Source organism: Streptomyces sp. NPDC002104, assembly GCF_053593795.1.
Window position 1 is genome coordinate 1 of sequence record NZ_JBSFDF010000051.1, and the last position, 55,755, is coordinate 55,755.

At 73.9% G+C, this 55,755-nt stretch carries 51 protein-coding genes, 1 tRNA gene and 1 riboswitch (1 of these 53 only partly in view); of the genes, 28 read left to right on the forward strand and 24 right to left on the reverse strand.

Features of this window, described 5'->3' with window-relative positions; genetic code table 11:
- Positions 1 to 856: GMC oxidoreductase (locus ACWCP2_RS30960; protein ID WP_450911871.1), on the forward strand; the 856-nt coding region annotated here is incomplete at its 5' end.
- A 201-nt stretch (positions 857 to 1,057) separates the two neighbouring features.
- Here ACWCP2_RS30960 and ACWCP2_RS30965 read toward each other — a convergent pair.
- The 5 genes from ACWCP2_RS30965 to ACWCP2_RS30985 form a co-directional block, all read right to left on the reverse strand.
- Positions 1,058 to 1,537, reverse strand: a complete 480-nt coding sequence (locus ACWCP2_RS30965) for a carboxymuconolactone decarboxylase family protein (protein WP_450911872.1) — start codon at positions 1,535 to 1,537, stop codon at positions 1,058 to 1,060.
- Positions 1,534 to 2,616 (reverse strand): NAD(P)H-dependent amine dehydrogenase family protein, encoded by a 1,083-nt coding sequence (locus tag ACWCP2_RS30970; protein ID WP_450911873.1) that lies wholly within the window; start codon positions 2,614 to 2,616, stop codon positions 1,534 to 1,536. Before ACWCP2_RS30970 ends, ACWCP2_RS30965 begins: the two co-directional genes overlap by 4 nt.
- Positions 2,617 to 2,680: 64 nt before the next feature.
- Entirely contained in the window at positions 2,681 to 2,872 is a 192-nt protein-coding gene (locus ACWCP2_RS30975; RefSeq protein WP_450911874.1) for a DUF6126 family protein, read from the reverse strand.
- Between the two features lie 18 nt (positions 2,873 to 2,890).
- Positions 2,891 to 3,550 carry a helix-turn-helix domain-containing protein gene (locus ACWCP2_RS30980; RefSeq protein WP_450911875.1) on the reverse strand — a complete coding sequence of 220 codons (660 nt, stop codon included), beginning with the start codon at positions 3,548 to 3,550 and terminating at the stop codon, positions 2,891 to 2,893.
- Between the two features lie 83 nt (positions 3,551 to 3,633).
- The gene (locus tag ACWCP2_RS30985; protein WP_450911876.1) at positions 3,634 to 5,163 is read right to left on the reverse strand and encodes an ATP-dependent DNA ligase; all 1,530 of its coding nucleotides are present in this window, start codon (positions 5,161 to 5,163) and stop codon (positions 3,634 to 3,636) included.
- Positions 5,164 to 5,432: 269 nt separating this feature from the next.
- Between ACWCP2_RS30985 and ACWCP2_RS30990 the strand changes: the two genes are divergently transcribed.
- From ACWCP2_RS30990 to ACWCP2_RS31000, 3 genes are all read left to right on the forward strand, one after another.
- Complete coding sequence (locus ACWCP2_RS30990; protein ID WP_450911877.1) at positions 5,433 to 8,186, forward strand: alpha/beta fold hydrolase; 2,754 nt, start codon at positions 5,433 to 5,435, stop codon at positions 8,184 to 8,186.
- On the forward strand, positions 8,183 to 9,115 hold the full coding sequence (locus ACWCP2_RS30995; protein WP_450911878.1) for an ABC transporter permease: 933 nt from the start codon (positions 8,183 to 8,185) through the stop codon (positions 9,113 to 9,115). The genes ACWCP2_RS30990 and ACWCP2_RS30995 overlap by 4 nt, the downstream gene beginning before the upstream one ends.
- A gap of 193 nt (positions 9,116 to 9,308) precedes the next feature.
- Positions 9,309 to 10,190 (forward strand): carbonic anhydrase, encoded by an 882-nt coding sequence (locus ACWCP2_RS31000; protein WP_450911879.1) that lies wholly within the window; start codon positions 9,309 to 9,311, stop codon positions 10,188 to 10,190.
- 14 nt (positions 10,191 to 10,204) lie between these two features.
- On the opposite strand, the gene ACWCP2_RS31005 is transcribed toward ACWCP2_RS31000, so the two are convergent.
- Entirely contained in the window at positions 10,205 to 11,155 is a 951-nt protein-coding gene (locus ACWCP2_RS31005; protein ID WP_450911880.1) for an aldo/keto reductase, read from the reverse strand.
- 415 nt (positions 11,156 to 11,570) lie between these two features.
- Between ACWCP2_RS31005 and ACWCP2_RS31010 the strand changes: the two genes are divergently transcribed.
- Positions 11,571 to 12,740 (forward strand): substrate-binding domain-containing protein, encoded by a 1,170-nt coding sequence (locus tag ACWCP2_RS31010; RefSeq protein ID WP_450911881.1) that lies wholly within the window; start codon positions 11,571 to 11,573, stop codon positions 12,738 to 12,740.
- Positions 12,741 to 13,102: 362 nt separating this feature from the next.
- The gene (locus ACWCP2_RS31015) at positions 13,103 to 14,095 is read left to right on the forward strand and encodes a hydroxyacid dehydrogenase (RefSeq protein WP_450911922.1); all 993 of its coding nucleotides are present in this window, start codon (positions 13,103 to 13,105) and stop codon (positions 14,093 to 14,095) included.
- Here ACWCP2_RS31015 and ACWCP2_RS31020 read toward each other — a convergent pair.
- Both ACWCP2_RS31020 and ACWCP2_RS31025 read right to left on the reverse strand, forming a co-directional pair.
- A complete protein-coding gene (locus ACWCP2_RS31020; protein WP_450911882.1) occupies positions 14,092 to 14,907 on the reverse strand; it encodes a sugar phosphate isomerase/epimerase family protein in 816 nt (271 codons plus the stop codon). The genes ACWCP2_RS31015 and ACWCP2_RS31020 overlap by 4 nt on opposite strands.
- Positions 14,904 to 15,989 (reverse strand): LacI family DNA-binding transcriptional regulator, encoded by a 1,086-nt coding sequence (locus ACWCP2_RS31025; protein ID WP_450911883.1) that lies wholly within the window; start codon positions 15,987 to 15,989, stop codon positions 14,904 to 14,906. Before ACWCP2_RS31025 ends, ACWCP2_RS31020 begins: the two co-directional genes overlap by 4 nt.
- 237 nt (positions 15,990 to 16,226) lie before the next feature.
- On the opposite strand from ACWCP2_RS31025, the gene ACWCP2_RS31030 reads away from it, so the two are divergent.
- From ACWCP2_RS31030 to ACWCP2_RS31055, 6 genes are all read left to right on the forward strand, one after another.
- On the forward strand, positions 16,227 to 17,351 hold the full coding sequence (locus tag ACWCP2_RS31030) for a Gfo/Idh/MocA family protein (protein ID WP_450911923.1): 1,125 nt from the start codon (positions 16,227 to 16,229) through the stop codon (positions 17,349 to 17,351).
- Entirely contained in the window at positions 17,348 to 18,505 is a 1,158-nt protein-coding gene (locus ACWCP2_RS31035; RefSeq protein ID WP_450911884.1) for a dihydrodipicolinate synthase family protein, read from the forward strand. The genes ACWCP2_RS31030 and ACWCP2_RS31035 overlap by 4 nt, the downstream gene beginning before the upstream one ends.
- Positions 18,502 to 19,341, forward strand: coding sequence for a sugar phosphate isomerase/epimerase family protein (locus tag ACWCP2_RS31040; protein WP_450911885.1), 840 nt, complete (start codon positions 18,502 to 18,504; stop codon positions 19,339 to 19,341). The genes ACWCP2_RS31035 and ACWCP2_RS31040 overlap by 4 nt, the downstream gene beginning before the upstream one ends.
- Positions 19,342 to 19,441: 100 nt before the next feature.
- On the forward strand, positions 19,442 to 21,835 hold the full coding sequence (locus ACWCP2_RS31045; RefSeq protein WP_450911886.1) for a polysaccharide lyase 8 family protein: 2,394 nt from the start codon (positions 19,442 to 19,444) through the stop codon (positions 21,833 to 21,835).
- A gap of 56 nt (positions 21,836 to 21,891) precedes the next feature.
- The gene (locus ACWCP2_RS31050) at positions 21,892 to 23,613 is read left to right on the forward strand and encodes a N,N-dimethylformamidase beta subunit family domain-containing protein (RefSeq protein ID WP_450911887.1); all 1,722 of its coding nucleotides are present in this window, start codon (positions 21,892 to 21,894) and stop codon (positions 23,611 to 23,613) included.
- A gap of 151 nt (positions 23,614 to 23,764) precedes the next feature.
- Positions 23,765 to 24,154 (forward strand): VOC family protein, encoded by a 390-nt coding sequence (locus ACWCP2_RS31055; protein ID WP_450911888.1) that lies wholly within the window; start codon positions 23,765 to 23,767, stop codon positions 24,152 to 24,154.
- Here the strand turns inward: ACWCP2_RS31055 and ACWCP2_RS31060 are convergent.
- The 4 genes from ACWCP2_RS31060 to ACWCP2_RS31075 form a co-directional block, all read right to left on the reverse strand.
- Positions 24,144 to 25,007 (reverse strand): ABC transporter ATP-binding protein, encoded by an 864-nt coding sequence (locus ACWCP2_RS31060; RefSeq protein WP_450911889.1) that lies wholly within the window; start codon positions 25,005 to 25,007, stop codon positions 24,144 to 24,146. The genes ACWCP2_RS31055 and ACWCP2_RS31060 overlap by 11 nt on opposite strands.
- Positions 25,004 to 26,059, reverse strand: coding sequence for a FecCD family ABC transporter permease (locus ACWCP2_RS31065; protein ID WP_450911890.1), 1,056 nt, complete (start codon positions 26,057 to 26,059; stop codon positions 25,004 to 25,006). Before ACWCP2_RS31065 ends, ACWCP2_RS31060 begins: the two co-directional genes overlap by 4 nt.
- Entirely contained in the window at positions 26,056 to 27,054 is a 999-nt protein-coding gene (locus ACWCP2_RS31070; protein WP_450911891.1) for an ABC transporter substrate-binding protein, read from the reverse strand. The genes ACWCP2_RS31065 and ACWCP2_RS31070 overlap by 4 nt, the downstream gene beginning before the upstream one ends.
- Positions 27,055 to 27,111: 57 nt before the next feature.
- A riboswitch (cobalamin riboswitch) is annotated at positions 27,112 to 27,200 on the reverse strand.
- A 47-nt stretch (positions 27,201 to 27,247) separates the two neighbouring features.
- Complete coding sequence (locus tag ACWCP2_RS31075; RefSeq protein WP_450911892.1) at positions 27,248 to 28,195, reverse strand: helix-turn-helix domain-containing protein; 948 nt, start codon at positions 28,193 to 28,195, stop codon at positions 27,248 to 27,250.
- A gap of 180 nt (positions 28,196 to 28,375) precedes the next feature.
- On the opposite strand from ACWCP2_RS31075, the gene ACWCP2_RS31080 reads away from it, so the two are divergent.
- The gene (locus ACWCP2_RS31080) at positions 28,376 to 28,834 is read left to right on the forward strand and encodes a hypothetical protein (RefSeq protein ID WP_450911893.1); all 459 of its coding nucleotides are present in this window, start codon (positions 28,376 to 28,378) and stop codon (positions 28,832 to 28,834) included.
- Positions 28,835 to 28,865: 31 nt separating this feature from the next.
- On the opposite strand, the gene ACWCP2_RS31085 is transcribed toward ACWCP2_RS31080, so the two are convergent.
- From ACWCP2_RS31085 to ACWCP2_RS31105, 5 genes are all read right to left on the reverse strand, one after another.
- A complete protein-coding gene (locus tag ACWCP2_RS31085) occupies positions 28,866 to 29,402 on the reverse strand; it encodes a GNAT family N-acetyltransferase (protein WP_450911894.1) in 537 nt (178 codons plus the stop codon).
- 67 nt (positions 29,403 to 29,469) lie between these two features.
- Positions 29,470 to 29,715 (reverse strand): hypothetical protein, encoded by a 246-nt coding sequence (locus tag ACWCP2_RS31090; RefSeq protein ID WP_450911895.1) that lies wholly within the window; start codon positions 29,713 to 29,715, stop codon positions 29,470 to 29,472.
- A 288-nt stretch (positions 29,716 to 30,003) separates the two neighbouring features.
- Positions 30,004 to 30,168, reverse strand: coding sequence for a hypothetical protein (locus tag ACWCP2_RS31095; protein ID WP_450911896.1), 165 nt, complete (start codon positions 30,166 to 30,168; stop codon positions 30,004 to 30,006).
- 231 nt (positions 30,169 to 30,399) lie between these two features.
- Positions 30,400 to 30,475, reverse strand: a tRNA-Trp gene (locus ACWCP2_RS31100).
- 54 nt (positions 30,476 to 30,529) lie between these two features.
- Entirely contained in the window at positions 30,530 to 31,264 is a 735-nt protein-coding gene (locus ACWCP2_RS31105; RefSeq protein ID WP_450911897.1) for an ankyrin repeat domain-containing protein, read from the reverse strand.
- 204 nt (positions 31,265 to 31,468) lie between these two features.
- Here ACWCP2_RS31105 and ACWCP2_RS31110 point away from each other — a divergent pair, with 204 nt between their 5' ends.
- The 5 genes from ACWCP2_RS31110 (at position 31,469) to ACWCP2_RS31130 (ending at position 37,006) form a co-directional block, all read left to right on the forward strand.
- A complete protein-coding gene (locus tag ACWCP2_RS31110; protein WP_450911898.1) occupies positions 31,469 to 32,044 on the forward strand; it encodes a DUF4352 domain-containing protein in 576 nt (191 codons plus the stop codon).
- A gap of 144 nt (positions 32,045 to 32,188) precedes the next feature.
- Entirely contained in the window at positions 32,189 to 33,520 is a 1,332-nt protein-coding gene (locus ACWCP2_RS31115) for a glycoside hydrolase family 18 protein (protein WP_450911899.1), read from the forward strand.
- Between the two features lie 78 nt (positions 33,521 to 33,598).
- Complete coding sequence (locus ACWCP2_RS31120) at positions 33,599 to 34,870, forward strand: serpin family protein (RefSeq protein ID WP_450911900.1); 1,272 nt, start codon at positions 33,599 to 33,601, stop codon at positions 34,868 to 34,870.
- 61 nt (positions 34,871 to 34,931) lie between these two features.
- Positions 34,932 to 36,125, forward strand: a complete 1,194-nt coding sequence (locus ACWCP2_RS31125; protein WP_450911901.1) for a serpin family protein — start codon at positions 34,932 to 34,934, stop codon at positions 36,123 to 36,125.
- Positions 36,122 to 37,006, forward strand: a complete 885-nt coding sequence (locus ACWCP2_RS31130) for an aldo/keto reductase (protein ID WP_450911902.1) — start codon at positions 36,122 to 36,124, stop codon at positions 37,004 to 37,006. The genes ACWCP2_RS31125 and ACWCP2_RS31130 overlap by 4 nt, the downstream gene beginning before the upstream one ends.
- Before the next feature lie 23 nt (positions 37,007 to 37,029).
- Here ACWCP2_RS31130 and ACWCP2_RS31135 read toward each other — a convergent pair whose 3' ends face one another.
- On the reverse strand, positions 37,030 to 38,064 hold the full coding sequence (locus ACWCP2_RS31135; RefSeq protein WP_450911903.1) for a sugar kinase: 1,035 nt from the start codon (positions 38,062 to 38,064) through the stop codon (positions 37,030 to 37,032).
- Positions 38,061 to 38,705, reverse strand: a complete 645-nt coding sequence (locus ACWCP2_RS31140; protein WP_450911904.1) for a bifunctional 4-hydroxy-2-oxoglutarate aldolase/2-dehydro-3-deoxy-phosphogluconate aldolase — start codon at positions 38,703 to 38,705, stop codon at positions 38,061 to 38,063. Before ACWCP2_RS31140 ends, ACWCP2_RS31135 begins: the two co-directional genes overlap by 4 nt.
- A gap of 86 nt (positions 38,706 to 38,791) precedes the next feature.
- Between ACWCP2_RS31140 and ACWCP2_RS31145 the strand changes: the two genes are divergently transcribed.
- Positions 38,792 to 39,595: an IclR family transcriptional regulator gene (locus tag ACWCP2_RS31145; protein WP_450911905.1), complete on the forward strand. Its 804-nt coding sequence runs from the start codon at positions 38,792 to 38,794 to the stop codon at positions 39,593 to 39,595.
- 5 nt (positions 39,596 to 39,600) lie between these two features.
- Here ACWCP2_RS31145 and ACWCP2_RS31150 read toward each other — a convergent pair whose 3' ends face one another.
- Together ACWCP2_RS31150 and ACWCP2_RS31155 are read right to left on the reverse strand one after the other, a co-directional pair.
- Positions 39,601 to 41,721, reverse strand: a complete 2,121-nt coding sequence (locus ACWCP2_RS31150) for a tetratricopeptide repeat protein (protein ID WP_450911906.1) — start codon at positions 41,719 to 41,721, stop codon at positions 39,601 to 39,603.
- 89 nt (positions 41,722 to 41,810) lie between these two features.
- Positions 41,811 to 42,854 carry a S66 family peptidase gene (locus ACWCP2_RS31155; RefSeq protein WP_450911907.1) on the reverse strand — a complete coding sequence of 348 codons (1,044 nt, stop codon included), beginning with the start codon at positions 42,852 to 42,854 and terminating at the stop codon, positions 41,811 to 41,813.
- 138 nt (positions 42,855 to 42,992) lie between these two features.
- Between ACWCP2_RS31155 and ACWCP2_RS31160 the strand changes: the two genes are divergently transcribed.
- The 5 genes from ACWCP2_RS31160 (at position 42,993) to ACWCP2_RS31180 (ending at position 48,508) form a co-directional block, all read left to right on the forward strand.
- A complete protein-coding gene (locus ACWCP2_RS31160; protein ID WP_450911908.1) occupies positions 42,993 to 43,175 on the forward strand; it encodes a hypothetical protein in 183 nt (60 codons plus the stop codon).
- 49 nt (positions 43,176 to 43,224) lie between these two features.
- Positions 43,225 to 43,701, forward strand: coding sequence for a helix-turn-helix domain-containing protein (locus ACWCP2_RS31165; protein WP_450911909.1), 477 nt, complete (start codon positions 43,225 to 43,227; stop codon positions 43,699 to 43,701).
- Positions 43,694 to 44,062 carry a DUF4180 domain-containing protein gene (locus ACWCP2_RS31170; RefSeq protein ID WP_450911910.1) on the forward strand — a complete coding sequence of 123 codons (369 nt, stop codon included), beginning with the start codon at positions 43,694 to 43,696 and terminating at the stop codon, positions 44,060 to 44,062. The genes ACWCP2_RS31165 and ACWCP2_RS31170 overlap by 8 nt, the downstream gene beginning before the upstream one ends.
- A 211-nt stretch (positions 44,063 to 44,273) precedes the next feature.
- Positions 44,274 to 45,914: a sigma-70 family RNA polymerase sigma factor gene (locus tag ACWCP2_RS31175; RefSeq protein ID WP_450911911.1), complete on the forward strand. Its 1,641-nt coding sequence runs from the start codon at positions 44,274 to 44,276 to the stop codon at positions 45,912 to 45,914.
- 116 nt (positions 45,915 to 46,030) lie between these two features.
- Positions 46,031 to 48,508: a Helicase associated domain protein gene (locus ACWCP2_RS31180; RefSeq protein WP_450911912.1), complete on the forward strand. Its 2,478-nt coding sequence runs from the start codon at positions 46,031 to 46,033 to the stop codon at positions 48,506 to 48,508.
- 57 nt (positions 48,509 to 48,565) lie between these two features.
- Here ACWCP2_RS31180 and ACWCP2_RS31185 read toward each other — a convergent pair whose 3' ends face one another.
- Positions 48,566 to 49,957: a glutamate decarboxylase gene (locus tag ACWCP2_RS31185; RefSeq protein WP_450911913.1), complete on the reverse strand. Its 1,392-nt coding sequence runs from the start codon at positions 49,955 to 49,957 to the stop codon at positions 48,566 to 48,568.
- A gap of 277 nt (positions 49,958 to 50,234) precedes the next feature.
- On the opposite strand from ACWCP2_RS31185, the gene melC1 reads away from it, so the two are divergent.
- Together melC1 and melC2 are read left to right on the forward strand one after the other, a co-directional pair.
- Positions 50,235 to 50,648 carry an apotyrosinase chaperone MelC1 gene (gene melC1 / locus ACWCP2_RS31190; RefSeq protein ID WP_450911914.1) on the forward strand — a complete coding sequence of 138 codons (414 nt, stop codon included), beginning with the start codon at positions 50,235 to 50,237 and terminating at the stop codon, positions 50,646 to 50,648.
- A complete protein-coding gene (melC2, locus tag ACWCP2_RS31195) occupies positions 50,645 to 51,508 on the forward strand; it encodes a tyrosinase MelC2 (RefSeq protein WP_450911915.1) in 864 nt (287 codons plus the stop codon). The genes melC1 and melC2 overlap by 4 nt, the downstream gene beginning before the upstream one ends.
- Here melC2 and ACWCP2_RS31200 read toward each other — a convergent pair.
- On the reverse strand, positions 51,448 to 52,170 hold the full coding sequence (locus tag ACWCP2_RS31200; protein ID WP_450911916.1) for a response regulator: 723 nt from the start codon (positions 52,168 to 52,170) through the stop codon (positions 51,448 to 51,450). The genes melC2 and ACWCP2_RS31200 overlap by 61 nt on opposite strands.
- Positions 52,167 to 53,780 carry a sensor histidine kinase gene (locus ACWCP2_RS31205; RefSeq protein WP_450911917.1) on the reverse strand — a complete coding sequence of 538 codons (1,614 nt, stop codon included), beginning with the start codon at positions 53,778 to 53,780 and terminating at the stop codon, positions 52,167 to 52,169. Before ACWCP2_RS31205 ends, ACWCP2_RS31200 begins: the two co-directional genes overlap by 4 nt.
- Positions 53,781 to 53,907: 127 nt before the next feature.
- Here ACWCP2_RS31205 and ACWCP2_RS31210 point away from each other — a divergent pair, with 127 nt between their 5' ends.
- Together ACWCP2_RS31210 and ACWCP2_RS31215 are read left to right on the forward strand one after the other, a co-directional pair.
- Positions 53,908 to 55,260 carry a cation:dicarboxylate symporter family transporter gene (locus tag ACWCP2_RS31210; RefSeq protein WP_450911918.1) on the forward strand — a complete coding sequence of 451 codons (1,353 nt, stop codon included), beginning with the start codon at positions 53,908 to 53,910 and terminating at the stop codon, positions 55,258 to 55,260.
- Positions 55,261 to 55,488: 228 nt separating this feature from the next.
- Positions 55,489 to 55,755, forward strand: the 5' end (the start) of a protein-coding gene (locus ACWCP2_RS31215) for a S8 family serine peptidase (RefSeq protein WP_450911919.1). 1,545 nt of this gene lie beyond the right edge of the window; 267 of the gene's 1,812 nt are visible here — the first part of the coding sequence; its start codon is at positions 55,489 to 55,491; its stop codon lies off the right edge, out of view.

Here is a 55,755-nt window from a genome sequence, read left to right on the forward strand (position 1 = left end):
CGGCAACAACGCGGGCAAGAAGTCCCTCCAGAAGACCTACATCGCCCAGGCCAAGGCCACCGGCAAGGTCACCATCTCGCCCCTGCACAAGGTGACTTCGGTCTCCCCCGCCTCCGGCGGCGGGTACACGGTCGTCATCGACCAGATCAACACCACGGGCGACACCGTGGGCACCAAGACCGTCGTCGCGGACAAGGTGTTCTTCGCGGCCGGCAGCGTCGGCACCAGCAAGCTGCTCGTCCGGCTCAAGGCCACCGGCGCCCTGCCCAACCTGAACAACGAGATCGGCAAGGGCTGGGGCGACAACGGCAACGTCATGTGCGGCCGGGCCAACCACATGTGGGACGCGACCGGCAAGGTGCAGGCCTCCATCCCCTGCGGCGGCATCGACAACTGGGACGCGGGCGGCGCGTTCGCCGAGGTGGCGCCGCTGCCGACCGGCATCGAGACCTACGCCTCGTTCTACCTGTCGATCACGAAGAACCCGAACCGCGCGCAGTTCACGTACAACCCCGCCACGGGCGGGGTCGAGCTGAACTGGCAGACGGCGTGGAAGCAGCCGTCGATCGACATGGCGAAGACGATCTTCGACAAGATCAACAAGAAGGAGGGGACGATCTACCGGACCGACCTCTTCGGCACCAACAAGATCTGGGGCGACCACCTCACCTACCACCCCCTCGGCGGCGCGGTCCTGGACAAGGCCACTGACAACTACGGCCGTCTGCACGGCTACACGGGCCTGTACGTCATCGACGGCGCGCTGATCCCCGGCAACACCAGCGTCAACCCGTTCGTCACCATCACGGCGCTCGCCGAGCGCAACATCGAGAAGATCATCGCCACCGACCTCTAGGTCGCTCCTGGCGCGGACAGCACGAAGGCCGGGGCCGTCGGATTCTCCGACGGCCCCGGTCCCGTGCGTGCACCGCATGCCCACGGCTTGCCCACCGCACGCCCCTCGCACGCCCCTCGCACGGGCCACCGCACGCGGTCCGCGATCGGCGGCCCGCGTGCGGTGGCCCGTGCTCAATGGGCCGTGCTCTGCTGCCCGCGCTCAGTGGCCCGGCAGCACGCAGACGCTGTCGAGGCCGAGTACGTGGTTGAGCCGGCCGAAGGCGAGCCAGGAGCCGATGCTCATCGTCAGCTCCACGATCTCCACCTGGCTGTAGCGGGCCGTCATCCGCTCCCAGAACTCCTCGTCCAGGCCGTGGTGGTCCAGGCAGTACCGCTCCGCGTACTCCGCCGCGAGCCGGGTGCGCGCGTCGAAGCGGTCCGTGGTGCGCCAGTCGGTGACGGCGTCGGGGAACTCGTCCTCGACCTTCTCCCCGTCCCGGTCGGTGCGCCAGTCCAGGCAGAAGACGCAGCCGTTGATCTGCGCGACGCGCAGCCGCGCCGCCTCGAACTCCCGCAGCCCCAGGGTGGTGTGGGCGTACACGGAGAGGGAGAAGTTGGCGGCGGCCATGCCGATGCCGGGGACCAGGTCGCCCCACACGTACTCGATGGGGTGCTGGCCTTCGGGGATGTCGATCCTCATGACAGTTTCCTTCCGAGTTTGCCGACGGCGGGGCGCAGCGGGACGTCCAGGGCGTCGTAGAGCCCCGGTTCGGCCTCCACCAGCCAGTCGATGGCTCCGACGAGGCGTCCGACGGCGGTGGCGTTGCCGCCGGCGGAGCGGTTCTCGCCCTCGTCGGAGGCCTCGATGGTGACCTCGATGTGGGGGCGGCCCTCGATGATCACCCGGTGGGCGCCGTCGCCGCCGTCGGGCGGGGCCGGCCAGTCGGGGGCGCAGGAGGCGTGGATGCGGGTGACGTGCTCGATGACGATGCGGGGTTCGCCCTCGACGATCCCCTGCACCTCGAAGCGGATGGCGCCCTGGGTGCCGCCCTCGAACTCCCCCATGGTGCGCGTGGTGACGGTGGCGTCGAGGGCGCGGCGCTCCACGGTCTCGCGGATGTCGTCGAGTTCGACGCCCAGCGCCCGGGCCATCATCCGGATCTGCCCGCCCCACACCATGGTCGGGATGGACGGCATGAGCATCATCGGCTCGTAGTCCATGGGCTGACCCATGCCGATGAGGTAGCGGACGGAGTCCGGCTGGTCGTAGGTGGAGTAGTCGAAGATCTCCTGGCAGCGGATGACGTCGATCCGGGTACCGAGCCCGCTGAGTAGCAGCGGGAGCACGTCGTTGCCCCAGCCGGGGTCGACGCCGGAGGCGAAGAGCGAACCGCCGCCCTCCGCGACCGCGGCGGTCACCGGGTCGAGGAACTCCGGTGGGGCGCTGCGGTAGTCGTAGAGCGGATAGAGGGCGGGGCTCACGACGACGGCCCCGGAGCGGATCGCCCGGGTGATGTCGGCGAGCGCGTCGTCGGGGCGGATGTCTCCGGACGCCGCGTAGACGACCGCCTGCGGACGGGCCGCGAGGACCGCCTCGATGTCGTCGGTGGCCGCGACGCCCGTCTCGTAGTCGAGTTCGCCGAGTTCACCGGCGTCGCGGCCGACCTTCTCTGGATTGTGGACGATGACGGCGGCCAACTTCAGCGCCGGATGGGCCTCTACGGCACGGATGGCCAAACGGCCGACGTTGCCGGTACCCCAGACAACCGTGGAAATCATGCGCGGAGGGTAGCTTCAGGACCTGTAGGTTCCTAGAGCCGTGTACGGAAATTCCGGCCCGCTGTCACTGGTTTTGCGCACCCAGCACGAACAGCAGGTAGACGAAGAACGCGAAGAGATGGCCTACGAACAAGTAGGCGATGAGCCGGATGATGAGACCCCGCGGAAACTTCGACTGCTGCGCCTGCTGAGACTGCTGAGGCGTCTGCGCGTGCTGGGGCGTCTGCGCGTGCTCCGGCTGCTGCGTATCGGGCATGGCGTACGGGCTCCTCGCCTATCGGTGGTGTGTGGTCGTGCCGGCCGTGCCGGTCCCGCCGCCGAGGCACAGGCCGGCGAGGCTGCTCTGCAGCAGGGTGTGGACGAACAGCAGCTCCGCCCCGGCGGGCGAGGCCGCACCGATCCGGTGCGCGGTGAGCGAGTCGAAGTGGGCGCTGTCCCCGGGCTCCAGCAGGTGCTCGGTCTCCCCCAGGTGCAGCCGCAGCCGCCCCGTCAGCACGTACAGCCACTCCTCCCCCGGATGGACGCGGACCAGCTCGCCCTGGCTGCGGCCGTGGGGGACGTGCACGCGCAGCGCCTGCATCCCGCGGCCGGAGCCACCGGCCTGCCAGTAGGTCCAGCCGTCCGCCTCGCGGGCGCCCGGGCCGCCGGCCCGTACGATGGGATCGGCGACGGCCGGGGTCTCCCCGAGCAACTCGGAGACGGTCGTGCCGTACGTACGGGCGAGCCCGAGCAGCAGCGGCAGCGAGGGCTGGCGGCGGCCGGTCTCCAGCCGTGACAGGTGCGCCGGCGAGAGCCGGGCCCGGGCGGCTGCGGCCTCCAGGGTGAGTCCGGCCCGGCGGCGCAGATCGCGCAGCTGCGGGGCGACGGTGGGCAGCTCGGCGTCGGGGCCGGGGCCGGCCGCTTCGCCGGGGCCGGGGGCAGGACCGGTTGTCATGCCCCGATTGAGCCAGATCCTTACCTCCCTGGCAATCCGCTTTGCCTAAGAGGCAAATCCCCCTCTGCTCTACGTCGCGTGCTCTACGTCGCGCCGAGCACGGTCTCCACGGTGTCCGCGTCCTGCGCCCGCTTGTCGGGGCGGTGGCGCAGGACGCGCGCGAAGCGCAGGGCGACCCCGGCCGGGTAGCGCGGGGAGCGCTGGAGGCCGTCGTAGGCGATCTCCACCACCAGTTCGGGGCGCACCCGGACCGTGTAACCGTCGTCCTCGACCGCGAGCTCGCCGAGCCGCTCGGTCTGCCAGCGCAGCATCTCGTCGGTCAGTCCCTTGAAGGTCTTGCCGAGCATCGCGTAGCCGCCGTCGGCGGTCCGGGCGCCCAGGTGCAGGTTGGACAGGAGGCCGGTGCGCCGGCCGTGGCCCCGCTCCACGGCGAGCACCACCAGGTCCAGGGTGTGCACCGGTTTCACCTTGAGCCAGTGTTTGCCGCGCCGGCCGGCCGCGTAGGAGGAGTCGAGGGACTTGAACATCACGCCCTCGTGCCCGCGGCTCAGGGTCCGCTTCCAGAACTCCTCCGCCTCCGCCGCCTGCGCGGCCGGGTCCTCGACCACGAGCCGCCCGACGCGGAACTCCTGCGGTACGAGGGCGGTGAGCTCCGCGTACCGCTCGCGCACCGGCAGGTCGAGGAGTACGCGGTCCCCCGCCACCAGCACGTCGAAGAAGTAGGGGACGACCGGGAGGGTCCGCCGGGCGGCCTCGACGTCGGCGCGGGAGCCGACCCGGCTCGCCACCTCCTGAAAGGGCACCGGCCGCCCGTCCGCCGCCGAATGTCCGATGACCTCGCCGTCGAGGATGAACCGTTCCCCCGGAAAGGACAGGACCAGCTCGGCGACCTCCGGCAGGCGGTCGGTGATCTCGTCGAGGGAGCGCGTGTACAGCCGTACGTCGGCCCCCTCGCGGTGGACCTGGACCCGGATCCCGTCGAGCTTCTCCTCCACCGCGCACGGCCCGAGCGCGGCCAGGGCCTCGGCCACCGACTTGGCGGTGTTCGCCAGCATCGGCTGTACGGGCTGCCCCACCCGCAGGGTCACCTCGCGCAGGGCCGCCGCCCCGTCGGCGAGCACGGCCGCCGCCACCCGGGGCAGGGATCCGTCGAGCATCGCCGCCCGGCGCAGGGCGGCGGCGGGCACCCCGGCCGCGGCGGCCACACCCTCCAGGGCCACCGCGTCGAGCGCGCCCTGGCGCACCTCGCCGCCGAGCAGGCTGCGCAGGAACCGCTGCTCGGCCGCGGTGGCGGCGCCGAGCAGGGCGTCCAGGATCCGGCGGCGTTCGGCCTGGGAGCCGGCTCCGGCGACCGCGGCGAACCGTGTCACGGCCTCGTCGACGGCGGTCACGGTCAGGGTCGGCTCCGCGGCCGGCGGCGTCTCCTGGGCCAGCGCCCGCCAGCCGATCCCGGGGCGTCCCTGCGGGAGCCGCCCGGCGAGATAGGACACGACCAGCGCGGCCTCCTCACGGGGCGCGGCGGCGAACAGCTCCGCGAGCAGGGCGGTCTTACCCGACCGGGCGGAGGTCTCGCCAACCTCCCGGGACACCCGCGCGACCTCGGCCAGCAGCATGCGGCCATCCTCCCGCGAGACGGCTCCCGACGCAGCCCGGCAGACGGGACATCCAGGCTCGCAGGGCTCGGCGGGGCTGGATGTCCCGCCGGGCTCGGCGGCCGGCGCCGCCCTGCCCACGCCGGCCCCGCCCCGCCCCGCCGCGTACCGCCGGCCCCGCCGCGTACCGCAGGCGCGGTATGCGCGGCGGTGCGCGTAGTCCTCGAGGACGTCGGCAGTTCAGCCTGCGGGAGCGCGGCCACCGGCGGGCTGGCGTTTAGGGTTCCCGTATGAAGCTCCGACTGCCCCGGCGCCGCCGAAGCCGCCTGCTCGCGGGCGCCGCCGCGCTCGCCGTCGTCGCGGGGGCGGGCACCCTCACGGCCACCGCCGCGGCGGGCGACGGCCCGGCCGTGCGCCGCGAGGACCAGGTCCTCGACATGCCCGGCGCCGGGATCGGCATCTCCTACTTCACCAGCGGCGACCCCGCGGGGGACGGTGGGGCGAAACGTCCCGCCGTGCTCCTCGCCCACGGTTTCGGCGGCAGCAAGGAGGACATGCGCCCGCAGGCCGAGCGCCTCGCCCGCGACGGCTACGCCGTGCTGACCTGGTCCGCGCGCGGATTCGGCCGCTCCGGCGGGAAGATCGGGCTGAACGACCCCGAGTACGAGGTCAAGGACGTCTCCCGGCTGATCGACTGGATCGCCGCCCGGCCCGGCGTACGGCTCGACGCGAAGGGAGATCCGCGCGTCGGAGTCGCGGGCGGCTCCTACGGCGGGGCGATCTCCCTCCTCGCGGCCGGCAACGACCCGCGCGTGGACGCCATCGCCCCCTCGATCACCTACTGGAACCTCGCGGACTCCCTCTTCCCGAACGGCGTCTTCAAGAAGCTGTGGGCGGGCCTCTTCTTCACCACGGGCTCAGCGGGCGGACTGCAGCCGGGGGCCTCCGCCCCGTCCGGCGCCGCCCCCGGGGCTGCCCCGCCCGCGCCCGGCTGCGGACGGTTCCAGCCGGAGCTGTGCGCCATGTACGAACGGGTCGCGGTGGCCGGAAAGCCCGACCCCGAGGCCCGCGCGCTGCTGGAGCGGCGCAGCCCCTCGGCGGTCGGCGGCGCGATCAAGGTGCCGACCCTGATCACGCAGGGCCAGGACGACTCCCTCTTCCCGCTGGACCAGGCCGACGCCATGGCCAAGGCGATCGCCGCGAACGGCGCGCCCGTCTCCGTGGACTGGGCCGCCGGCGGCCACGACGGGGGCATGCGCGAGGCGGACCGCGTCGAGGACCGGGTGAAGACCTGGTTCGACCGCTACCTCAAGGACGACACGTCCGTGGACACCGGGCCCGCCTTCCGCGTCTCGCGCTCCGGCGGCATCGACTCCACCGACGGCCGGGTCACCCTGCGCGGAGCGAGCGGCTCCACCTATCCCGGGCTGCTGTCCGGTCCGCGCGAGTTCGCCCTGACCGGCCGGGAGCAGACCTTCGCCAACCCCGCCGGCGGGGCCCCGCCCGCACTGTCCGCACTACCCGGCATCGGCGGGCAGCTCGCCGCCCTCGGAGGCGGCCTCTCGCTGGACTTCCCCGGGCAGAACGCCCGGTTCGACTCGGAGCCGCTGACGGAGGAAACCCGGATCACCGGGACCCCGACCATCACCCTGAAGGTGAGGTCTACAGCTGCGGACGGTTCGGCCGTCCTGTTCGGCAAGGTGTACGACGTCAGCCCCGACGGCCGCCAGCAGGTGCTGCCCAGTCAGCTGGTGGCCCCGGTCCGGGTGGAGGGCGCGCAGCAGGACAGGACCGTCGAGCTGCGGCTGCCCGCGATCGACCACGCGGTCGAGTCCGGGCACCGGCTGCGGCTCGTCGTCGCCGCCACCGACCTCGGCTACGCCTCCCCGGCCGCGCCGGCGACCTACACCGTCTCGGCGCAGGGCCCCCTGGCCGTGCCCGTCGCGGGCGGGGTGCGCACGGCGTCCTCCGGGCTGCCCGCCTGGACCTGGTGGATGCCGCTCGGGGCCGCGCTGCTGGCCGCAGCGCTGGTGGGGATCCGCAGGACCGGCGGCAGGAGCGGCGGACGGACCGGCCGCGGGCCGGGCGGTACCCGGCCGGGCTCCTCGCAGCCCGACCCGGCGCTGGCCGCCGTACCGCTGGAGATCACCGGGCTGACCAAGCGGTACGCCAAGGCGCAGGACCGCTACGCCGTCCGGGACCTGTCCTTCCGGGTGGAGAAGGGCCAGGTGCTCGGCCTCCTCGGCCCCAACGGAGCGGGCAAGACCACGACCCTGCGCATGCTGATGGGCCTGATCACTCCGGACGCCGGGGAGATCCGGGTCTTCGGACACCAGGTACGGGCCGGTGCGCCGGTGCTCTCGCGGGTCGGGGCGTTCGTGGAGGGTGCCGGCTTCCTGCCGCACCTGACCGGGCGCGCCAACCTGGAGCTGTACTGGCAGGCCACGGGCCGTCCCGCCGCCGATTCCCACATGGAGGAGGCCCTGGAGATCGCCGGGCTCGGCGACGCGCTGGAGCGGGCGGTGCGCACGTACTCGCAGGGCATGCGCCAGCGCCTCGCGATCGCGCAGGCCATGCTCGGCATGCCGGACCTGCTGATCCTCGACGAGCCGACCAACGGTCTGGACCCGCCGCAGATCCGCGAGATGCGCGACGTGATGATCCGGTACGCGGCCGGCGGGCGGACGGTCATCGTCTCCAGCCACCTGCTGTCGGAGGTCGAGCAGTCCTGCACGCACCTGGTGGTCATGGACCGCGGCCGGCTCGTCCAGGCGGGCGAGGTCGCCGAGATCACCGGCGGCGGGGACGTCCTGCTGGTGTCGCTGGCACAGCCGGTGGACGAGTCGGCCCTCGGGAAGATCGCCGCGCTGGAGGGAGTGGAGTCCGTGGTGCGTGCCGAGGACGGCCTGCTCGTACGGCTGGACGGCGCGAGCGCCGCCGAGCTGATCGCCGAACTCGTACGGCTGGAGGTGCCGGTGTCGGGAGTGGGGCCGCACCGGCGGCTCGAAGACGCGTTCCTCACCCTGATCGGAGGCGCGGCATGAACACCGTGACGGATGTGAACGCCCGCGGAGACGCGGACTCGCCCGCCGGCGGCGACGTGACGCCGGACGGCATCGGCCGCGAGGTCGCCCACGGCTACCGGGCCAACCGGACGCTGCCGCTGCGCGTGGAGGCACTGCGGCAGTGGCGCCGGCGGCGGACGCTGGTGATGGGCGGGATCCTGGCCGCGCTGCCGTTCATCCTGATGATCGCCTTCGCGGTCGGCGGCGGCCCCGGCAGCCGCGGCGGCGGCGACGGCCGGATCACCCTCGTCGACACGGCGACGGCCTCGGGCGCGAACTTCGCGGCCACCTGCCTGTTCGTGTCGGCCGGGTTCCTGCTCGTGGTGCCGGTGGCCCTGTTCTGCGGGGACACGGTGGCCTCGGAGGCCAGCTGGTCCTCGCTGCGCTACCTGCTGGCCTCCCCCGTGCCCAGGGCCCGGCTGCTGTGGAGCAAGCTGGTGGTGGCCCTCGGGTTCAGCCTGGCCGCGATGGTGCTGCTGCCACTGGTGGCGCTCGCCGCGGGTACGGCGGCCTACGGGTGGGGCCCGCTGGAACTCCCCGCGGGCGGCTCGCTGCCGGCCGGGGACACGATCGGGCGGCTCGCGATCGCCGTGGCGTTCGTCTTCGTGTCGCAGCTGGTCACGGCCGGGCTGGCGTTCTGGCTGTCGACGCGGACGGACGCACCGCTGGGCGCGGTGGGCGGGGCGGTCGGGCTGACGATCGTCGGCAACGTGCTCGACGCGGTGACGGCCCTGGGGTCCTGGCGGGAGTTCCTGCCCGCGCACTGGCAGTTCGCCTGGGCCGACGCCTTGCAGCCGCAGCTCGAATGGGGCGGCATGATCAAGGGGACGGTGGTGTCGGTGTCGTACGCCGTGGTGCTGTTCGCGCTCGCGTTCCGCGGGTTCGCGCGCAAGGACATCGTGTCCTGACGCTGCGGCCCGGAGAAGGGCCGCGGCTGACGCCGAACGGGACCGTGCTCCGGCGCACGGTCCCGTTCGGCCGTCGGGGGCCAACCGGGGCGGCCCCGCGTGTGCCTGCCGCCGCTGCGGCCCGTACCCCCCAAGAATCGCCCTCGGTCAGGACGTACGGACGCGTCCGAACGGCACCGAGGGGTACCACCCGATGGACAGAGCAGGACTTCCACCTCGCAGGTTCGTACTGACGGGAGGCCTCACGGCCGCAGCGGCCCTGCTCACGGGGTGCTCGGCGAAGAGCACCCCGAAGGCGGCGACGGGCGCGCCGGAGCCCCGGCCGAGCACCCCCGAGGGCGCGTACAGCCGCCTGATGGAGGGCAACAAGCGCTGGGTGAGCGGCAGCCTCAACCACCCCGACCGCGATCCGGACCGCCGTGCGCTGGTCTCCCAGACGCAGGATCCCTTCGGCGTGATCCTCGCGTGCATCGACTCCCGGGTGCCGCCGGAGCTGCTCTTCGACACCGGGCTCGGCGACCTGTTCGTGCTGCGCACCGGCGGGCAGGCGGTCGGCCCGGTGGTGACCGGGTCGGTGGAGTTCGGGCCCATGACGGCGGGCACCCCGCTGATCCTGGTCCTCGGGCACCAGCGCTGCGGAGCCATCGACGCCTCGTACAAGGCCTTGCGGGACGGCGACCCGCTGCCCGGCAACCTGCGGGCGATCGAAAGGGCGCTGGTTCCGGCGTACGAGCTGACGGTCAAGGACCCGGGCGCCGACCCGGTCGACACGATGATCCGCAACCAGATCAAGGTGACGGCGGACGAACTGCGGGCCAACGCGGACCTGGCGCCTCTGGTGCGGAAGGGCTCGCTGGCCGTGGTCGGCGCCTACTACTCGCTGGACACCGGCCAGGTGGAGGTCCTGACGGGGGCACCGACGGGCACGGCGTCCGCCAGCCCGTCGGCCAGTACGTCGGCCAGTACGTCGGCCGGTGCGTCGCCGGGCCCGTCGGAATCGGCATCGGCCTCGGCATCTGCCTCGGCCTTCCCCTCGCCCTCCGCTTCGGTGACTCCGTCGCCCGAGGCCTCCTGAAGGCAGGAGGCCGGTCAGCCGGCGGCAGCCCCCGCGACGGCGTCGACCTCCGCGAGGAGTTCGGCGTCGAGCGGCCGGTCGGCCACGGCCGCGTTGGCCCGTACCTGCTCGGCGGAGGTGGCGCCCGCGATGACGGAGGCGCAGCCGGGCTGGGCGGAGAGCCAGCCGATGGCGAGTTCCAGCACGGTGCGCCCGTGCTTGTCGGCGAGCGCGGCCAGGGCTTCCACGATGTCGAGGCGCTCGTCGGTGAGGTAGGCGTCGCGGCCTTCGAGCCGGGAGCCCGCGGGGACGGGGGCGCCCCGGCGGATCTTTCCGGTCAGCAGGCCGTTGGCCAGCGGGAAGTACGGCAGTACGCCCACTCCGTAGTGGAGGGCTGCCGGGACGAGCTCGCGCTCCGCCGACCGCTGGAGGAGCGACCACTCGTTCTGGGCCGATACGAAGGGCGCCGCCCCGGTCTCGCGGGCCACGTGGGCGGCTTCGGCGAGCTGCCATCCGCTGAAGTTGGAGTGACCGATGTAGCGGATCTTGCCCTCGGTGACGAGTTCGGTGAGCGCGGCGAGGGTCTCGGCCACGGGAACGGCCGGGTCGGGGCTGTGGAGTTGGTAGAGGTCGATGTGGTCGGTGCCCAGGCGGGTCAGGGACGCTTCGACCGCGCGCCGGATGTAGGCGCGGCCGGCGCGGGAGCCGGCGGCGGGTCCGTAGCCCATGTCCACGCCGTGGAAGCCGAACTTGGTGGCGAGGACGACCTGGTCCCGGCGCCCCTTGAGGGCCTTGCCGAGGTGGCTCTCGGAGCCCCCGGCGCCCCCGTAGATGTCGGCGGTGTCGAGGAGGGTGATGCCCGCGTCGAGTGCGGCATCGACGACGGTACGGGTGGCCTTGGCGTCGAGGCGGCCGCCGAAGTTGTTGCAGCCCAGCCCGATCGCCGAGACCTGAAGACCTGAACTTCCCAGGGGGAGATGGCGCATGTTTCGTTCCTCCGCACTCGTCCGGCACATGATCGGCAGGACGGCAGTGTAGAGCGCCGCCCGGCCCCCGAGCCGCGAGCGGGCGTCCGCGCGGGCCCCTTCCCGCTCCGCGCCCACTGCGACGGCGCATGCCGTGCGGGTGCCCTCGGAAGGGGTCGGCGAGCCGCTTTCCGATGGCGGGGCCCTCGTCCGCGGATCCGACCGCGAGATCGGGGGTCGGCGCCCGCGGCCGCCTCGGCCGGTTCGGGGGTGGCGCAGAAGTTCACACGATCGCAAAGGACTTCGCGGATGGCGGCGCGGATGGCGGGGGCCGGAGTCGATCGGATTCGATCACATCGATCATTTCGGCTTCTGTGGTGGAATCGAGCGGCATGCGCAGCACGAACCACGGACCGGGCAAGCCGCAGGGGGATCCTTGAGACCACATGTCGACCAGCGTCAGGCCCGGGTGCTCGCCCTCGTCGGGGAGCGGGGCAGTGCCCGCGTCGCGGAACTCGCCGAGGAGCTGGGGGTCTCCCCCGTCACCCTGCGGCGGGACGTCGAGGCGATGGCGGCGCGGGGCGAGATCCAGCGGATGCACGGGGTGATCAGCCGGCTGGAGTCCGGCCCGGAGCCCGGTGCCGCCGGGCTGGTGATCGGGATGGTCGTGCCGACCACCGAGTACTACTTCGCGGACATCGTCCGGGGGGCCCGCGAGGTGGTCGAGGCGCGGGGCGCGCGGCTCACCGTGGGGCTGACCCGGTACCTCGCGGGCGAGGACCGCACACAGGCGGACCGGTTGCTGTCGACGGGGGCCGACGGGCTGCTCCTGACCCCCAACTGGCAGGCCGGAGCGCCCGGACCAGGCGAGGGGGCATGGACGGCCGAACTGCCGGTGCCCACCGTCCTGGTGGAACGGTGGGCCCCGCCGGGACACCCGGCGGCCTCCCTGGACCGGGTCGCCTCCGACCACGCCGACGGGGCGGCGCGGGCCGTACGGCACTTGGCGGAACTGGGCCACAAGCGGATCGCGCTGGCCAGCCGCGAGACCCCGACGTCGGCGCGGCTGCGGACGGGTTTCGCGGCGGCCGTGGCCGCCCTCGGGCTGGAGCCGGCGCCCGCGTGGCCCGCCACCGGGGCGCACCCGGCCGCCGGTCCGGGCACGTCGGCCGGCCCGGGCACGTCGGCCGGAGCGGGCACCTCGACCGGCGCGGGCACCTCGACCGGCGCGGGCACCGCAACCGGAGCGGCGTCCCTCGCCGAGGCGGCGGAGACCTTCGCGCGGACCCTGGACTACTTGTGCGCGGCGGTGGCCGAGGAGGGCGTGACCGCCGCCCTGATCCACAGCGACACGGACGCGATCATGCTGATCCCGCGGCTCCAGGCGCGGGGGGTGCGGGTGCCGGAGGACCTGGCGGTGATCACGTACGACGACGAGGTGGCCGGGCTCGCCGACATACCCCTGTCGGCGGTGGCTCCGGCCAAGCGCGAGGTCGGGGCTCGGGCGGCCGGCATGCTGCTGGACCGGCTGGAGGACCGCGGGGCGGGACGGGAAGGGCCCCGGCAGCATCTGGACCTGCTTCCCCGGCTGACGGTCCGCCCGTAGCCCGGGCTCCGTCCCCACCCCGCCCCCCCACCACATGTGCGTTTCGCGTGTGCGTTTCGATCGGATCATCGATGCGCCCTTGACGACATGATCGTCCGCGCAAAAGGATGAGGTTCGCGAACAACTCCGGGGCCGCCTCTTTGGGGAGCGGCGGCCCCGGGGCCCTTCGCCCCGTGGGACCGTCGCGCTCCCGCCCACGTACCCGTCCCCGTCCCCGTGTCGCTCCCGGCGCCCCGGCCCGGGTTTGTGACCATCGGGGCTTCGGATCTCACCGCAGGAGCCGTCACGTGACCCACCCCGCCTCCGACTCCGCCTCCTCGTCCCCTCTCTCCGTGCCCCGCCGGCCGGTCACCGTGCTCGCCATGAGCGCCGGGACCCGGGCCGCCGTACTCGGCGACCGGATCCTGCCGGAGCTGGCCCGCGTCGCCGATGTGGACCCCGGACTGCTCCTCACCGACTTCGGCTCGGCCTGCTCCGAGGAGGCCCTGCGCCGGCGGCTGGCCGTGACCGAGGTACTGTTCACCGGATGGGGCTGCCCTCCGCTGGACGCGCGGGCGCTGGAGCTGATGCCGCGACTCCGGGCGGTCGTGCACGCCGCCGGCAGTGTCAAGCACCATGTCACCCAGGCCTGCTGGGACCGGGGGCTGCTCGTCTCCAGCTCGGCCGCCGCGAACGCCCTGCCGGTCGCGGAGTACACGCTCGGCGCCATCCTCTTCTCCAACAAGCGCGTACTGGACTTTGCGCATGCCTACCGGGCGGCCCGCGGCCCCATCGACCCGCTGCGCCACTACCCCGCCGTCGGCAACTACCGCCGTACGGTCGGCCTGGTCGGCGCCTCCCTCATCGGCCGCCGCGTCCTGGAGCTGCTGCGCCCCTTCGACCTGCGGGTGCTCGTCCACGATCCGTACGCCGACCCGGCCGGGCTCGCCGCCCTCGGCGCCGAGGCCGTCGCTCTCGACGAACTGCTGTCCCGCAGCGACGTGGTGAGCCTCCACGCCCCCGAGCTGCCGCAGACCCGCCGGCTGCTGGACGCCTCCCGGCTGGCCCTGATGCCGGACGGAGCCACCCTCGTGAACACCGCGCGCGGCTCACTCGTCGACACCGAGGCGCTGACCGCGGAGCTGGTCTCGGGCCGGCTGCACGCCGTACTCGACCACACGGAACCGGAGGTACTGCCCGCCGGCTCCCCCCTGTACGACCTGCCGAACGTGCTGCTCACCCCGCACGTGGCCGGTTCCCTGGGCGGGGAACTGGACAGGCTCGCGGCATCGGCCGTCGAGGAAGTCGACCGCTACGCCCGGGGCCTCGCCTTCCAGCACCCCGTCGACCACGCCCGGCTCACCTACTCGGCCTAGGCCTGCCCTTCCGGATCCTGCCGGGCACGCGCCGCACGGACCAGGCGTTCCAGGTGCTCGCGGCCCGGGCCGAGCCGGTCCGGGAGCTCGTCGGCGGCGGGGTACCAGCGCTTCTCGTACTCCCAGCAGAGCCAGCCGTGCCGTGGTGCCAGGGCCACTGCCTCGGCGAGCGGGAGCGCGCCCGCGCCGAGCCCGAGCGGGGTCAGCTCCCGCGCCGACGCGACGTCCTTGACCTGTACGTACCCGAGGTGCCCGGCGAGGGCCCGGCTCGACTCGGCAGGGGACTCGCCACCGAGCCAGGTGTGCAGTACGTCCCACAGCGCGCCCGCGCCCGGATGCGCGACCCGGTCGAGGACGCGGGCCGTGGCGGTCGCGGTGCGGTGCGAGTCGTGGGTCTCCAGCAGGATCCGCACCCCTTGGCGCTCGGCGTACGGTGCGGCCGCCCGGAGCCTGCGGACGGCGTGGTCGTCGGCTTCGGCCGGGGGCTGTTCGCCGCCGCCGGGGAAGACCCGTACGTAGGGGGCCTCGAGGTCGGCGGCGAGCCGGACCAGGGACCGGATCTCGGTGAGGACGGGCTCGTCGGGGCCGGGCGCGGCCACCCGGGCGTACCCGGCGACGGCGAGGGCGGCGACACCCGCGGAGGTCAGGGTGCGCAGGCCGGCCGCGCGGTCGGCGGCGGAACTGGCGGGATGCAGGGGCTCCTCGGGATGGGCCCGCAGTTCGAGGCCCTGGTAGCCGTGCGCGGCGGCGAGGGCGGCGCTGCGCTCCAGCGGGGTGCCGGGCAGGCCGAGGGTGGAGAAGGCGTACCTCACGGGCGGTCCCCTTCGGCGCCGGGGGCGGGTGGTGGCGCGGTGGAGGCACGCACCGTCAGTTCGGCGGGGAGCGTGGTGATGCCACCCGGGGGCAGTGCTCTGCGGCCCGTGACGAGCTGGGCCGCGAGGACCCCGGCTTCGCGCAGCGGCAGCCGGACCGTCGTGAGGGCGGGGGCGGTGTCCACGCAGACGGGCAGGTCGTCGAAGCCGGCGACGGAGACGTCCTCGGGTATCCGCAGGCCGGCCTCGCGCAGGGCCGCGGCGACGCCGGTGGCGACGGTGTCGTTGGCGGCGGCCACGGCGGTGAAGGGCGCCGCGCGCCGGAGCAGTTCGCGGGTGGCGTCGTATCCGGCGGAGCGCTCGAACCCGGCGTGCACGGTGAGCCCGGCGCAGTGTGCGGGCAGGGCGGGGTCGTGGTCGCGCAGGGCGTCCTGGTGTCCGGCGAGGCGCTCCCGGGTGGTGCTCAGTCCGGGTGGGCCGGCCACGTAGGCGATGTGCCGGTGCCCGAGCGTGAGCAGGTGCTCGGTGAGCCGGAAGGCGCCGCCCCGGTCGTCGAACATGACGGTGGCGACGGGGAGTCCGGCGGGCATGGGCAGCGGGGGCCGCCCGCACAGGACCACCGGGGCGCCGGTGGCCGCGATGCGGGCGAGGCGTGCGGCGAGTGCCCGGGTGTGGTCCGGTTCCTCCACGGCGCCGCCGGTCAGGACGACCCCGCCGGCCCGCTGGCCCTCCAGGAGGGCGAGGTAGTCGAGCTCGGCGGCCGGGGCGCCCTCGGTGTTGCAGACGACGGCGAGGCGGCGCGGGCCGCCCTGTCCGCCGGGGGCCAGGGCGCTCTGCAGGGATCCGGCGAGGATCCCGAAGAAGCTGTCGGCGACGTCGTGGACGAGGACGCCGATCAGGTCCGAGGTCGCGGCGGCGAGGGCCCGCGCGGGTCCGTTGGCGATGTAGCCGAGGTCCTCGACCGCCCGCTCCACGCGGGTCCTGGTGGCGCCCGCCACCGGGTATCCGCCGTTCAGAACGCGCGAGACCGTGGCGGGCGATACGCCCGCGTGCGCCGCCACTTCGGCGAGTGTGACCGCCATGATCCCCTCCTTCCGATCCGTCCCGGGTCATCGTCTCACCCGGGATGTGGATCTCCATAGTCGCCGATGAAGAAAGCGCTTTCTATCACCCGTAAGAGTCTTGCATCACGGCTGCGGACGGGCCTAGCCTGATCGGGGAGAAAGCGCTTTCTATCCGTTTTCTCGGCAGCTCCGCACCCGCACACGCAACAAGACGAAGGAGGGGACACCGTGCAGCGCAGGACGATCAAGATCGCCATGAACGGCGTCACCGGGCGGATGGGATATCGCCAGCACCTGGTCCGCTCCCTGCTCGCCCTGCGCGAGCAGGGCGGCCTCGATCTCGGCGACGGCACGGTGCTGTGGCCCGAGCCGGTGCTGGTCGGGCGCCGCGAGGAGGCCCTGCGGGCCATCGCGGAGCGGCACGGCCTGGAGCACGTGAGCACGGACCTGGCCGCGGTACTGGCCGATCCCGAGGTCGAGATCTACTTCGACGCCCAGGTCACCGGCGCCCGCGAGGCGGCCGTGCGGCAGGCCGTGGCGGCCGGCAAGCACGTGTACTGCGAGAAGCCCACCGCCCTCACCTTCGAGTCCTCGCTGGAGATCGCGCGGCTGGCCGACGCGGCCGGCGTCAAGCACGGAGTGGTGCAGGACAAACTGTTCCTGCCGGGCCTGCTGAAGCTGAAGCAGCTCATCGACTGCGGCTTCTTCGGCGAGATCCTGTCCGTGCGCGGGGAGTTCGGCTACTGGGTCTTCGAAGGGGACTGGCAGTCCGCCCAGCGCCCCTCCTGGAACTACCGCTCCCAGGACGGCGGCGGCATCGTCGCCGACATGTTCCCGCACTGGGAGTACCTGCTGCACGAGCTGTTCGGCCGGGTCCGCACGGTGCAGGCGCTGACGCGCACCCACATCGGCCGCCGCTGGGACGAGGAGGGCAAACCGTACGAGGCCACCGCGGACGACGCGGCGTACGGGATCTTCGAGCTGGAGGGGGGCGCCGTCGCGCAGATCAACTCCTCCTGGGCGGTGCGGGTCAACCGTGACGAGCTCGTGGAGTTCCAGGTGGACGGGACGCACGGATCGGCGGTCGCCGGGCTGCGCGGCTGCCGGATCCAGCACCGGGCGACGACCCCGAAACCGGTGTGGAATCCGGACCTGCCCCTGACCGAGAGGTTCCGCGACCAGTGGCAGGAGGTCCCGGACAACGAGCCCGCCGACAACGGCTTCAAGGCCCAGTGGGAGCTCTTCCTGCGCCATGTCGTACGGGACGAGCCCTGGCGGTGGGACCTGCTGGCCGGGGCCCGCGGGGTACAGCTCGCCGACCTCGGACTGCGCTCCTCGGCGGAGGGCCGGCGGCTCGTGGTCCCGGAGGTGGCGCTGTGAGCATCCGGCTCCCCTCGGCGGACGGCGAGCTGCGCGTCCACACGCCGGCCGGCGCTTCCCTGGCGCCGATCCGCTGCGGCCCGGCGAGCAGCCGTACCTTCTACTCGGCCGCGCACGTGGTGGCCGACCCCCTCGCCGCCTTGGCCGAATCCGGGCCGGTGATCGACTGGGAGTCCACGCTGGCCTTCCGGCGCACGCTGTGGGCGCAGGGCCTCGGGGTTGCCGAAGCCATGGACACCGCGCAGCGCGGAATGGGCCTGGACTGGCCCGCGGCGGCGGAGCTGATCCGGCGTTCGGCCGCCGAAGCCCGGTCGGTGGGCGGCCGGATCGTCTGCGGGGCGGGCACCGACCAGCTGGCTCCGGACACCGCGCACTCCCTGACCGCCGTCACCGCGGCGTACGAGGAGCAGCTGGCGCACGTGGAGGAGTGCGGAGCGACGGCCGTACTGATGGCCTCCCGCGCCCTGGCCGCGGCGGCGCGCGGTCCGGAGGACTACCTGGAGGTGTACGGGCTTCTGCTGCGGCAGAGTTCGGGGCCGGTGGTGCTGCACTGGCTGGGGCCGATGTTCGACCCCGCGTTGGAGGGGTACTGGGGGCACGCGGACCTGGACGGGGCCACGGACGTCTTCCTGAAGATCGTTTCGGAGTCTCCGGAGAAGGTCGACGGCATCAAGGTCTCGCTGCTCGACGCGGGGCGCGAGGTGGACATCCGGCGGCGGCTGCCCGCGGGCGTGCGCTGCTACACGGGCGACGACTACCACTACCCGGAGCTGATCGCCGGGGACGGCGAGCTGGCCAGCGACGCCCTGCTGGGGATCTTCGACCCGATCGCCCCGATCGCGGCGCGGGCGGCGCTCGCCCTCGACCGGGACGACACGGCCGGTTTCCGGGAGCTGCTGGATCCGACGGTGGCGCTGTCCCGGCACCTGTTCGCTGCGCCCACCCGCTACTACAAGACGGGCGTCGTGTTCCTGGCCTGGCTCGCGGGACACCAGGAGCACTTCGCGATGGTGGGCGGGCTGCACTCGGCCCGTTCGCTCCCCCATCTGGCCACCGCCTACGAGCTGGCCGACGGGCTCGGCCTGTTCCCGGACCCGGAGCTCGCCGAGGCCCGGATGCGACAGCTGCTGGCACTGCACGGGGTGGCCTCGTGAGCCCGGCACCGGCGCCCGCCCGGTTCAGCCTGAACCAGGAGACGATCCGCCAGTGGTCCCTTCCCGAACTGGTGGACGGGTGCACCGCGGCCGGGGTCGGCGCGGTCGGGCTGTGGCGCGATCCCGTCCGGCGGTTCGGGGTGCGGGAGAGCGCGAAGCTGGTCGCGGGGGCCGGGCTGCGGGTCAGCTCGCTGTGCCGGGGCGGTTTCTTCACCGCCGCCGATCCGGTCGGGCGGGCGGCTGCCCTCGAAGACAACCGGCGGGCCGTGGAGGAAGCCGCCGAACTGGGCGCCGACACCCTGGTCCTGGTCTCGGGCGGCCTGCCCGAAGGCGACCGGGACCTGGCGGGGGCCCGGCGGCGGATCGTCGACATCCTGGGCGACCTGGTCCCGTACGCCGCCGGGCACGGGGTGCGTCTGGGGATCGAGCCGCTGCACCCGATGTACGCGGCGGACCGCTGCGTGGTCTCCACCCTCGGCCAGGCCCTGGACATCGCCGAGGAGTTCCCGGCGTCCCGGGTGGGCGTGGTCGCCGACTCCTACCACCTGTGGTGGGACGAACGGCTGCCCGCCGAGGTACGGCGGGCCGGAGAGGCCGGGCGGATCGTGTCCGTCCAGGTGGCCGACTGGGTGACGCCGCTCCCCGAGGGCGTGCTGCTGGGGCGCGGACAGCTGGGCGAGGGCTCGATCGACCTGAGGGCCTTCCGGGAGCTGACCGACTCCGCGGGATACCTCGGGCCGGTGGAGGTGGAGATCTTCCATCCCGGGCTGTGGGCACGCGACGGCGCCGAGGTCCTGCGGGAGGTGATCGACCGCTACCGCGAGCACGTCGCGTGAGGTGCACGGGGTGAAGGGGGTGCAGGAGCCGAAGTACACGAAGTGCACGGGGGGCCAGAGCGTTCGAGGCGAGTCAGCGTTTCAGTCAAAGGAGACTGTGATGACAGATGTGTGGAGCCGCCGTGCCTTCCTGTCGGCGGTCGGCGGCAGCGTGGTGCTGCTCGGCAGCCCCGCCTTCCCGGCCACCGCCGGGACGGTGACCTCGGTGCACGCCGCCATGCGCGCGGTCTGGCAGGGACTCCTCCTGGGGACCGTGTCCTCCCCCACCGCGGAGCCCTTCCGCACCCGGCTGGCCGCGCTGGGCACGCAGGCCGGGCAATGGCGCTCCTCGATGGCCCCGGCGACCGGTTCGCTCTGGCCCGACCAGGTCTTCACCACCGACCCCGAGTGGATGGCCCAGAGCTACTACCGGCTGCGCACCATGGCGGAGGCCTACGTCAGACCGGGGACGGGGCTCACGGGCGACGCCGCGCTGCGTACGGCCGTGCTGACCGGCCTGGACCATCTCCACGCCCAGGTCTACAACTCCGGCCAGACGCGGTACGGGAACTGGTGGTGCTGGCAGATCGGCGCCCCCCAGGCCCTGCTCGACACCGTGGTCCTGATGTACGACCAGCTGTCCGCGGACCGGCTCGGCGCCTACTGCGCCGCCGTGGACCACTTCGTACCGGATTCCTCGGTCGGCTCGTACACGGGGACCAGCACGGGAGCGAACCGGGTGGACCTGTGCCGGGTGCTCGCGCTGCGCGGTGTGGCCGGCGGCGACGACGCGAAGATCGCCCTGGCCCGGGACGCGCTCACCCCGGTGTTCCCGTACGTCACCTCCGGCGACGGGCTCTACCGGGACGGCTCCTTCATCCAGCACACCTACGTCGCGTACACCGGCTCGTACGGCTCGGTCATGCTCGGCGGGCTGGGCATGCTGTTCGGCCTGCTGAAGGGGACGGCCTGGGAGGTGACGGACCCCGGCGCGCAGATCGTCTTCGACGCGGTGGAGCACGCGTGGGCGCCGTTCCTCTACAACGGGCTGATGATGGACGCCGTATCGGGTCGGGCACCCAGCCGGGGGGTCCAACTGGCCGATCCCCTCCAGGCGCAGCTCGACGACCACACCCGCGGGCACTCGGTCCTCGCCGCGATCCTGCTCCTCGCCGAGGGCGCGTCCACCGCCGAACGGACGCGCTGGCGGGCGCTGGTGAAGGGCTGGACGGCGCGGGACTACTACAGCCCCCCGCTGTCGGACGTCACCCAGGGCCTGTCGGGGCTGGCCCGCCTCGCGGAGGTGTCGGCGGACGCCACGGTCACGGCGGCGCCCGAGCCGGTGGCGCACCGGCTGTTCCCCTCGATGGACCGGGCCACGCACCGCAGGCCGGCGTGGGCGGCCTCCCTGTCCATGGCCTCGAAGCGGATCACGCACTACGAGACGGGCAACGGGGAGAACCTGCGCGGCTGGCACACGGGCAGCGGCATGCTCTCCTGGTGGGGCTCGGCTTCCGGGAACGGCCAGTACTCGGACGCGTTCTGGCCCACGGTCGATCCCTACCGGCTGCCCGGAACCACCGTCTCCCGCAAGGCGCTGGCCGACGGTGCCGGAGGCGACTGGGGGGCCTCCCGGCCCGACGCCACCTGGGTGGGCGGCACCACCGACGGGGAGTTCGCGTCGGTGGGCCAGCATCTGAAGGGGCTGGGCAGCACGCTCACGGCCCGCAAATCCTGGTTCTTCCTCGACGACACGGTGGTCTGCCTGGGGGCCGGGATCAGCTCCACGGACGGGGCAGCGGTCGACACGGTCATCGACAACCGGAACCTGGGCCCGGCGGGCACCCACGCCCTGACCGTGAGCGGCACGGTCCAGCCGGCCACCCTGGGCTGGACCGCGTCCTTCCCCGGGCCCGGCTGGGCGCATCTCGCGGGCTTCGGCGGCTATGTGATGCCGGGTCCGGGCACGTTCCGGGCGCTGCGCGAGGCCCGCACCGGCCGGTGGAGCGACATCAACCGGAGCGCTTCCACGACGGCCCTCACCCGGCGCTATCTGACCCTCTGGTACGACCACGGGACGAACCCGGCCGCCGGCAGCTACGTCTACCAGCTGATGCCGGGTGCCTCGGCGGCGCAGACCTCGGCCCGGTCCGCCGCCACCGGCTGGCTCACGGTGCTGGCCAACAGCCCGACCGCCCAAGGGGTCGCGGTGGGCTCGCTCGGCTTCACCGGGGTGAACTTCTGGCAGCCCGCGACGATCGGCACCCTGCGGGCGAGCGCGCCCTGTTCGGTCACGGTGCGGGAACACGGCGACGGCACGGCCACGGTCTGCGTGGCGGACCCGACCCGCACCCTGCCGGGACTGACCCTGGTGTGGAACCGGCCCGTCACCCAGGTGCTGTCCCAGCCGGCGAGCGTGGTCTCGGCGAGCACCGGGGCCGGGCTCCAGCTCGGCTTCGGCAGCCTCGCGGCCCTGGAGGGGGCGAGCCAGGTGGTGAAGGTGAGGCTGGGGTGAGGTCGGCCCACGGGGCGGTAAAAGCGGCGCCCATGAGCTGACATAGCGTGACCCTCATGGATCAGGAGCACATATCCGGGGACCGGCACGGGGACGCGGACCGGGACACGGTCCGGGACACGGACCGGGACACGGACCGGGACGCGGACCAGTATGGGGACGGCAACGGCGCGGGCAGGCGGCGGTTCCTGGCCCTCGCGACGGGGGCCGCGGCCACCGCCGCCGGGCTCGGGGCCGTGGCCGGCTGCGCGACCGGGGACACGGGGAAGCCCGGCGGGGCGGGCCGGCCGGACGGGGCGGGGCCCGGCGCGAGCCCGGAGCCGTCCGGTCCCCCGGGACGGCAGGACGGGCCGCACGGCTTCGACGTCCGCGCCGAGAACGCCCGCCCGGGGAACGCCGACTGGCGGGTCTCCAAGGCCGGCCCGGCGCGCGCCGTCGAGGGCTTCGCCGACCGGGTCAGCGTGCTGCCCGGCGAGTCCTTCGGCCTGTACGTCTCCACCACCGCGCCCCGGTTCACCGTCTCCGCGTACCGCATGGGCTGGTACGGCGGCGCCCGCGCCCGCCTGGTCTGGCGCTCCGAGGCCCTGCCCGGGGTGCGCCAGCCCGGCCACACGGTGGACGCCCCGACGCGTACGGTCCGCACCCGGTGGGCCCGTAGCACCACCGTCGAGACCAAGGACTGGCCCGTGGGCTGCTACCTGCTGCGCCTCGACGCGCAGGGCGGCGAGGGCCAGCGCTTCGTCCCCGTCACCGTGCGGTCCGCCGCCACGGCCGGGCGTACCGTCGTGGTCAACGCGGTGGCGACCTGGCAGGCATACAACCGCTGGGGCGGTTACGGCAGTTACGACGGCCCCAGCGGCGGATACGCCTCGCGCTCGCTCGCCGTGACCTTCGACCGGCCCTACGCGTACGACGACGGCGCGGGTCTCTTCCTCGTGTACGAGGCTCCGCTGCTCGCGCTCGCCGAACGGCTCGGCATCCCCCTGGCGTACACGACGACCACCGACGTGGCCCGGGAGAAGCGCCTGCTGGAGGGCGCTTCGGCGATCCTGTCCCTCGGCCACGACGAGTACTGGTCACCCGAGCAGCGCGCCCATGTCACGGCGGCCCGGGACGCGGGCACCAACGTCGCGATCCTGGGCGCGAACTGCTGCTACCGCCGGATCCGGCTGGAGGCCTCCGAGCTCGGACCGGACCGTACGGTGGTCTGCTACAAGTCCTCCTACGCCCAGGATCCCGGGTTCAAGCGGGGCCACCCCGCCACCGTCGACTTCCGTTCCGCGCCGGGCGCCGACCCGGAGAGCTCGCTGCTCGGCGTGATCTACGACGGCTATCCGGTGGACGCCCCGTACGTGGTGACCAACCCGGGCCACTGGCTCTTCGAGGGCACCGGCGCCAAGGCCGGCGACAGCTTCCCGCACCTGGTCGGCGTGGAGTACGACAAGGTCGCCACCGGTTTCCCGACCCCGCGCCCGATCGAGATCCTGGCCCACTCCCCCGTGGTCTGCGAGGGCCGGCCCAGCCACCAGGACACGGCGTACTACACGACCCCGGGCGGCGCCGGCGTGTTCGCGACGGGGACGATGCGCTGGGTGGAGGCCCTCGACGCGAAGGGCGACGGGCGCGGCGGAGCCAATCACGGCCTGGACGCGCGCTCGGGCGCCCTGACGACCCGGGTGACGGAGAACCTCCTGCGCGTGTTCGCGGCGGGCCCGGCGGGGCGGACGCATCCGGCGCGGGACAACGTCAAGGCGGTGTACGGGGGCCCGGGCGCGTGAGGCCCGCCACGGCGGCCGAGCGCCCCGGCCCCCAAACCCTCTGGACCCGTCCCGTAGGGGTTGTTTAGGATCATGTCGCGGCATCGCGTGTCGGTCACCGGCTGGGTGAGGCATGGAGGTGCCGAGATGTGCCTTTCGGAGGCATCCACTCATGACGGTTCAGCTCAACCACACGATCATCCACTCCCGTGACCACCGGGAGTCGGCCGAATTCCTGGCCTACTTCCTCGGCCTGGAGGTCGGAGCCCCCTGGGGCCCCTTCATCCCCGTCGAGACCGCCAACGGCGTCACCCTGGACTTCGCGAACATCCCCGCCGAGTCCCTCACCCCGCAGCACTACGCGTTCCTCGTCTCCGAGGCCGAGTTCGACGAGGCCTTCGAGAAGATCAAGCGGGCGAGGATCACCTACTTCGCGGACCCGCACGGGCAGCGCCCCGGCGAGATCAACCACAACGACGGCGGCCGCGGGGTCTACTTCCAGGACCCCTCCGGCCACGGCATGGAACTGATCACGGTCCCGTACGGCGGCTTCAAGGAGTAGGCCGCCCCCCGTCCCGCGGAAGGTGGACGATGCTCGGCGTGCCCGTCGTCGGGTGGGTTCCGACGCGGGTGCGCACCCCGTAGACCTCGGCCAGCAGGGACTCCGTCAGCACCTCCGCCGGAGTGCCCGAGGCGGCCACGCGGCCGTCCGCCAGGACGTACAGGCGGTCGCAGTACATCGCCGCCAGGTTGAGGTCGTGCAGGACGAGCAGGGCGGTCGCCGGCAGGGCGCGGACCAGGCCGAGAACCTCCAGTTGGTAGCGGATGTCCAGGTGGTTGGTCGGTTCGTCCAGGGCGAGCAGCCCGGGGTCCTGGACGAGGGCGCGGGCCACCAGGGCGCGCTGGCGTTCGCCGCCCGAGAGCCCGTCGAAGCGGCGGCCCGCGAGGGCCGCCGCGCCGACGGTCTCCAGGGCCCGCGCCACGCGGCGTACGTCGTCGGGTCCGTCCCGCTCCCAGAACCGCTTGTGCGGGCTGCGCCCCATGGCCACCACCTCGCGCACGGTCAGCCCGAAGGTGCCGGCCGCGTCCTGGGGCACCACCGCCACCCGCCGGGCACGGTCCTTGACGCCCATCGAGGCCGCGTCCACGCCGTCCAGCAGGACGCGGCCGGCGGTCGGGCGCAGGGTGCCGTAGACGCAGCGCAGCAGGGTCGTCTTGCCGCTGCCGTTGGGTCCGACCACTCCGACCGTCTCGCCGGGGCGGGCGGTGAGGTCGATCCCGTGCAGCAGCGGCTTCCCGTCGATCTCGTACCGCACGGCCTCGACGGCGAGTTCCGACGCCTCCGCATCCGCGTCCACGTCCGCTGTCTTCGCCGCCAGGCCTGCCACCGGTTCCGCCGGCCGTCCCGCCCTCATCCCACGACTCCTTCGGTACGGGTGGACCTGCGCAGCATCCACAGGAAGAACGGCCCTCCGACGAGCGCCGTGACCACGCCCACCGGGATCTCCTCCGGCGCGGCGGCGATCCGGGCGATCAGGTCGGCCAGGGTCAGGAACACCGCCCCGCCCAGCGCGGCCACGGGCAGCAGCGCCCGGTGCCCGGCGCCGACGGCCATCCGGGCGGCGTGCGGGACCATCAGCCCCACGAAGCCGATCGCCCCGCTGTAGGCCACCAGTACGCCGATGACGAGCGAGGTGAGGACGAACACGGCGGCCCGGAACCGGCCCGTGTCCAGGCCGAGCGTCCGGGCGCCCTCCTCCCCCGCGAGCAGCAGGTCGAGCGGCCGGGCCAGGGCGACGAGCAGTCCGGTGCCCAGGAGCAGGGCCCCGGCGGGCAGGGCCAGTTCGCTCCAGCGGGCTCCGCCGAGCCCGCCGAGGGTCCAGAACAGCACGCTGCGGATCTGATCGGGATGCGCGGCCAGCACCAGGACGAGGCTGGTCAGGGCGGAGAGCACGTACTGGACGGCGACTCCGGCGAGGATCAGCCGGCCGGTGGTCATGGTGCCGCCGCGCCGGGCCATCGCGTAGACGGCGACGAGTGCGCCCATCGACCCGGCGAACGCTGCCAGTGGTACGGCGGTCCCGCCCGCGAAGCCGAGGAATCCGGCGCCGAAGACGATCACCAGCACCGCCCCGGCCGAGGCCCCGGAGGAGGCTCCGAGCAGGAACGGGTCGGCGAGCGGATTGCGCACGAGGGCCTGGAGCACGGTTCCCGCGACGGCGAGGCCCGCGCCGACGACGGCCCCGAGCAGGACGCGCGGCATGCGGACGTCCCACACGATCGCCCCGAAGGCGCCTGTTCCGGCCCGGCGCCCCGGTCCCGCGAGCACGATGTCGAGGACCTGGCCGGGAGGGATCCGTACCGGCCCCAGGGCCAGCCCCGCCAGGGCCGACGCGGCCAGGGCGGCGGCGAGCAGGGCCAGTACGACCGGGGTACGGATGAACGCGCGGGCGGCCCGGGACCTCACGCGGCGTCGGGGTGGAGCTGGCCGCCGAGCGATTCGACGGCGTCGGCGACGCGGACGCCGAGCACGGCGGAGGACAGCGGCAGCACGACGAACCGCCGGTTCTTGATCGCGGGGACCTGTGCCAGCGCCGGGTCGTTCAGCAGGCGCTGCTTCTTGGCCTCGACGGTGGTGCCGCCGTAGTCGTAGATGAGGACGACCTCGGGCCCCCGCTCGATGACCTTCTCCCACGACACGTCGCCGAAGGTGTCCTTGAGGTCGGCGAACACGTTGGTGCCGCCCGCCAGCGAGACGATCTCGTTGCCGATGCCGTTGCCGCCGGAGGTGAAGGCGGAGGCCTCGCCCGAGTCGTAGACGAAGACGGCGGGCCTGGCCTCGTCCTTCACGCGTGCGCTGACGGCGTCGATGCGGCGCTGTTCGTCCGCGATGAGCTTCTCGCCGCGTTCGGGCACGCCGAAGGTCCGTGCCACCTCGGTGATTTCGGTCCTGAGCTGGTCGAGGCCGACCTTGCCCTCGGTGCAGTACTCCACGCTGAGGCGGGAGTTGATGCCGGACTTCGCGAGCCCCTCGCGGTCGCGGCCCTGCGCCTTGTCGAAGGCACTGGAGTAACCCCCGTACACGAAATCGGGATTGGCGCCGAGGAGCACCTCCTTGGAGGGGTACTCCTTCGCCAGCACCTTGATCTTGTCGTACGCGGGGCGGTAGGCGGGCAGGACGGCGTCGTCCAGGTAGGCCGTCCCGACCGTCCTGCCCTCCAGCCCGAGGGCCAGCAGGATCTCGGTGGCGTGCTGGTTCATCGCGACCGCACGCTTCGGGGGCGCCTGATAGGTGCTGGTGACACCGCAGTTGGTGACCGAGTACGGGAAGCCGGACGCGGCGCCCGCACCGGTGTTCGCGTCCGCGTCCCGAGGTCCGGGCGCTCCCCCGCACGCGGCCAGCGGTATCAGGAGGGGGACGGGCAGGAGCGCGCGCAGCAGCGCACGGGGGTACGAAGACATGGTGGAGCCTCTCCCGGGGATCCGCGTCCCCTGGTCGAACCGAAAGAGGCGGTGCGTCAGTGTCTGACTCCCGGAACCCCGCACGGCAGGCGCGGGGGCGTCCGGTCACAGTGGCGGGACCGCACCGGATTCGCACCGGTTTCCTGTCCTGCACCGCCTGGATAACCCGGCCCAGTCTGCCAGAAGCGCGGCGTCAGCGTTCCGCGCGCACCGCGCCGGCCGGCCGGGAGGCGAGGATGCGCAGCGCCTCGTCGGAGGGGGATCCCGGCTCCGCCGTGTAGAGGTAGAGGGTCTGGTCGGGGTCGTCGGGGAAGGTCAGGGACTCGTATTCCAGGGCCAGTTCGCCGACGAGGGGGTGCCGGAAGCGCTTGGTGCCGTGGGTGTGTTCGAGCACGTCGTGGCCGGCCCACCATTGCCGGAAGTCCCGGTCGACGGCGCTGAGTTCCTCGACGAGCGGACCCAGATCCGGATCGTACGGGTGCCGGCCCGCGTAGAACCGCAGCGCGGCGACGGCTCCGCGCGCGGCGCCCTCCCAGTCGGCGAAGCGCTCGCGGGCGGCGGGATCGCGGAAGAGGAACCGCGCCAGATTGCGGCCGCGCCGGCCGGGCGCACCCGGCTCGGGGGCGCGGGGCCCGGTCGCGCCGAAGTCGGCGTAGAGGGCCTCGGCGAGCCGGTTCGCGGCCAGGACGTCCAGCCGGCGCCCCATGATCATCGCCGGGGTGCCGTCCTCCAGGGCGTCCAGGACCCGGTACAGGCCGGCCCTGACCCGCTGCGGGCCGGCGGCCTCCCCGGGTCTCGGGGCACCGCCCGCGGGGCCGGCGGCGCGCCCGGGCCCGGTGGCCCGCTGGGGCCGGGCCAGGTCGAAGAGGTGGGACCGCTCGGTGGCGTCGAGCCGCAGCGCGCGGGCCACGGCGTCGAGGACCTCGGCGGAGACCTGCCGGGTACGGCCTTGCTCCAGGCGGGTGTAGTAGTCCACGCTGACCCCCGCGAGCTGCGCGACCTCCTCGCGCCGCAGCCCGGGCACGCGCCGCCTTCCCGGGTGGGCGGCGGCCCCCACCTCCTCGGGAGCGATCCGGGCGCGGCGGGACCGCAGGAAGTCCCGCAGGTCGGAACGGGGCTCGCGCCCGGCGGTGGCGGTCATTCCCCCAGGCTAGGCGGTTTCCCGGGGTGGTTCCGCCAGCAGCTCCGCCACCTCCACTCGGGGCGGGGCTGGGCGGGGCGGCCCGACATCCCGGACGGCCACCGTCCGGAGCCGCCCCCGGTGCGTCACAGCCCGGTCACAGCCGCCCCGCCGGGCCCGGCGCCGGGCGACGATGTTCCGATGCGCAGACACCACGTGATCATCGCCCTCACCGGCGCCGGACTCCTCGCCCTCAGCGGGTGCGGCGGCGACTCCGACGCGCCGGCCCCGGACAGGCCCTCCGCCTCGACCGTCCCGAGCGCCGTTCCGAGCGCCGATCCGAGCGGCAGGCCCAGCGCCGATCCCAGCGCGCCCCGCCCCGACAGCGGCCTCCCGCCGAGCCCCGCACCCGCGCAGCGCGCCGCCTACCTGGCCGCGCTGAACACGATCGACCCCGAGATCGTCAACGGCAAGGACGACAAGGCCGTGTCGCGCGGCCTCGACCAGTGCCAGTCCATGAAGGGTGAGAAGGACCCGGCCAAGCGAGTGGCCGGTGCGAACCAGCGCTTCATCGGCCCCGACCACCCCAACGGCTTCGGCCCCGTCAAGTCCGCCCTGATCGTCGCGGCCGTCCAGACCAACCTCTGCCCGGCGTACTGAGCCGTTCCGGCCGGGGTGGCGCGTTCCTCGCTCAGGCCCTGCCCGCATCCGAGGCGGCTGGCTCCGAGGCGCCCGCCTCCGCGCCTTCTTCGGTCTTGAAGGTACGGAGCCCACGGCGGTGGTAGTTGGGCAGCGCGTTCGGATGGTCCGCCGACGACGTGTGCAGCCATACCCGGCGCACACCGGGCACCAGGGCCCAGCCCTGCCGGATCGCGAGCGTCAGCGCATGGCCGCCGAGGCCCTTCCCGGTCAGCTCCGGCAGGAGTCCGAAGGTCCTGATCTCGACGTCGGCGACGGGGTGCAGGTCGTAGCAGACCATGCCGGCGGGCTCGCCCTCCAAGGTCAGCAGCCAGCACCTCCGGTCCGGATGCTCGGTGAACCAGGACTGCCACTCCTGCGGGCTGCGGCGGGCGCTGCGCCACTGGTACGGCGCGCCGATCCTGGCCATCAGGCCGGGTACGGGCGACAGGTCGTCGCCCACGGCGACGAGCGCCAGTCCGGGGACCGGAGCACTGGGAACGAGCTGACTCGGGTCCGTCATCTCCACGTACGTCACGGTCTCCGTCACCCGAGGAAGGCTACGCCCTCCGGAGCGGGCAAAAAAGCGACCCGGGAAGTCCTCCCCGGGTCGCTTGTCAGGTGGGTGGTTGGCCACTGCCGGTGAAGGCCACCTCGCCGCGCTTCCTGCTCGGCCCATCGCTGGTCCTGATGGATCCTTCCTTGCCGTCCGGCATGCGCAGGATGGCCGCGCGAGCGTTCAGCAGCTCCCGCTCGAGCGCGGGATCGTCGGCGGTGAGGGAGCCGAACCACGTCTTCGCCCGAGCGCCGTCGTCGAAGATGGAGATCCGGGCATGGACTGTCCGTTCGATGCCGTCGATCACCAGTACCGCGTCACTCTCAAGTTGTCTCGGCATGCCGTAAGTGTGCACCCCCAGGTCCGCGGCGGTCGCCACCCTCGACAGCCCGCGGCGAGGATCGGCCCGCGGCGGTCCACCGTGTTCGCGTCGACTGTCAGTGGCTGGGTCTAGCGTGGACACATCATCCGCGAGCAGTGCTCTGACTTGCGGGGAGGCTGCGGGCTGCAGCGCACGAAACCGCCCCACCGGACCCCTGCGGGGGACAGCGCCCGGCGGGGCGGAAGTGTGTCGGGCCCCGGCCGGCGCCGGTTCCTAGGCAGCAGGTCTGACCTCGCCCCGGATCGCCGCGGACCACTCCTCGAGCAGTTCCTCGTACCGTGGTGAGGCTGCCCCACCCGCGGCGACGAGCGCCCGGATCTCGCGGTTGATCTCCGCGAGAGGGCGCACAGGACCGCGGCCGGGCGGGGTGCTGGACATGTCGCACAGGATATCGGGCGCAGGTCTGCGCGCCGTAAGATCCGCCGCATGATGCGGACGGTCGTGCCCGACGTCGGCGAGACCCTCATCCGCGATGACCGGTACGGGACTTACTGGGCGGACCGGCTCGGCGTACCCCGGCACTCGACGCGCGCGCGGGCGCGGGCGCGGAGAAGCCCAGGTTCGGAATGCTCCGACCTGGGCTTTGTACCGGGAAGACCCTGATGGGCTTGGCAGGGGTGGCAGGGCTCGAACCTACGACAACCGGTTTTGGAGACCGGTGCTCTACCAACTGAGCTACACCCCTTCGGTGAGACCAACCATGCCACGGCGCACCCTGAAGATCCACTGAATTCGGGGGTCAGCCGCGAGGAATTTCAGCCCGGGTCAGCGCGCCGGTGGATCGGAGCCATTCGATGAGCGGAGCGTCGTCGCTGGTCAGTGCGATGTCGAGGGGGGTCTGGCCGCCGTAGCCGATCCAGTTGATGTCCGCTCCCTGAGACAACAGGTATTGGGCTGTGGACAGTTGGCCCCCGTGGCACGCTCCCCAGAAGGCGCCGGTGACCTCCTCCGGGTCCGCCCCCGCCGCGACGGACGCCTCGACCGTGGTGAGCAGTCCCAGGGTGGCCGCGTCCTGGAGGGTGGGGCGGGCGCCGAGTTCGAGGAGTCGGCGCGCCGCCCGCCACTGTCCGAAGCCGGTCGCGTCGGCCAGCGGGGTGCCGCCTCCCAGGACCGAGCCCGGGGCCTCGATCGGCGCCCCGGCCCCGACCAGGGCGTCGATCGCGGTGACGTCGTCGTTGCTCGCCGCCCAGTGCAGCGGGGTCTCCTGGTGCGAGCCGGCGAAGCGGGCCGCCGGATCGGCTCCGGCCTCGACGAGGGTACGGATCACCTCCGCCGTCCGCGGGGAGTGGCCGGGCCAGTCCACGGCGACGTGCAGCAGGCTCCGCTCGCCCGCCGCCTCGCCCCGCTTCACGATCCGGCCCGCCGCCAGCCCGGGGTGCGCGGCCAGCAGCAGCCGGAGCCCGTCCAGGTCGCCACCCCGGATCGCGGCCGTGACGGCTTCGGCGAGCGGGTCGTCCGATGGGAGGGAGAGCATGCGGCCCAGGCTACGGGCCATGGGCCGCAGCCCGGCCGCCCCCGCCCCCGGCCGCGGTGCGGCGCGGGGTCGCGAGCCGTGCCCGCGCGGAGGATCGTGGACGGGGTGAGGAACCGTACGGGGTCGGGCTCTTCGGGTCGGCACCGGCCGGTGCAGCCGGAGCGGCCGGAGCGGCCGGAGCAGCCCGTGCGGCCGGAGCAGCCCGTGCAGCCGGTGCAGCCGGACCATCCGGATCGACCAGTGCGGCCGGTCCGGCGCGGTACCGCCCGGCGGGGCACGCGTGCGCTCGCCGGCCTCGTCCTGCTGACGGCCGCTCTGCTCCTCGGCCCCGCCCTCCCCGGCCCTGGCGGAGGCTCCGGTGCGGTCGCCGCTCCGGGCCCGGACGCCTCCGGTGAGACCGTCTCCCTCAGCGGGACCGCCCCCGGCGAGCGGCTCGACGTCACCCTCACCCGGGTGGCCGACCCGGCGGGTCCCGCGCCCGGTGACGCCGACCGGCTGGTCTCCGTAGAACTGCGCCTGGAGAACACCGGGACGGCCGTGTACGAGGACTCCCCCGCCGCCGCCACTCATCTGCTGGACTCCGAGGGGCGCCGGTTCGCCGGTCTGAACGCGCCGACGGGGGCCGGTGCCGCCTTCGCCGGCACCGTCATCCTCGACCCCGGCTCCACCGCTGCCGGCTTCGTCGCCTTCCGGGTGCCTCGGGACGCGGGCCTCGCCGCGGTCCAGTTCGCCCTCGACGGCGGGCTCGCCAACGACGTCGGGCAGTGGAGTCTTCCCTGAGGACCCCGATCCGTCCCGCCCCGACACCCGCCCGTCCGGAACGAGTTGCCCCGCCCCCTTGACCCGCTGTGGTCCAGACCAATAGTTTCCGCATGCACAGCGCACGCGCCCCGGCACCACTCACCGCATCCGCAAAGGAAGCCCATGCGCCGCAGCATGCTCGGCAGGCTGGCCGTCGCCGCCTGCTCCCTCTCCCTGCTGACCGCCTTCGCCCCCGCCCACGACGGCGCCGGCCACGGCGGCTCCGGGCACGGCCGCTCGTACAAGAAGGTCGGCTACTTCACCCAATGGGGCGTCTACGGACGGGACTTCCAGGTCCAGGACCTGGAGAAGAACGGCAGCGCGAGCAAGCTCACGCACATCAACTACGCCTTCGGCAACATCAGCGCGGACGGCAAGTGCTTCACCGGCAACATCCCCGGTGAGGCCGACGCCTGGGCCGACTACGTCCGGCCGCTGGACGCCGAGAACTCGGTGGACGGCGTCGCCGACGACTGGGTGCAGCCGCTCGCCGGCAACTTCAACCAGCTCCGCGAGCTCAAGGCCAAGCACCCCGGCCTCAAGGTCCTGCTCTCCCTGGGCGGTTGGAGCTGGTCCACGCACTTCTCGGACGCCGCGCTCACCCCGGCCTCCCGCAAGGCCCTCGTGTCCTCCTGCATCGACCTGTACATCAAGGGCAACCTCCCGCAGGACGGCACCCGCGGCGGCGCGGGTTCGGCCGCCGGGATCTTCGACGGGTTCGACATCGACTGGGAGTGGCCCGGTTCGGCGGGCGACACCGACACCACCTACCGTCCCGAGGACAAGAAGAACTTCACCGCGCTGGTGAGCGAGTTCCGCACCCAGCTCGACGACTACGCCCGCAGCCAGAAGCGCAAGGCGAAGTACGAGCTGTCCGCGTTCGTCCCGACCGCCCCCGCCAAGATCGACGCGGGCTTCGACGTCCGCCGGATCATGCGCGACCTCGACTTCGTGACCCTCCAGGGCTACGACTTCCACGTCTCCGGCGAGGCGACCACCGCGCAGCAGTCCGCGCTGTACGCGAGGAACGACTTCAGCGTCGACGGCACGGTGGACGCCTGGGAGCGGCGCGGTGCGCCCGCGGACAAGCTCGTGATGGGCATGCCGTTCTACGGGCAGGGCTGGACCGGCGTCAGCGGCGGCGGGGACGGCATGGGGCAGCCCGCGACGGGTCCGGCTCCGGCCGCCTGGGCGAACGGGTACGCCGACTACAAGGAGCTCAAGCAGCTCGCGGCGTCCGGTACGTACACGCTCCACCGTGACCGCCGCAACGGCAGCGCCTGGCTGTTCGACGGCACCACCCTGTGGACGTACGACGACCCGACGGTGCTGCGCGCCAAGACCCGGTACATCCGCGAGGAGGGTCTCGGCGGCGCGATGTTCTGGTCGCTGGACGCGGACACCGCCGACGGTGAGCTGATGACCGCGGTCGACCAGGGCCTGCGCGGCCACTGACGGCCCGCCCCCGAACAGCGCCGCCGGGCCGGGGAAAACGACCCGGCCCGGCGGCGCCCCAGCCCTTACGCTCCCCGCATGAAGACGCAGACGGTACGGGCGCTCAACGCGCTCACCTCCCGCTGGGCCGGACACGCGGCGGCGGACGGCACGGGCACGGTGTTCACGGCCGCCGGTGTCTGGCCGCTGCTGGCCCTGGTCGCCGACGGCGCCTGCGGACCCGCCCGCGCCGAGCTGGAAGAAGCCCTCGGGATATCCGCCGGCACGGCGGCCGGGGCCGCCCGGGAGTTCCTCGCCGCCCTGGACGGCGTACGGGGCGTGCGCGCCGCCACCGGCCTGTGGGCGCGGCGGGACCTGCCGCTGGAGGCGGCCTGGGCGGCCCGGCTCCCCGCCGGGACCCGGGGCATCCTCAGCGGCGACGCGGAAACCGACGCCGCTGCCCTGGACGCCTGGGCCCGCGAGCGCACCGACGGCCTCATCGAGCGGATGCCGGTCCCCGTCGACGAGGAGACGCGTTTCGTGCTGGCCTCCGCGCTCACGCTGCGCACGCGCTGGATCCAGCCCTTCGACACCTGGCCGGCCGAGATCGGCGAAGGCCCGTGGGTGGGGCAGGAAGTGCAGGCGCTGAGCCGCAGTACGAGCCTCCTCGACCGGGTCCAAGTGGCCCGGGGGCCGGGCGGGTTGGTGACCCTGCTGGAGGTCGTGGGCGACGGCGGGGTGGACGTCCACCTCGTCCTGGGCGAGCCGCAGGCTCCGCCGGGGGCCACTCTCCAAACCGGTGTCGCGGCCGTCACCCGGACGATCCCGTCGACGGGCGCGAGCCTGCTGCCCGAGGGGAACCCGGGGCCGGGACTGCGCATCGGGAGCGTCCGCTCGGACCGCCCCGAACACCGGCTGGACATCCGCACGGTGGCCTTCGAGGTCCAGGCGGACCACGATCTCCTCGACCCGGCGGGGCTGTTCGGCCTGCACAGCGCCTCGGACACCCGGAGGGGCCACTTCCCGGGCATCAGCGGCGAGCCGCTGGCCGTCGGCGCCGCCCGGCAGTCGGCCCTGGCACGCTTCCACGCGGAGGGGTTCGAAGCCGCCTCCGTGACGGCGATCGGGTTCGCGGCCGGCTGCGCGATGCCCCGGCTGAGGTACCGCGTCCGACGGGCCGAAGTCGCCTTCCGCCGCCCCTTCGGCTTCCTCGCCGTCCACCGGACCTCGCGCCTGGTGCTCGCCGCGGGCTGGGTGGCGAACGCCCTCCCGTACGAGGAGAAGGACTTGGCGGCGAAGGAAGCGGAGGAAGCCGAGGCGTTCGAGGCGTTCGAGGCAGCCGAGGCAGCCGGGGAACGGGCAGGGCACTGACCCGGTCCCGCGGCCGCTCCCGCTCCCGCTCCGCCCGGCCCTTCCCCGTACGCTCCGCTCCATGAGGAACTCGACGGTGGAAGCGGTCAACCGCCTGACGGCACGGTGGGCGGCGCGGTCCGCGGACGCGGACGCCGCCGGAGGCACGGTGTTCACCGCGGCCGGGCTCTGGCCGCTGCTGGCCCTGCTCGCGGACGGCGCCGACGGCCCGGCCCGCACCGAACTGGAGCAGGCGCTCGGCCTGCCCGCCGACACCGCCGCCGAGGCCGCCCGCGAGCTGCTGACCGCCCTGGACGGCGTACGGGGCCTGCGCGCCGCCACCGGCCTGTGGGCGCGGCGGGACCTGCCGCTGGAGGCGGCCTGGGCGGCCCGGCTGCCCGCCGGGACCCGGGCCGCCCTCAGCGGGGACGAGGACGCCGACCGCAAGGCCCTGGACAGCTGGGCCGCGGAGCGCACCGGCGGTCTCGTCGAGCGGATGCCCGCCGAGGTCGGTCCCGAGGTCGCGCTGGTCCTCGCCTCCGCGCTCGCGCTGCACCTGACCTGGGAGCAGCCCTTCTCCGAGCGGCGGACCCAGCCGGCGCACGGCCCGTGGCGCGGGCGCCGGCTGCGCGGGCTGACCGTCAGCCACGCCTTCCCGGAGCGGATCCGGGTGGCGCGGGGGCCCGCCGGCCCGGTCACCCTGCTCCGTGTGCCCGGCGCGCCCGGCGCCCTCGGCGCCGACGTGCACCTGCTGCTCGGAGAAGCCGGGGCCTCGCCCGGGGACGTCCTGGCGACCGGGATCGCCGAGGTCGGCGGCGCGCTCGGCTCAGCGACCGCGGCGGAGCTCCCCGACGGCGCCGCGGGTCCCGGGCTGTCCCTGAGCACGGTGGACTCCACCAGTCCCGCGCCCGTGGTCCGGATCGGCACGGTGGCCTTCGGCATCCGCGCCGAGCACGATCTTTTGCGGCAGGCCGAACTGTTCGGGCTCACCTCCGCGGCCGCCCGCCCGGGCCACTTCCCCGGCATCTCCGCCGTCCCGCTGGCGGTCGGCTCCGCCCGCCAGTCCGCCGTGGCCCGCTTCCACGCGGAGGGGTTCGAGGCCGCGGCCGTCACCGCCGTCGCCATGTTCCGCGGGGCCGCGCGGGTGCGCTCGTACCGGGTCCGGCAGGCCGGTTTCGACGTGGACCGGCCCTTCGGCTTCCTCGCCGTCGACCGGCGGTCCGGTCTCGTGCTGTTCGCGGGCTGGGTCACCGACCCCGATACGCTCAGCCGATGACTTCCGACAGGATCGACGCGGCCGACTCCGGCACCTGGCTCCTCGGCGACCTCCCGGTCCGCCGCATCGGGTTCGGCACGATGCGCCTCACGCACCTCGCCGACGGCTCCCCCAGCGACCGGGACCGGGTGACCGGGGTGCTGAGGCGGGCGGTCGAGCTGGGCGTCAACCACATCGACACGGCCGCGTTCTACTTCTCCCCGACCCGCTCCGCCAACGAGCTCGTCAACCGGGCCCTCTCCCCTTACGCCGACGAGCTGGTCATCACCACCAAGGTCGGGCCGGGCCGCGATGCCTCCGGCGAGTGGTGGTGGGCCACGCCCGGGCAGCTGCGCGGGCAGGTCGAGGAGAACCTGCGCCAGCTCGGCCGCGACCACCTGGACGTGGTCAACCTGCGCGTCCCGCGCCAGGCGACGAGCGGTTCCCTCGCCGAGCACTTCGGGGCGCTCGCCGAACTGCGCGCGGCCGGGCTGATCCGGCACCTGGGCGTGTCCAACGTACGGCCGGACCACCTCGCCGAGGCGCGGGCCATCGCGCCGGTGGTCTGCGTGCAGAACGCGTACGGGATCGGTTCGCCGGCCGAGGAGCACGCCTTCCTCGACGCGTGCGGCGAACAGGGCATCGCCTTCGTCCCCTTCTTCGCGATCGCGGGCGCGGGCAAGGAGGCCGGAGGGGTCACCGAGGAGGGGCCGGCGGTACGCGATCTCGCGCGGGCCCACGGGGTGTCCCCGGCCCAGCTCCGCCTGGCGTGGACCCTGAGCCGGGGCGCGCACGTCCTCGCGATCCCGGGCACCGGGAATCCGGAGCACCTGGCCGAGAACGTCGCCGCCGGTGCGCTGCGGCTGACCGCCGAGGAGACGGCCCTGCTCGCGGCGGCGTAGCGAACCCGGCGAGCACGGGCCCGTCAGGCACCGGCGCGGGTTGCCCGTCCTGTGCCCGGGAGGCGGTCGCGGTGGGCGGCCGCCAGGGCGGCCGTTTCGGTGAAATCGGGGACGCGTCCGGTGCCGCCGCGGCCGGACACGGAGAGGGAGGCGGCCGCCATCGCGTACGCCACGGAGTCCGCGAGACTGTCGCCCAGGGCGAGCCGGGCGGTGGCGGTGCCGGTGAAGCAGTCCCCGGCGCCCGTCGCGTCGACCGGGTCGGGGTTGAGCGGGACGGGGAGGTACGCCGCCTGCGTACCGTCGTCCAGCAGCAGCCGGTCGGCTCCCGCCGTGACGGCGACCGTACGGGCGCCGAGGGCCCGGTAGCGGGCGGCGGCCTCGGCCGGGTCGTCGGTGCCGACCAGGGCCAGGGCGTCGGCCGGGCAGGAGGTCTTCAGCAGCCCGGTCAGCGGGGCGATGCGGGCCAGCAGGGTCCGGGCCTCGTCCCGACTGGTCAGCCGGGAGCGGAAGTTGGGGTCGTAGGAGAGGTGCCCGCCGGCGCCGTGCACGGTCTTGGCGGCGAGCAGGACGGCTTCGCGGCTGCTCGGTGACAGGGCGCCGGTGATGCCGCTGGTGATGAGGGCCGTGGAGCTTGTCAGCAACTCCCGCCAGGAGCCGATGTGTTCCACCGAGAGGGTGGAACCGGCGCTGGCGGTGCGCCAGTACACGAACGCGCGGTCGCCCTCGGTGTCGGCGGCCAGCAGGTAGGCGCCGTTCGGGCGCGGGGAGCGGCGTACGTGGGAGACGTCCACGCCGAGTCCGGCGGCGCGGGCCAGCAGCGGGACGCTCAGCTCGTCGTCGCCGACGACGGCGAGGAGGGCGGTGCGGGCTCCGGCGGCGACGGCGGCGGCCGCGGCGTTGAGGGCGTCCCCGGAGAAGGAGACCCGGGCGGGGGTTCCGTCGGCGGCGTCCCGCAGGGCCGTCTCGGCGTGGATCTCGACGAGGACCTCGCCGAGCACGAGGACGTCGTACCCCTGCGCCCCGGCGGCGGGCCCGCCCGTGGGCCCGGCCCCGCTCACGCCCGGACCTCCGTGCCCGCGCAGTGAGCGCAGCAGGGCTGGGCGAGGCCGGCGAAGACGGCGGCCAGTTCGCCCGGGTCGGCGGGCAGGCCGCTGCCTATCCCGACGGCGGCGGCGCCGGCCGCGAGCCAGTCCCGGACCTCGCCCGGCGCGATCCCGCCGGTCGGGATGATCAGGGCGTCGGGGAGGACCGCCTTGAGGGAGCGGATGAAGGCGGGTCCGCCCACGTGGGCGGGGAACACCTTCGCCGCGCCGCCGGAGCGGACCGCGGAGGCGATCTCGCCGGGGGTGAAGCCGCCCTCGACGAAGACGGCCCCGCGCTCCAGGGCGACTTCGCGGACCTCCGGGGCCGGGTACGGGGAGATGAGGAAGGCGGCGCCCGCGTCGAGCGCGGTCCGCGCGGCCTCGGCGGTGGTGACGGTGCCGACTCCGATGAGGGCGGGCCGCCCCTGCGCGTCGGTGAGCGGCACGGTCCGGGTCACGGCCTCGGCCCAGCCGGGGGTGGAGGTGGTGAGTTCGACGGTGCGGCAGCCGGCGGCGAGCAGGGCGCTGGTGTGGCGGACGGCCTCGTCCGCGTCGGCGTTGCGCAGGACCGGCAGCAGGCGCTGCGCGGTGATGGCCGCGTACGGGTGACAGGACAAGGAGCCCTCCATTTGTTCCACGTAGTGGAACTTGGTATTGTGTAACGGAACTTCTGCTGCAGACCATACCCACCTCGGGAGATCCCTTGTCCACGGACGACAGACCCGGGAGCACGGAGGCCGAAAGCACCTCGCGCGGCGGACGGACCTCCGCCGCCGGTACGGCGCTGGAGAAGTCGATGCGGATCCTGGAGGCCGTGGCCGCGCCCGGCGGCCCGCACCGGCTCACCGACGTCATGGCGGTGGCGGCCGTGCCGAAGTCGAGCACCTTCCGCATCCTGGCCTCCCTGATCGAGCAGGGCTTCGTACGCCCCGAAGGCGAGAGCCGCTACGGCGTCGGCCCGCGGCTGCGCGCACTGTCCGCCCTGGTCAGCGGCGGGGAGCCGGCCAGCATCGAGCGGATCCTGCGGGAGCTGCAGGAGGCCACGGGGCAGGCGGTCCATCTCGCCCTGCACAGCGGGGAGACCATCACCTACATCCGGAAGCTGGAGAGCGAGCAGCAGCCCTTCCAGACGGCCTCGCGGGTCGGCATGCGGATGCCGCTGCACACGACCGCGATCGGCAAGAGCATCCTGGCCGGGCTGCCGGCCGCCGAGGCCCGCGAGCTGATCGCCTCGGCCGGGCTGCCGCGCCGCACGCCGAACACGCTGACGACGCGGCAGGCCCTGGAGGCCGAGCTGGAGCGGGTGCGGGAGCGGGGTTTCGCGCTGGACGACGAGGAGAACGAGGCGACCATCCGGTGCATCGGCGCGGCGGTCCTCGGCGCCGGCGGCCGTCCGGTCGGCGGCGTCAGCATCACGACCGTCACGTTCCTGGTCTCCCGCGCGGAGATCGAGACCTGCGCACCCGCCCTGCTGGCCGCCACCCGGGCACTGGCCCCGCTGCTCTAGGTCGTCTAGGCAGGGTCCTGCCGGTCGGCCCGGTGCAGCAGTTCCCGGGCCGTGCGCAGGTGCCGGTGGCCCGGTTCCAGGACGGACTCGGCGCGTGCCAGGGCGACGGTCAGGACCGCCGCCGCCTCGGGGGCGCGGTCCCGGGCGAGGAGGGCGCGGGCCCACTCCAGGCGGGAGTAGAGGGCGTGCGGGTGGTCCTCGCCGAGCACCCTGGTCCGGTCGGCGGTGAGCTCCGCCCAGGCCCGCGCCGCCTCGGCGGTGCGCCCCGCGCGGGCCGCCAGTGCCGCCATGCTGCTCCGGATGGCGAGGGTGTGCGGATCGTCGGGACCGATCCCCTCGGCGGCTTCGGCTTCGGCCAGCAGTTCCCCCAACTCGGCTTCCGCGACTGCTGGTTCCCCCGGCCGGAACCAGATCAGACTGCGCCGGGTCGCCAGCACCTGCGGGTGCCCGGCGCCCTGGACCCGTAGGCGGTCGGCCAGCAGCGCCTCCAACTGGCGTGCGGCGGTGCGGGGATCGCCTCCCTCGCCGGTGAAATAGGCCAGCTGGTGGCGCGCCGCCAGGGTGTCGGGGTGGTCGGGTCCGAGCACCTCCCGTGCGTCCACGAGCAGCTCCGCGAACTGGGCCGCGGCGGCCCGGTGGTTCCCTGTCTCCCCTACGAAGAAGGCCAGTTGATGCCGCGCCGCCAGGGTGTCGGGGTGCCGGGGCCCGAGCCGGCCGGCACGCCGGCGGGCGATTCCGGCGAGATCGGCGGCGGCCCGGCGCGGTTTCCCGGAGTCCCCGACGGCGATGGCGAGCGGCAGTTCGGCGCCGGGGACCCCGCCGCGCGAGGCCAGGCCGAGGGCTTCGACGGCCCGCGCGAGGCGGCCCTCCTGATGGGCGACGAGCCCCATGTCGTAGGCGTCGGCGGGCTCCACCAGGGGCAGCAGCCCGCGCCATAGGTGGTCGGGCACCGGACCGCTGCCCGGCGCGTTCAGCAGGTAGTCGAACGCGGTGAATCCGGCCCCGAAGTTGCCGATGAGCAGCCCGCTCGTGGCGTAGGCGGCGGCGCAGGCCCAGTCCATGGCCTCGGCGAACGGCTCGGGCTGGAGGTCCCCGCCGCCCCGGGCCGCCAGATAGGGGGCGTGCAGCTCGCGCAGCCACGCGCGGCTCACCGGGCGGCGCAGTCCCGCCCGGCGGCAGTCCACCGCCGCCGCGACCACGGCGGCGCCGCGCGGATTGGCTCCCGGGGCCCAGGCGTTCTCCCAGGCGGCCAGGAGTTCCGGTCCGGCCGCCAGCACCTCCGCGACCCCGAACCGCTCGCCGGCGCGCAGTGCGGCCCCGATGCGCGGATCGCCCTGGTGGGCGGCGGCGCGGCCGCGTTCCGCCCTGGACCAGTGCCGGGGCAGCCGGATGACGGTCGCCTGGTGGAGCAGGTCCCGCTGGGCCCGCCAGGCGTCCCGGTCGGAGCCGGTGAGGCGGCTCTCCTCGCGGGCGTCGTAGCGCCGGTACTCTTGGACCCGCATCGTCGCGATGACCACCGTCGCTTGCAGGGAGGCCAGTTGTGCGGCGCTGAGGCCGCCCGCGCCGAGGTAGTCCTCCAGGTCGTCCAGCCACAGCAGGGCGCGGCGCCGGCGCCCGGCGATCCGTACCGCTTCGGGCAGTGCGGCGCGGGAGAGCGGACGGACGAAGGCGTGCCGGGGGTAGCGGGTGCGGGCCACCTCGTAGGCGAGCCGGGTCTTGCCCGCCGTGGACTCCCCCACCACGAGGACGAACCGCGTCCGCTCCAGGGCGGCACGCAGCCCCGGTTCGGCGTCGCGCCGGATGTACGCGGGCGGGGCCGCGGGGGCCTCGGCCGGGTGGGCTCCCGCCAGTTCGGGGCGGTCCACGTGGCGCAGCAGCGGGATCCGGCCCGACGCGGTGCGCAGCACCTCCCCGGCGGCGTGGGGGTCGGCGCCCTCCCCGGACGGCCGCGTCAGCTCGGCGGCGAGTCCGGACAGCGTGGTGACGGCGGCGCCGATCCCGGCGGCCCAGGGCCCCGAGGTCCACACCGCCGCCAGCGCCACCGCACCCGCTCCGAGCCCTACCGAACCCAGGTATCCGGCCCAGCCCCTCGCCCGGCCGGATCCCCTGAAGAGCAACGCCGACATGCCGCCCCCAACACGTCCCGTGGGAGCCCCATTGTCACCCCGGACCCGGCCGTGGGAACCCCAACGGGCCCACGTCCGGCCGATGTTCGTCAGTACGTGACGAAGACCCGGCGGGCCGGGCCGTCCACCCGGACCCGGCCCCCGACGGGGATCACGATCTGCGGGTCGGTGTGCCCGAGGTCCACGTCGAAGACGGCCATGGTGCCGGGGGCGTACTCGGCCAGGGCCCGCAGGACCGCCTCGCGCTGCTCGCGGCGGTAGCGTTCCCGCTCCCCGGTCCCGTGGCGGTTCTCGAAGGACCAGCTCTTGGCCCGGCCCATCAGGAGGGCGGGGAACTGCCGGAGCAGTCCGCGCTCCCCCATGCCGCGCAGGATCCAGTAGACCTCCTGGGCCCGCGGCATGTCCTCCGAGGTCTCCAGGAAGAGCACCCCGCCGGCGTACTCCTCGGCGGGCCGCACGGCGCGGTCGGCCATCAGGAGCCAGGAGATGATCTCCAGGTTGCCTCCCCAGCTGATTCCCTCGACCACCCGGTCGGCCTGGTGCCAGGTCCAGCCCCCGGCCGGTTCCAGTTCCGGTTCGGCGTCGAAGGTGCGGGGGTCGTCCCAGGGGCCGTTGACGTCGCCGCTGGCGTCGGCGGGGGTCAGCTCGTACGCGCCGGAGGTGAACAGCGCCGCCCGCAGGGACCGTTCGGTCAACGGGTGCAGGGCGCCGGGCCGTCCGAGTTCGACCATCACCGAGCCCCCGTGATAGGAGACCAGCCCCAGATCCCTCAGGTGCAGGAGCAGGTTGGTGTTGTCGCTGTAGCCGAAGAACGGCTTGGGGTGGGCGCGCAGGAGATCGGCGTCGAGGTGCGGGAGCACCGTGATCTGGTCGTCGCCGCCGATGCTGGCGATCACCGCCTTGATCCCGGGGTCGGCGAAGGCGGCGTGGAGGTCGGCGGCCCGCTGCTGGGGCGTCGCCCCCATCTTCCGGGTCGTCGGATACTCCACCGGCTCCAGCCCGAACTCCTCCCGGAGCCGGCGCAGTCCCAGTTCGTAGGGCTGCGGGAAGAGCTCGGGCAGGCCCGCCGAAGGGGAGAGCACCGCGACGCGGTCTCCGGGGCGGGGCTTGGCGGGGTAGCGGGGATCCGTCATCCGGTGATCATAGGAGCGGCCCCGGCCGCACCCGAAGGGGTTTTCCCCGGCTCCCGGACCTCTCACGGAGGCGGCCCACGGACGGCGGACGGCGGACGGCGGGGCTCGTCGGCGCCCGGTTTCGAGGCCATCGGGCCCATGGTGCGGGGGAACGCCAACACCGCGGACGCCGCGGAGAAGGGGCACGCCCTCGATCCCGACGGGGTCGCGGTCGATCATCTGGACCGGATCGGGGTTCCGACGCTGGTCGTCGGAGCCGATCACCACCTGCCCTTGCGCGCCCCTGGGCACTTTCTCGAACTCCTCCACCGAGTTCCCTAACCTTCCCTATTAGTCTGCATCAGCCCCTCATAGGGTAGGATCCGGAAGCATGAGTGACGAAGGACGTGAGCTGTACTCGGTCGGCGAGGTCGCCGAGCTGCTCGGTCTGCACGTGCGGACGGTGCGCAACTACGTGCGCGACGGCCGCCTCAAAGCCGTCCGGATCGGCAAGCAGTACCGGATCAGCCGCGCGGACTTCGAGGCGCTGACGAGCCGCCCGGCCCCGGAGGCCGGGGATTCCTCCGCCGCCGGGGAGACGCCGCGGCGGCACGTGGAGGTGTCGAGCATCCTGCAGATCGACGCGATCGGTCCCGACGCCGCGAGCCGGCTCGCGAACCTGGTCACGGCGAGCGCGCAGTCCCCGCGGGCCGCTCCGGCGGCGCTGCGCGTCCAGACGGTCTACGACAAGGAGCGCGCCCGCATGAAGATCGTGATCCTCGGCGACGCCGCCACCACGGCCGATCTGCTGCACCTGGTGGACGGGGTGCTCGGCCCGGGCAACGGAATGGGGAACGACGATGACTGACCTCCTGGTGGAACACCACGGCGTACCGGTCCTGGTCTGCGCCGCGGACGGCCCGACGGTCGCCACCGAGCAGGACGCGCTCGACCAGCTCATCGGCGGCGCCTTCTACCGGACCGACATCGTCGCCGTCCCGGTGGAGCGGCTGGACGCCGGCTTCTTCGACCTGCGCAGCGGGCTCGCCGGGGCGATCATGCAGAAGTTCGTGAACTACCGGGTCCGCCTCGTGGTCGTCGGCGACCTCTCGCCCCACCTGGAGGCCAGTGCGGCGCTGCGCGATCTCGTACGGGAGTCGAACGAGGGCCGCCACATCTGGTTCCTGCCCGATCTCGACGCCCTGGCCGCCCGCCTCGCCCCGGCCTGACCCGGGCCGGGACCGGGACCGGGACCGGGACCGGGACCGGGACCGGGACCGGGACCGGGACCCGGGCCGGGACCCGGGCCGGGACCCGGGCCGGGCGCTCCGGATTCCGCATCCGCGGAATCGGCCGGCGGATAAGCGTTATCGACGTCCCCCTCGACGGTCTCCCAGGTATTGGGCATCATCGAGCGCCGGTACGGACAGGGACTTTTCTATGAGCACTCAGCACACGGCAGCGCTGGTCGCCGCGGCCCGCGCGGGCGATCCCCGCGCGCAGGACGACCTGGTCAGCGCCTATCTGCCGCTGGTCTACAACATCGTCGGCCGGGCCCTGAACGGGTCCGTCGACGTGGACGACGTGGTCCAGGACACGATGCTGCGGGCACTCGACGGGCTGGGCGGCCTGCGCGACGACCACAGCTTCCGGTCCTGGCTGGTCGCGATCGCCATGAACCGGGTCCGCGCCCACTGGCAGGCCCGCCGCAGCGCCCCCGGCGAAAGCGGCCTCGAAGCCGCCTGGGAGCTCGCCGATCCGGGCGCCGACTTCGTGGACCTGACCGTCGTACGGCTCCAGCTGGAGGGCCAGCGGCGCGAGACGGCCCGTGCCACGCGCTGGCTGGAGCCCGACGACCGGGCGCTGCTGTCCCTGTGGTGGCTGGAGTGCGCCGGGGAGCTGACGCGCGCGGAGATGGCGCAGGCGCTGGAACTGTCCCCGCAGCACACGGCGGTCCGGGTGCAGCGGATGAAGGCGCAGCTGGAGGCGGCCCGGGTGGTGGAGCGGGCGCTGGGAGCCCAGCCGCCCTGCGAGGACCTGCGGGCGATGGCCGCGAGCTGGGACGGCGTGCCCTCGGCGCTGTGGCGCAAGCGAATAGCCCGGCACGCCCGCGAATGCCTGCGGTGCGCCGGACTGTGGAACGGCCTGGTCCCGGCCGAGGGCCTGCTGGCCGGGCTCGCCCTGCTGCCGGTCTCGGTGGCGCTGCTCGCGGGCGTACGGGCCGCCCTGGACTCCGGCTTCGCCTCCTCGGGCCTGGCCACCACCGCTTCGGCTTCGGCGTACGACGCGACCGGGAACGCGGGCGAGGCGCAGTTCGCCGCCGCGGGCGGCCCCGGGGACGGGCGCGCCTCGCTGCGCAAGCGGCGGCGCACCCGCGGCCGGCGCCGGGTGATCGGCGGCGCGGTGCTCGCCGCCTGCGTCGTGGGAGGCGGGCTGACCTACCTCGGCACCCGGCCCGGCACCGGCTCCGCCGAGGCTCCCGCGGCCGCGCTCCTGGCACCGGAATCGGGGACCCCGCTGCCCCCGGAGCCGGCGTCCCCCACCCCGAGCCCCTCGGTGTCCGCGTCCGCGAGCGCCTCGGCGGGCCCCAGCCCCAGTCCGAGCCCCACGGCGACGCCGAGCCCCTCCCCCACGCCCACCCCGAAGCCCAGTCCGAAGTCCACCCCGCCGAAGAAGCCCGCCACCGCCCCGCCGGGCGGCAGCACCGTCGCCCAGGTGATATCCCTGGTCAACTCCGAGCGGGCGAAGGCCGGCTGCGGGCCGCTCAAGGAGGACGCGCAACTGCGTACGGCCGCTCAGGGCCACTCCGACGACATGGCGCGGCGGGACTTCTTCTCGCACACCAACCCGGACGGAGCGGACCCGGGCAAGCGGACCACGGCCGCCGGGTACCGCTGGTCCACCTACGGGGAGAACATCGCGATGGGCCAGCGGACCGCCGCCCAGGTGATGGATTCCTGGATGAAGAGCCAGGGCCACCGCGAGAACATCCTCAATTGCTCGTTCAAGGACATCGGCGTGGGCCTCCACCAGGGCGCGGGCGGCCCGTGGTGGACGCAGAACTTCGGCGCCCGGATGTAGGGACTGCCGGCGGCTCCCGATCCGCTTCGCCCCACCCTGTCCACGCGATCTCCCCGCAATGACTCAAAAGGGGGGCAAGATAGGAGCTGGAAGCAAATCAGCTGATCAGGGTGGAGGTGGGGCGCATCAGCAGGCAGAAGCTCCGTCCGCACCAGCGCGAGGCCGTCGACGCCGCCGTGCGGGCGCTGGAACTGCCCGCCGGGCGCAGGGTCCCACGGACCGGGCTCCGTACGCAGGTCATCATGGCGACGGGCTCCGGCAAGTCGCTGGTGGCCGTGCACACCGCCGAGGAACTGCGGGCCGGCCGGGTGCTGGTGCTGGTGCCCTCCCTGGACCTCCTCGTGCAGACCGCGGCGGCCTGGCGCGCGGGCGGCCGGACCGGCCGCGCCTTCGCCGTGTGCTCGCTGCGCGGTGAGGACGCGGGGGTGCCCACCACCACCGACCCGGCCGAACTGGCCGGCTGGGCGGGCCCGCCCGTCGACCGGGTCACGGTGTACGCCACGTACGCCTCGCTCGGCCTGGGCACCATCGAACGCGCGCACCGCGAGGGCCTGCCCGGCTGGGACCTGATCGTGGTCGACGAGGCGCACCGGACCTCGGGGCGCATCGGCAAGCCCTGGGCGGTGGTGCACGACAACGTCCGGATCCCCTCGGTCCGCCGGCTCTACATGACGGCCACGCCCCGGGTCTGGCAGTCCGCCGAGGGTTCCGCGCCCGCGGGCGGCGAGGAACCCGCCGTCCGGGGCGACCTCGTGGCCTCCATGGAGGACGATCCGGACGGGCCGTTCGGGGCGCGCTGCCACACCCTGACCCTCTCGGAGGCCGTCGACCGGGGCATCTGCGCGCCCTACCGGGTGGTCTGCGTGGACGTCAGCGATCCGGAGTTCCAGGCGGCCGTCCTGCTCGGACCGGACGGGCGCTCCGACGCCGTGCGCGGGGTGCGGCTCGCGGCGCTCCAGACGGCGCTGGTGACGGCGGCCGTGAAGCAGGGCTTCCGGCGCACCCTGGTCTTCCACCACCTGACCAAGGAGGCCGAGGCCTTCGCGGCCGGGCTGCCGGCGGTCGCCGCCCGGCTGCGCGCCGCGAGCTGGGCCCCGCGGCCGGTGTATCCGCGTACCGTCTGGGCGGACTGGCTGTGCGGGCAGCACACGGCGGCGCACCGGCGCCGGGTGCTGGGCGCCTTCGCGGACGACCGGGTCGCGGACAAGGCATTCCTGGGCAGCGTCCGGGTGCTGGGCGAGGGCGTGGACACCAAGGAGTGCGACTCGGTCTTCTGGGCCGACGTACGCGGTTCGATGCCCGACCTGGTGCAGGCCGTGGGCCGGGCGCTGCGCATCCGGCCCGGGGAGGGCAAGGTCGCCTCCCTCGTGGTGCCGGTGCTGCTGGGGCCGGGCGAGTCGCCCGAGACGATGCTGACCTCGCGGGCGTACGGGGACCTCGCGCGGCTGCTGGAGGCGCTACGGGCCCACGACACCCGGCTCGTGGAGTCGCTGGCGCAGCCGCAGGCGCCGAGCCGGCGTACGACGCAGGGCGCGGTGGAGGCCGTGGGCGGCTCCGGTCTGCGCGGCGGCGCACAGTCCCTGCTGAGCTTCTCCACTCCGCGCGACCCGGCACTGCTGGCCGCCTTCGTCCGGCTGCGCGTCCTGCACCCGGAGCACGAGCACTGGCGGCGCGGGGTGGAGGCCGCCCGCATCTACGCCGGGCTCGCCGGGGACCTGAAGGTGCCGTTCGCGTTCAAGGTGCCCGAAGGCCCGGCGGCGGACGCGGCCGGCGCGGGTGACCTGGACGCCGGGGAGTCGTGGCCGCCGGGGCTGGCCCGGTTCCCGCTCGGCCAGTGGATCGCGGACGCCCGGCGCACGTACCGCCGCGGGGCGCTCGGCCGGCTGCGGGTGGCGCAGCTCGACGAACTGGGCATGGTGTGGAGCCACTTCGACGTGGCGTTCGACGAGGGGCTCGCGGCGGCGGCGGGCTGGGCGGCCGAGCACGGTCACCTGCTGCCCCCCGTGGACGCCACCTGGCGCGGCGCCCCGGTCGGGGTCTGGGTCAAGAACCAGCGTGCGGCGGCCCGCCGGGAGGGCCCCGGAGCCCTGTCGGAGGAGCGCCGGGAGGCCCTGGAGGCCATCGACGCCTCCTGGTGCCCGGCCTGGGAGATCTCCTGGCAGCGGGCCTTCCACCTGACCCGGGTCCATCTGGACGCGGGCGGGCGGCTTCCGGTGCGCCCCGGGGAGGTCGTGGTCCAGGGTGAGGACCTCGGGGTGTGGCTGCGCGGCCAGCGCGCGTCCTGGGACCGCCTGGCCTGGGCCCAGCGCTGGCTGCTGGAGCACACCCTCGGGGTGACCCCGGCCGAGGGCGCGGACCGGCCGAAGCCCCGGGTCGCCCACGCGGACGCGTGGGCGGCGCACCTGGAGGCGGCCCGGCGGTTCCACGAGCGCGAGCGGCACCTGCGGGTGCCGCGCACGCACGTGGAGCGGGTCGGCGAGCGGGACCTGCGCCTCGGTTCCTGGATCGCCAACCAGCGCTCCCGCGCCGCCTCCCTCACCCCGGAGCGGACGGCCGCGCTGACGGAGCTGGGGATGCGCTGGCCGGCGTCCTGAGCGCCGGTCCCCTCCCGGCGGGCGCCGGGGCGACGCCGGGCCGGCGCCGGGCGGGTGTCAGTGGTGGAAGCCCGACCGGGGCGGTGCCGCGGGCACCGGCTGCGGGTGCGCGACCAGGTGTTCCACGGCATTGCGCAGGTCGGAGACGAGCAGCGCGATCTGATCCCGGGTCACCCCGTGCCGGATCAGGACCCGCTGGATGACGGTGTCGTCGCGCTCGGCGGGCAGGGGGTACGAGGGCACCTGCCAGCCGCGCATGCGCAGCCGGTCGGAGAGGTCGTAGAGGGTGAATCCGGCACCCTCCGGGTCGGTGAGCCGGTAGGAGACGGCGGGCAGCGCGCCCTGGCCGTCGTAGAGGAGGGTGAAGGGGCCGATGGTCCCGATCTCGCGGGCCAGGTACTGGGCGGTGTCGGCGCAGGCCTGCTGGACCCGGCGGTAGCCGCCCCGGCCCAGCCGCAGGAACAGGTAGTACTGGGCGATGATCTCGCCGCCCGGGCGGGAGAAGTTGAGGGCGAAGGTGGGCATGTCCCCGCCGAGGTAGTCCACGGAGAAGACGAGGTCGGCCGGCAGCAGGTCGGCGGTGCGCCAGACGATCCAGCCGACCCCGAGGGGGGCGAGGCCGTACTTGTGCCCGGAGGTGTTGACGGAGGCCACGCGCGGCAGCCGGAAGTCCCAGACCACGTCGGGGTGGAGGAAGGGGGCGACGAAGCCGCCGCTGGCCGCGTCCACGTGGATCGGCACGTCCCAGCCGTGCTCGGCCTGGATCCGGTCGAGTTCGGCGGCGATCTCGGCGACGGGCTCGTAGACGCAGGTGTAGGTGACGCCGAGGATGGCGACGACGCCGATGGTGTTCTCGTCGACGTTCGCGGCGAGCTGCTCGGGGCTCAGGCCGGTGGCTCCGGGCAGCAGGGGGAGCTGGCGCAGCTCGACGTCGAAGTAGCGGGCGAACTTCTCCCAGCAGACCTGGACCGGCCCGCACACGAGGTTCGGCCGGTCGGTGGGCAGTCCGGCGGCGCGGCGGCGCTCGCGCCAGCGCCACTTGAGGGCGAGGCCGCCGAGCATGGCGGCCTCGCTGGAGCCGGTGGTGGAGCAGCCGGTGCCGGTGGTTCCGGCGGGGGCGTTCCACAGGTCGGCCAGGATGTTGACGCAGCGGGCCTCGATCTCGGCCGTCTGCGGGTACTCGTCCTTGTCGATCATGTTCTTGTCGAGGCACTCGTTCATCAGCCGGTGGACCCCGTCGTCCGACCACGTGGTGCAGAAGGTGGCCAGGTTCTGGGCGGCGTTGCCGTCGAGGAGCAGCTCGTTGTGGAGGAGCTGGTAGACCACCTCGGAGGGCGAGTGGTCTTCGGGCATCCGGTACTTGGGGAGGATCTCGCCGCTGAGGGCGGACGCGAACACGTCCGTCTCGGCGTCGCGGGCACGCTGGTCCTTCGTCTCATGGAGAGCCATATCGGGACTATAACGGGATGAAAGGTGACAGATCATCCTGGAGCGGGGCGGTTCGCATCGCGGCTTCCGGCCGACTCCGGGATGTGACCCCTCCCATAGCCGCCCCGTGCGACCGAAGGATTTCCCGTCAGTTAAGCTTTTTCACGCAGGTCTTCCCGTCCGGGTGGTTGGAGCCAGTCCGGACGGGAAGATCATCCAATTAGTTCGACCGGCAACTTATCCGCGCATGTCCGGATAACAGCCCCCTGTTCTCCGCGCCCTGATACCTCTTCGGGCCATGAACAAGATCACCCGCCGACAGGCCTTAACCGCCTCCGCCGGCGCACTCACCGCCCTCGGCCTCGCAGGCGCCACCGCGCACGCCGCCGTCGCCGGATCCCGTACCGCTGCCCCCGTCACCCCTGCGGGACCCCCGGGAAGCACGGACGAGGTCTACCAGGGCCGCCGGATACGGATCGTCCCCGCCACCGGCGGGGACGGCCACGGCGGCCACCACGGCGGCCACCAGTCCCCCGGCCAGCCGACCGTCTTCATAGACGACCGCGAACTGCACGTGATGCGCAACGCCGACGGCAGCTGGATCAGCGTGGTCAACCACTACGAGACCTTCTCCGGCCCGCTCCCGCTCGCCCGCGCCGCCGTGCGCGAGCTCCAGGGCGCCGCCCTCGTCCCGATGGGCGGCATGCGATGACCATCCGCAAGAACCAGGCCGCGCTCACCCCCGAGGAGAAGCGGGCGTTCGTCGCGGCGCTCCTCGAACTGAAGCGCACCGGCCGCTACGACCGCTTCGTCACCACCCACAACGGCTTCATCATGGGCGACACCGACTCCGGCGACCGGGTCGGCCACCGCTCCCCCTCCTTCCTGCCCTGGCACCGCCGGTTTCTGCTGGAGTTCGAGGCGGCGCTGCAGGCGGTGGATCCGTCGGTGGCCCTGCCCTACTGGGACTGGACGGCCGACCGGACCGCCCGGTCCTCCCTCTGGGCCGCCGACTTCCTCGGCGGCACCGGACGGGCCCGGGACGGGCAGGTGCTCGACGGACCGTTCGCGTACGCGGCGGGCAAGTGGGAGATAGCCGTACGGGTGGACGGGCGCTCCTACCTGCGCCGCGCGCTCGGCACCGGCGTGGCCCAGCTGCCGACCAGGGCCGAGGTCGACTCCGTCCTCGCGATGCCGGTCTACGACGCGGCGCCCTGGAACAGCTCCTCGGGCGGCTTCCGCAACAACCTGGAGGGCTGGCGCGGGGCCAACCTGCACAACCGGGTGCACGTGTGGGTGGGCGGCCAGATGGCCACCGGGGTCTCCCCCAACGACCCGGTGTTCTGGATGCACCATGCCTTCATCGACAAGCTGTGGGCCGACTGGCAGGCGCTCCACCCGCAGTCGCCGTACCTGCCCGCCGCCGGCACCCCGAACGTCGTGGACCTGCACGAGACCATGCGGCCGTGGAACGACGTGACCCCGGCCGACATGCTGGACCACCGGACGTTCTACACCTTCGACACCGAGCCGGCGGCGGCCCCGGCCGGGGCCGCCGCCAGCCAGCGGTAGTGCAGTTCGGGGCGGCCGACCTGGCCGTACCGGGGGGTGCGGTCCGCGCGGCCGGTGTCCACCAGGTGCTCCAGGTACCGGCGGGCGGTGATCCGGGAGATCCCGGCCGCCTCGGCCGCCCCGCCCGCGGTCAGCCCCTCGGGGGCCGCCCGCAAAAGTGCGGCGACCCGCTCCAGGGTCGGCCCGCCGATCCCCTTGGGCAGTTCGGCCGGCCGGGGTGAGCGCAGGGCCGCCATCGCGCGGTCCACATCGTCCTGGCCGGCCGCCTCGCCCGCCGCCGTCGCGCGGAACTCGGCGTAGCGCAGGAGCCGTTCGCGCAGCGTGGGGAAGGCGAAGGGCTTGAGTACGTACTGCACCACCCCGAGCGAGACGCTCTCGCGGACGACGCCGAGGTCCCGCGCCGAGGTCACGACGATCACGTCGGCGGGGTGGCCGGCCGCCCGCAGGCCGCGCGCGAAGCGCAGCCCGTGGCCGTCGGGCAGGGTCAGGTCGAGCAGCAGCAGGTCGATCCGGGTCCGCTCCAGGACCCGGGTGGCCGCGGCGAGGGAGTGGACGACCTCGACGGCCGTGAAGCCGGGCACCCGCCCGACGTACAGCGCGTGCGCGTCGGCGGCCACCGGATCGTCCTCGACGACCAGAACCCGCACCTCGGGCGTGCTCATGCGTCCCCTTCCCCGCGCGGCTCCCTGCGCGCCGGCAGCCGTACGGTGAACCGGGCGCCCCCGCCGGGAAGTTGACCGGCGTCGGCGCTTCCGCCGTGCCGGTGGGCCACCTGGCGCACCAGCGCGAGGCCCAGGCCCCGCCCCTCACCCTTGCCCGACCAGCCGTGCCGGAACACGTCGGCGCCCTCGGGAAGTCCTGGGCCGTTGTCGGCGACGCCGATCAGCACCCCGCGTCCATGGGGGCCGGCCGGGCCGTCGGGGCGGATGGTGACGGAGATCCGGCCGCCGGGCACCCCGGTGAGGGCGTCGACGGCGTTGTCGACGAGGTTCCCGAGCACGGTGACGAGGTCCCGGGCCGGCGGCCCGCCGGGCCCGGCGTCGATGGCTCCGCTGTCCGGGGTGACGACCAGCTCGACCCCGCGTTCGTGGGCCTGCGCCGCCTTGCCGAGCAGCAGGGCGACGAGGACGGGCTCGCCGACGGCGGTGATCACCTCGTCGGTCAGGGCCTGCGCGAGGGACAGTTCGGCGGTGGCGAAGTCCACCGCTTCCCGGCTGCGGCCGAGTTCGATGAGGGAGACCACGGTGTGCAGCCGGTTGGCGGCCTCGTGGGCCTGGGCGCGCAGCGCCCGGGTGAATCCGCGCTCCTGGTCCAGTTCCCCGGTCAGGGACAGCAGTTCGGTGTGGTCGCGCAGGGTGACCACGGTGCCGCGGCGGCCACCTCCGGCGACGGGTGCGCTGTTGAGCACGAGCACGCGCTCCGCCGTCAGATGGACCTCGTCCACCCGGGGCAGGCCGTCGAGCAGGGCTCCCGTGAGCGGGGCGGGCAGGCCGAGGTCGGCGACCGCCGTCCCCTTGATCTCCCCGCGCAGGCCGAGGAGTTCGCGGCCCGCGTCGTTGACCAGGGTGATCCGGCGCCGGCCGTCGAGCATCAGCAGCCCTTCGCGGACCCCGTGCAGGGCCGCCTGGTGGTAGTCGTACATCCGGCTCAGCTCGGCGGCGTTCATCCCGTGGGTGTGGCGGCGCAGCCGGGCGTTGATGACGTAGGTGCCGGCCCCGCCGAGGGCGAGGGCCCCGCCGGCCACCCAGGCGAGCGCGGAGAGCCGGGCGGCGAGGCGGGCGCTGACCGCGCGGACGGTGATGCCCGCGGCGACCATGCCGATGACGCGGCCGTCGTCGGTGATCGGGGTGACCACGCGCAGCGAGGGGCCGAGGGTGCCGGTGTAGGTCTCGCTGAAGGTCTCGCCCCGCAGCGCGGGGGCGGTGTTGCCGAGGAAGCGTTCGCCGATGCGCATCGGGTCGGGGTGGGTCCAGCGCCGCCCGTCCGGAGCCATGATCGTCACGAAGTCCACGCCCGCGTCCACCCGGACCCGCTCCGCGTAGGGCTGCAGGGCCTCGCGGGCGTTCCCCCGCGCCGCGTCCCGGACCGACGGGGAGTCGGCGACCGCGCGGGCCACCGCTCCCGCCTGGCGCCGGGCGGCCTCCTCGGCCTGGTCGCGGGCGGTCGCGTACGCGAAGACGGCGCAGCCGGCGACGACGGCGGCGACCAGCACCACCTGCATGGCGAAGAGCTGGCCGGCGAGGCTGCGCGGCGGCCGGGGGAAGCGGAACATGGCGCTCAGTGTGCACCGGGGCGTGAACTCAATGAACGCAAGGGTGACCGGGGTCACAGCGGCGGGCGATGGTCCTCCCGGGACGCCTTCGCCATCGGGGAGGCGGAGGGCTCTACCGGGAGGCATCGTGGCCGCCAGGCGCGACAAGACGCATTATCTGTACATCGCGGTGATCGGCGCGGTGCTGCTCGGCATCGCCGTCGGCTTCGCCGCGCCCGGCACGGCCGTGGAGCTCAAGCCGCTGGGCACCGGGTTCGTCAACCTCATCAAGATGATGATCTCGCCGGTCATCTTCTGCACGATCGTGCTGGGCATCGGCTCGGTGCGCAAGGCCGCCAAGGTCGGCGCGGTGGGCGGGCTGGCGCTCGGCTACTTCATGGTGATGTCCACGGTGGCGCTGGCCATCGGGCTGCTCGTGGGCAACCTGCTGGAGCCGGGCAGCGGGCTGCACCTGACCGAGGCGGCCCGGCACGCGGGCGAGGCCCAGGCGAAGGCGGGCGGCGCGGAGAGCACGCCCGAGTTCCTGCTGGGGATCATCCCGACCACGCTGGTGTCGGCCTTCACCGGGGGCGAGGTGCTGCAGACCCTGCTGGTGGCCCTGCTCTGCGGGTTCGCGCTCCAGGCCATGGGCCCGGCGGGCGAACCGGTGCTGCGCGGGATCGGGTACGTCCAGAAGCTGGTGTTCCGGGTGCTCGCCATGATCATGTGGGCGGCTCCGGTGGGCGCCTTCGGCGCGATCGCGGCGGTGGTCGGGGCGACCGGCATGGACGCCCTGAAGTCCCTCGCGGTCATCATGATCGGGTTCTACACGACCTGCCTGCTCTTCGTCTTCGTCGTCCTGGGCATGCTGCTGCGGCTGTGTACGGGGATCAGCGTCTTCGCCCTGCTGCGCTACCTGGGCCGGGAGTTCCTGCTGATCCTGTCCACCTCCTCTTCGGAGTCGGCGCTGCCCCGGCTGATCGCGAAGATGGAACACGTGGGCGTCTCGCGGCCGGTGGTCGGCATCACGGTTCCGACGGGCTACTCCTTCAACCTGGACGGGACCGCGATCTATCTGACGATGTCCTCGCTCTTCGTCGCGGAGGCGATGGGCAAGCCGCTGGCCCTGGGCGAGCAGATCTCCCTGCTGCTGTTCATGATCGTGGCCTCGAAGGGTGCGGCCGGGGTCACGGGCGCGGGACTCGCCACCCTCGCCGGGGGACTGCAGTCTCACCGGCCTGAACTCGTCGACGGCGTCGGCCTGATCGTGGGCATCGACCGGTTCATGAGCGAGGCCAGGGCGCTCACGAACTTCGCCGGCAACGCGATCGCGACCGTGCTGATCGGCACCTGGACCAAGGAGTTCGACCGGGCCCGGGCCACCGAAGTCCTCGCGGGACGCCTGCCCTTCGATGAGAGCACGCTCGCCGACGACGGGCACGAGCAGGCCGCGGACCTGCCCGCCCAGCCGGGCGCCGCCAAGGACGGCGTACCCGTCTGACGGGAACGCCCCGCGGACCGGCCGGTCAGGGCTCGCCCCCACGGTGCCCAGCCCGGCCGGTCCCGACACCTCGGGTGGGAGTCATTTTTCAGCCAAGATCGGATCAACCGTCTAGCTGTAAAAGGTACTTCCATATCGGGGCACGCTTCTGACATCTTGCGTCCACCACTCGTTTCGTACGGCCCGGTAGGTGCCACCCGCACCGCAGGGCCGTCTTCGGAGGACGCATTGATACCCCACATATCCAGCCGACCTCGACGCACCCTCGTACTGGCGGCCGCCCTGGCCGCCCTGGCCTTCGGGGCCCCGGCCGCGCTCGCGGGCACGGCGCCCGTCTCCCCGGCCGGCATCCCCGGCACCTCCGCCCCCGCCAAGGCCAAGGCCCAGGTTCCGGCGCCGACTTCCCAGAGTGCGACCTGGGCTGCCGGCACCCGCGCCTACGTGGTGATCACCGCCGCCGGTGACAGCTCCGCGGTCCGTTCGGCCGTCGCGGCG

Bases quoted from the DNA above. Each gene is read 5' to 3' on its own strand.
- ACWCP2_RS31050 (WP_450911887.1), top strand. From the start codon at position 21,892: ATGGATCAGGAGCACATATCCGGGGACCGGCACGGGGACGCGGACCGG.
- ACWCP2_RS31205 (WP_450911917.1), bottom strand. From the start codon at position 53,780: ATGTTCCGCTTCCCCCGGCCGCCGCGCAGCCTCGCCGGCCAGCTCTTC.
- ACWCP2_RS30975 (WP_450911874.1), bottom strand. From the start codon at position 2,872: ATGCCCGATACGCAGCAGCCGGAGCACGCGCAGACGCCCCAGCACGCG.
- ACWCP2_RS31000 (WP_450911879.1), top strand. From the start codon at position 9,309: ATGGACAGAGCAGGACTTCCACCTCGCAGGTTCGTACTGACGGGAGGC.
- ACWCP2_RS31150 (WP_450911906.1), bottom strand. From the start codon at position 41,721: ATGTCGGCGTTGCTCTTCAGGGGATCCGGCCGGGCGAGGGGCTGGGCC.
- ACWCP2_RS30970 (WP_450911873.1), bottom strand. From the start codon at position 2,616: ATGATTTCCACGGTTGTCTGGGGTACCGGCAACGTCGGCCGTTTGGCC.
- ACWCP2_RS31030 (WP_450911923.1), top strand. From the start codon at position 16,227: ATGAACGGCGTCACCGGGCGGATGGGATATCGCCAGCACCTGGTCCGC.
- ACWCP2_RS31165 (WP_450911909.1), top strand. From the start codon at position 43,225: ATGAGTGACGAAGGACGTGAGCTGTACTCGGTCGGCGAGGTCGCCGAG.
- ACWCP2_RS30965 (WP_450911872.1), bottom strand. From the start codon at position 1,537: ATGAGGATCGACATCCCCGAAGGCCAGCACCCCATCGAGTACGTGTGG.
- ACWCP2_RS30985 (WP_450911876.1), bottom strand. From the start codon at position 5,163: ATGCTGCTGGCCGAGGTCGCGCGGGTGTCCCGGGAGGTTGGCGAGACC.
- ACWCP2_RS31055 (WP_450911888.1), top strand. From the start codon at position 23,765: ATGACGGTTCAGCTCAACCACACGATCATCCACTCCCGTGACCACCGG.
- melC2 (WP_450911915.1), top strand. From the start codon at position 50,645: ATGACCATCCGCAAGAACCAGGCCGCGCTCACCCCCGAGGAGAAGCGG.
- ACWCP2_RS31005 (WP_450911880.1), bottom strand. From the start codon at position 11,155: ATGCGCCATCTCCCCCTGGGAAGTTCAGGTCTTCAGGTCTCGGCGATC.
- ACWCP2_RS31095 (WP_450911896.1), bottom strand. From the start codon at position 30,168: ATGTCCAGCACCCCGCCCGGCCGCGGTCCTGTGCGCCCTCTCGCGGAG.
- ACWCP2_RS31200 (WP_450911916.1), bottom strand. From the start codon at position 52,170: ATGAGCACGCCCGAGGTGCGGGTTCTGGTCGTCGAGGACGATCCGGTG.
- ACWCP2_RS31060 (WP_450911889.1), bottom strand. From the start codon at position 25,007: ATGAGGGCGGGACGGCCGGCGGAACCGGTGGCAGGCCTGGCGGCGAAG.
- ACWCP2_RS31125 (WP_450911901.1), top strand. From the start codon at position 34,932: ATGAGGAACTCGACGGTGGAAGCGGTCAACCGCCTGACGGCACGGTGG.
- ACWCP2_RS30995 (WP_450911878.1), top strand. From the start codon at position 8,183: ATGAACACCGTGACGGATGTGAACGCCCGCGGAGACGCGGACTCGCCC.
- ACWCP2_RS31175 (WP_450911911.1), top strand. From the start codon at position 44,274: ATGAGCACTCAGCACACGGCAGCGCTGGTCGCCGCGGCCCGCGCGGGC.
- ACWCP2_RS31070 (WP_450911891.1), bottom strand. From the start codon at position 27,054: ATGTCTTCGTACCCCCGTGCGCTGCTGCGCGCGCTCCTGCCCGTCCCC.
- ACWCP2_RS31155 (WP_450911907.1), bottom strand. From the start codon at position 42,854: ATGACGGATCCCCGCTACCCCGCCAAGCCCCGCCCCGGAGACCGCGTC.
- ACWCP2_RS30990 (WP_450911877.1), top strand. From the start codon at position 5,433: ATGAAGCTCCGACTGCCCCGGCGCCGCCGAAGCCGCCTGCTCGCGGGC.
- ACWCP2_RS31105 (WP_450911897.1), bottom strand. From the start codon at position 31,264: ATGCTCTCCCTCCCATCGGACGACCCGCTCGCCGAAGCCGTCACGGCC.
- ACWCP2_RS31115 (WP_450911899.1), top strand. From the start codon at position 32,189: ATGCGCCGCAGCATGCTCGGCAGGCTGGCCGTCGCCGCCTGCTCCCTC.
- ACWCP2_RS31075 (WP_450911892.1), bottom strand. From the start codon at position 28,195: ATGACCGCCACCGCCGGGCGCGAGCCCCGTTCCGACCTGCGGGACTTC.
- ACWCP2_RS31185 (WP_450911913.1), bottom strand. From the start codon at position 49,957: ATGGCTCTCCATGAGACGAAGGACCAGCGTGCCCGCGACGCCGAGACG.
- ACWCP2_RS31160 (WP_450911908.1), top strand. From the start codon at position 42,993: ATGGTGCGGGGGAACGCCAACACCGCGGACGCCGCGGAGAAGGGGCAC.
- ACWCP2_RS31045 (WP_450911886.1), top strand. From the start codon at position 19,442: ATGACAGATGTGTGGAGCCGCCGTGCCTTCCTGTCGGCGGTCGGCGGC.
- ACWCP2_RS31080 (WP_450911893.1), top strand. From the start codon at position 28,376: ATGCGCAGACACCACGTGATCATCGCCCTCACCGGCGCCGGACTCCTC.
- ACWCP2_RS31120 (WP_450911900.1), top strand. From the start codon at position 33,599: ATGAAGACGCAGACGGTACGGGCGCTCAACGCGCTCACCTCCCGCTGG.
- ACWCP2_RS31170 (WP_450911910.1), top strand. From the start codon at position 43,694: ATGACTGACCTCCTGGTGGAACACCACGGCGTACCGGTCCTGGTCTGC.
- ACWCP2_RS31025 (WP_450911883.1), bottom strand. From the start codon at position 15,989: ATGGCGGTCACACTCGCCGAAGTGGCGGCGCACGCGGGCGTATCGCCC.
- ACWCP2_RS31015 (WP_450911922.1), top strand. From the start codon at position 13,103: ATGAGCGCCGGGACCCGGGCCGCCGTACTCGGCGACCGGATCCTGCCG.
- melC1 (WP_450911914.1), top strand. From the start codon at position 50,235: ATGAACAAGATCACCCGCCGACAGGCCTTAACCGCCTCCGCCGGCGCA.
- ACWCP2_RS30980 (WP_450911875.1), bottom strand. From the start codon at position 3,550: ATGACAACCGGTCCTGCCCCCGGCCCCGGCGAAGCGGCCGGCCCCGGC.
- ACWCP2_RS31130 (WP_450911902.1), top strand. From the start codon at position 36,122: ATGACTTCCGACAGGATCGACGCGGCCGACTCCGGCACCTGGCTCCTC.